General features: G+C 45.7%; 55 protein-coding genes, 6 pseudogenes, 1 riboswitch and 1 other annotated feature (2 of these 63 only partly in view). Of the genes and pseudogenes, 43 read left to right on the forward strand and 18 right to left on the reverse strand.

What is annotated here, in order from left to right:
- The 12 genes from G7035_RS13170 to yunB all read left to right on the forward strand — a co-directional run.
- Positions 1-579, forward strand: partial view of a bifunctional transcriptional activator/DNA repair enzyme AdaA gene (locus G7035_RS13170; protein WP_016819965.1) — the 3' portion only. It extends 27 nt beyond the left edge of the window; only the last 579 of its 606 coding nucleotides appear in the window; its start codon lies off the left edge, out of view; the stop codon is at positions 577-579.
- The gene (locus tag G7035_RS13175) at positions 560-1,096 is read left to right on the forward strand and encodes a methylated-DNA--[protein]-cysteine S-methyltransferase (protein WP_016819966.1); all 537 of its coding nucleotides are present in this window, start codon (positions 560-562) and stop codon (positions 1,094-1,096) included. The genes G7035_RS13170 and G7035_RS13175 overlap by 20 nt, the downstream gene beginning before the upstream one ends.
- Before the next feature lie 11 nt (positions 1,097-1,107).
- Positions 1,108-1,923, forward strand: coding sequence for an SPL family radical SAM protein (locus G7035_RS13180; RefSeq protein WP_019688553.1), 816 nt, complete (start codon positions 1,108-1,110; stop codon positions 1,921-1,923).
- Positions 1,924-1,984: 61 nt separating this feature from the next.
- Complete coding sequence (locus G7035_RS13185; protein WP_019688552.1) at positions 1,985-2,602, forward strand: DNA-3-methyladenine glycosylase family protein; 618 nt, start codon at positions 1,985-1,987, stop codon at positions 2,600-2,602.
- A 19-nt stretch (positions 2,603-2,621) separates the two neighbouring features.
- On the forward strand, positions 2,622-3,311 hold the full coding sequence (locus tag G7035_RS13190) for a DNA alkylation repair protein (RefSeq protein WP_019688551.1): 690 nt from the start codon (positions 2,622-2,624) through the stop codon (positions 3,309-3,311).
- A 69-nt stretch (positions 3,312-3,380) separates the two neighbouring features.
- Entirely contained in the window at positions 3,381-4,976 is a 1,596-nt protein-coding gene (locus G7035_RS13195; protein ID WP_019688550.1) for a response regulator transcription factor, read from the forward strand.
- A 23-nt stretch (positions 4,977-4,999) separates the two neighbouring features.
- Positions 5,000-6,856 carry a sensor histidine kinase gene (locus G7035_RS13200; protein WP_019688549.1) on the forward strand — a complete coding sequence of 619 codons (1,857 nt, stop codon included), beginning with the start codon at positions 5,000-5,002 and terminating at the stop codon, positions 6,854-6,856.
- Positions 6,857-6,954: 98 nt separating this feature from the next.
- The gene (locus G7035_RS13205) at positions 6,955-8,319 is read left to right on the forward strand and encodes an ABC transporter substrate-binding protein (protein WP_017427258.1); all 1,365 of its coding nucleotides are present in this window, start codon (positions 6,955-6,957) and stop codon (positions 8,317-8,319) included.
- Positions 8,320-8,351: 32 nt separating this feature from the next.
- Entirely contained in the window at positions 8,352-9,254 is a 903-nt protein-coding gene (locus G7035_RS13210; RefSeq protein WP_019688548.1) for a carbohydrate ABC transporter permease, read from the forward strand.
- Between the two features lie 2 nt (positions 9,255-9,256).
- On the forward strand, positions 9,257-10,093 hold the full coding sequence (locus tag G7035_RS13215; protein ID WP_019688547.1) for a carbohydrate ABC transporter permease: 837 nt from the start codon (positions 9,257-9,259) through the stop codon (positions 10,091-10,093).
- An 83-nt stretch (positions 10,094-10,176) separates the two neighbouring features.
- Complete coding sequence (locus G7035_RS13220; RefSeq protein ID WP_016819975.1) at positions 10,177-11,109, forward strand: aldo/keto reductase; 933 nt, start codon at positions 10,177-10,179, stop codon at positions 11,107-11,109.
- Between the two features lie 197 nt (positions 11,110-11,306).
- A complete protein-coding gene (gene yunB, locus G7035_RS13225; RefSeq protein WP_017427260.1) occupies positions 11,307-12,056 on the forward strand; it encodes a sporulation protein YunB in 750 nt (249 codons plus the stop codon).
- Between the two features lie 45 nt (positions 12,057-12,101).
- Here yunB and G7035_RS13230 read toward each other — a convergent pair.
- Positions 12,102-13,207 (reverse strand): annotated as a pseudogene (locus G7035_RS13230) (M23 family metallopeptidase).
- A 243-nt stretch (positions 13,208-13,450) separates the two neighbouring features.
- Between G7035_RS13230 and lipA the strand changes: the two are divergent.
- Together lipA and G7035_RS13240 are read left to right on the forward strand one after the other, a co-directional pair.
- A complete protein-coding gene (lipA, locus tag G7035_RS13235) occupies positions 13,451-14,353 on the forward strand; it encodes a lipoyl synthase (protein ID WP_016819978.1) in 903 nt (300 codons plus the stop codon).
- 24 nt (positions 14,354-14,377) lie between these two features.
- The gene (locus tag G7035_RS13240) at positions 14,378-15,241 is read left to right on the forward strand and encodes a YutD family protein (protein WP_017427261.1); all 864 of its coding nucleotides are present in this window, start codon (positions 14,378-14,380) and stop codon (positions 15,239-15,241) included.
- A gap of 141 nt (positions 15,242-15,382) precedes the next feature.
- Here G7035_RS13240 and G7035_RS13245 read toward each other — a convergent pair.
- Together G7035_RS13245 and ylbJ are read right to left on the reverse strand one after the other, a co-directional pair.
- Positions 15,383-16,185 (reverse strand): annotated as a pseudogene (locus G7035_RS13245) (NAD kinase).
- 66 nt (positions 16,186-16,251) lie between these two features.
- A pseudogene (gene ylbJ, locus G7035_RS13250) lies at positions 16,252-17,549 on the reverse strand (sporulation integral membrane protein YlbJ).
- Between the two features lie 411 nt (positions 17,550-17,960).
- Between ylbJ and G7035_RS13255 the strand changes: the two are divergent.
- Positions 17,961-18,338, forward strand: a complete 378-nt coding sequence (locus G7035_RS13255; RefSeq protein ID WP_013372940.1) for a globin domain-containing protein — start codon at positions 17,961-17,963, stop codon at positions 18,336-18,338.
- Positions 18,339-18,359: 21 nt separating this feature from the next.
- Positions 18,360-19,091, forward strand: coding sequence for a DUF2225 domain-containing protein (locus tag G7035_RS13260; protein ID WP_013372939.1), 732 nt, complete (start codon positions 18,360-18,362; stop codon positions 19,089-19,091).
- An 87-nt stretch (positions 19,092-19,178) separates the two neighbouring features.
- On the opposite strand, the gene G7035_RS13265 is transcribed toward G7035_RS13260, so the two are convergent.
- Positions 19,179-19,415, reverse strand: coding sequence for a hypothetical protein (locus tag G7035_RS13265; protein ID WP_013372938.1), 237 nt, complete (start codon positions 19,413-19,415; stop codon positions 19,179-19,181).
- The gene (locus G7035_RS13270) at positions 19,412-19,582 is read right to left on the reverse strand and encodes a YycC family protein (protein WP_016819983.1); all 171 of its coding nucleotides are present in this window, start codon (positions 19,580-19,582) and stop codon (positions 19,412-19,414) included. The genes G7035_RS13265 and G7035_RS13270 overlap by 4 nt, the downstream gene beginning before the upstream one ends.
- 98 nt (positions 19,583-19,680) lie before the next feature.
- Here G7035_RS13270 and G7035_RS13275 point away from each other — a divergent pair, with 98 nt between their 5' ends.
- Positions 19,681-21,468 carry a M3 family oligoendopeptidase gene (locus G7035_RS13275; RefSeq protein ID WP_019688544.1) on the forward strand — a complete coding sequence of 596 codons (1,788 nt, stop codon included), beginning with the start codon at positions 19,681-19,683 and terminating at the stop codon, positions 21,466-21,468.
- A gap of 258 nt (positions 21,469-21,726) precedes the next feature.
- Positions 21,727-22,128, forward strand: a complete 402-nt coding sequence (locus G7035_RS13280; protein ID WP_017427267.1) for a hypothetical protein — start codon at positions 21,727-21,729, stop codon at positions 22,126-22,128.
- A 123-nt stretch (positions 22,129-22,251) separates the two neighbouring features.
- Here the strand turns inward: G7035_RS13280 and G7035_RS13285 are convergent, their stop codons facing one another.
- Positions 22,252-22,488 (reverse strand): alpha/beta-type small acid-soluble spore protein, encoded by a 237-nt coding sequence (locus tag G7035_RS13285; protein ID WP_013372934.1) that lies wholly within the window; start codon positions 22,486-22,488, stop codon positions 22,252-22,254.
- A gap of 90 nt (positions 22,489-22,578) precedes the next feature.
- Entirely contained in the window at positions 22,579-23,544 is a 966-nt protein-coding gene (locus G7035_RS13290) for an aldose 1-epimerase (RefSeq protein ID WP_017427268.1), read from the reverse strand.
- Between the two features lie 141 nt (positions 23,545-23,685).
- Positions 23,686-23,943, forward strand: a binding site (T-box leader).
- A 55-nt stretch (positions 23,944-23,998) separates the two neighbouring features.
- On the opposite strand from G7035_RS13290, the gene trpS reads away from it, so the two are divergent.
- Positions 23,999-24,988 (forward strand): tryptophan--tRNA ligase, encoded by a 990-nt coding sequence (gene trpS / locus G7035_RS13295; protein ID WP_016819987.1) that lies wholly within the window; start codon positions 23,999-24,001, stop codon positions 24,986-24,988.
- A gap of 42 nt (positions 24,989-25,030) precedes the next feature.
- On the opposite strand, the gene G7035_RS13300 is transcribed toward trpS, so the two are convergent.
- On the reverse strand, positions 25,031-25,198 hold the full coding sequence (locus tag G7035_RS13300) for a hypothetical protein (protein ID WP_016324694.1): 168 nt from the start codon (positions 25,196-25,198) through the stop codon (positions 25,031-25,033).
- Positions 25,199-25,318: 120 nt separating this feature from the next.
- Between G7035_RS13300 and G7035_RS13305 the strand changes: the two genes are divergently transcribed.
- The gene (locus G7035_RS13305; protein WP_013311857.1) at positions 25,319-25,540 is read left to right on the forward strand and encodes an alpha/beta-type small acid-soluble spore protein; all 222 of its coding nucleotides are present in this window, start codon (positions 25,319-25,321) and stop codon (positions 25,538-25,540) included.
- A gap of 249 nt (positions 25,541-25,789) precedes the next feature.
- On the opposite strand, the gene G7035_RS13310 is transcribed toward G7035_RS13305, so the two are convergent.
- The gene (locus G7035_RS13310; protein WP_019688543.1) at positions 25,790-26,773 is read right to left on the reverse strand and encodes a metal-dependent hydrolase; all 984 of its coding nucleotides are present in this window, start codon (positions 26,771-26,773) and stop codon (positions 25,790-25,792) included.
- Between the two features lie 203 nt (positions 26,774-26,976).
- Here G7035_RS13310 and cyoE point away from each other — a divergent pair, with 203 nt between their 5' ends.
- Entirely contained in the window at positions 26,977-27,921 is a 945-nt protein-coding gene (gene cyoE / locus G7035_RS13315; RefSeq protein WP_017427270.1) for a heme o synthase, read from the forward strand.
- A gap of 84 nt (positions 27,922-28,005) precedes the next feature.
- Here cyoE and G7035_RS13320 read toward each other — a convergent pair whose 3' ends face one another.
- The 3 genes and pseudogenes from G7035_RS13320 to G7035_RS13330 all read right to left on the reverse strand — a co-directional run bounded on the left by G7035_RS13320 (position 28,006) and on the right by G7035_RS13330 (position 29,931).
- The gene (locus tag G7035_RS13320; protein ID WP_017427271.1) at positions 28,006-28,347 is read right to left on the reverse strand and encodes a toprim domain-containing protein; all 342 of its coding nucleotides are present in this window, start codon (positions 28,345-28,347) and stop codon (positions 28,006-28,008) included.
- 166 nt (positions 28,348-28,513) lie between these two features.
- Positions 28,514-28,582: pseudogene (locus tag G7035_RS27375) on the reverse strand (YjcZ family sporulation protein); the annotation flags it as partial.
- A 180-nt stretch (positions 28,583-28,762) separates the two neighbouring features.
- Positions 28,763-29,931, reverse strand: a pseudogene (locus G7035_RS13330) (MFS transporter).
- Positions 29,932-30,153: 222 nt separating this feature from the next.
- On the opposite strand from G7035_RS13330, the gene G7035_RS13335 reads away from it, so the two are divergent.
- The 7 genes and pseudogenes from G7035_RS13335 (at position 30,154) to G7035_RS13365 (ending at position 39,293) form a co-directional block, all read left to right on the forward strand.
- On the forward strand, positions 30,154-30,636 hold the full coding sequence (locus G7035_RS13335) for a hypothetical protein (protein ID WP_019688541.1): 483 nt from the start codon (positions 30,154-30,156) through the stop codon (positions 30,634-30,636).
- Positions 30,637-30,652: 16 nt separating this feature from the next.
- Positions 30,653-31,804 (forward strand): transglutaminase domain-containing protein, encoded by a 1,152-nt coding sequence (locus G7035_RS13340; RefSeq protein ID WP_019688540.1) that lies wholly within the window; start codon positions 30,653-30,655, stop codon positions 31,802-31,804.
- 19 nt (positions 31,805-31,823) lie between these two features.
- Entirely contained in the window at positions 31,824-33,905 is a 2,082-nt protein-coding gene (locus tag G7035_RS13345; protein ID WP_019688539.1) for a peptidoglycan D,D-transpeptidase FtsI family protein, read from the forward strand.
- A 182-nt stretch (positions 33,906-34,087) separates the two neighbouring features.
- Positions 34,088-36,165: pseudogene (locus G7035_RS13350) on the forward strand (peptidoglycan D,D-transpeptidase FtsI family protein).
- A gap of 81 nt (positions 36,166-36,246) precedes the next feature.
- Complete coding sequence (locus G7035_RS13355) at positions 36,247-36,996, forward strand: Cof-type HAD-IIB family hydrolase (RefSeq protein ID WP_019688537.1); 750 nt, start codon at positions 36,247-36,249, stop codon at positions 36,994-36,996.
- A 49-nt stretch (positions 36,997-37,045) separates the two neighbouring features.
- Positions 37,046-37,525 carry a DUF456 domain-containing protein gene (locus tag G7035_RS13360; RefSeq protein ID WP_017427276.1) on the forward strand — a complete coding sequence of 160 codons (480 nt, stop codon included), beginning with the start codon at positions 37,046-37,048 and terminating at the stop codon, positions 37,523-37,525.
- 133 nt (positions 37,526-37,658) lie between these two features.
- Positions 37,659-39,293 carry a putative polysaccharide biosynthesis protein gene (locus tag G7035_RS13365; RefSeq protein ID WP_019688536.1) on the forward strand — a complete coding sequence of 545 codons (1,635 nt, stop codon included), beginning with the start codon at positions 37,659-37,661 and terminating at the stop codon, positions 39,291-39,293.
- A gap of 17 nt (positions 39,294-39,310) precedes the next feature.
- On the opposite strand, the gene G7035_RS13370 is transcribed toward G7035_RS13365, so the two are convergent.
- The gene (locus tag G7035_RS13370; RefSeq protein ID WP_019688535.1) at positions 39,311-40,600 is read right to left on the reverse strand and encodes a DUF2515 family protein; all 1,290 of its coding nucleotides are present in this window, start codon (positions 40,598-40,600) and stop codon (positions 39,311-39,313) included.
- 235 nt (positions 40,601-40,835) lie between these two features.
- On the opposite strand from G7035_RS13370, the gene G7035_RS13375 reads away from it, so the two are divergent.
- The 8 genes from G7035_RS13375 to G7035_RS13410 all read left to right on the forward strand — a co-directional run bounded on the left by G7035_RS13375 (position 40,836) and on the right by G7035_RS13410 (position 48,917).
- Positions 40,836-41,180 (forward strand): thioredoxin family protein, encoded by a 345-nt coding sequence (locus tag G7035_RS13375; protein WP_016820001.1) that lies wholly within the window; start codon positions 40,836-40,838, stop codon positions 41,178-41,180.
- A gap of 214 nt (positions 41,181-41,394) precedes the next feature.
- Positions 41,395-42,327, forward strand: a complete 933-nt coding sequence (locus G7035_RS13380) for a COX15/CtaA family protein (RefSeq protein ID WP_019688534.1) — start codon at positions 41,395-41,397, stop codon at positions 42,325-42,327.
- 130 nt (positions 42,328-42,457) lie between these two features.
- Positions 42,458-44,224: a UbiD family decarboxylase gene (locus G7035_RS13385; protein ID WP_017427280.1), complete on the forward strand. Its 1,767-nt coding sequence runs from the start codon at positions 42,458-42,460 to the stop codon at positions 44,222-44,224.
- A 55-nt stretch (positions 44,225-44,279) separates the two neighbouring features.
- Positions 44,280-44,999, forward strand: coding sequence for a Cthe_2314 family HEPN domain-containing protein (locus G7035_RS13390; RefSeq protein WP_019688533.1), 720 nt, complete (start codon positions 44,280-44,282; stop codon positions 44,997-44,999).
- A gap of 130 nt (positions 45,000-45,129) precedes the next feature.
- Positions 45,130-45,268, forward strand: a riboswitch (SAM riboswitch).
- A 136-nt stretch (positions 45,269-45,404) separates the two neighbouring features.
- Entirely contained in the window at positions 45,405-46,427 is a 1,023-nt protein-coding gene (locus G7035_RS13395; RefSeq protein WP_019688531.1) for a methionine ABC transporter ATP-binding protein, read from the forward strand.
- On the forward strand, positions 46,424-47,092 hold the full coding sequence (locus G7035_RS13400; RefSeq protein ID WP_019688530.1) for a methionine ABC transporter permease: 669 nt from the start codon (positions 46,424-46,426) through the stop codon (positions 47,090-47,092). Before G7035_RS13395 ends, G7035_RS13400 begins: the two co-directional genes overlap by 4 nt.
- Positions 47,093-47,166: 74 nt before the next feature.
- Positions 47,167-48,009: a MetQ/NlpA family ABC transporter substrate-binding protein gene (locus tag G7035_RS13405; protein WP_017427284.1), complete on the forward strand. Its 843-nt coding sequence runs from the start codon at positions 47,167-47,169 to the stop codon at positions 48,007-48,009.
- A 143-nt stretch (positions 48,010-48,152) separates the two neighbouring features.
- Positions 48,153-48,917, forward strand: coding sequence for an SDR family oxidoreductase (locus tag G7035_RS13410; RefSeq protein ID WP_019688529.1), 765 nt, complete (start codon positions 48,153-48,155; stop codon positions 48,915-48,917).
- 91 nt (positions 48,918-49,008) lie between these two features.
- Here G7035_RS13410 and G7035_RS13415 read toward each other — a convergent pair whose 3' ends face one another.
- Positions 49,009-49,254: a NifU family protein gene (locus tag G7035_RS13415; protein WP_013372910.1), complete on the reverse strand. Its 246-nt coding sequence runs from the start codon at positions 49,252-49,254 to the stop codon at positions 49,009-49,011.
- Positions 49,255-49,342: 88 nt separating this feature from the next.
- Here G7035_RS13415 and G7035_RS13420 point away from each other — a divergent pair, with 88 nt between their 5' ends.
- Positions 49,343-49,600 carry a YuzB family protein gene (locus G7035_RS13420; RefSeq protein WP_013372909.1) on the forward strand — a complete coding sequence of 86 codons (258 nt, stop codon included), beginning with the start codon at positions 49,343-49,345 and terminating at the stop codon, positions 49,598-49,600.
- Positions 49,601-49,717: 117 nt separating this feature from the next.
- On the opposite strand, the gene G7035_RS13425 is transcribed toward G7035_RS13420, so the two are convergent.
- Both G7035_RS13425 and mqnE read right to left on the reverse strand, forming a co-directional pair.
- On the reverse strand, positions 49,718-50,785 hold the full coding sequence (locus G7035_RS13425) for an NAD(P)/FAD-dependent oxidoreductase (protein ID WP_019688528.1): 1,068 nt from the start codon (positions 50,783-50,785) through the stop codon (positions 49,718-49,720).
- Positions 50,786-50,987: 202 nt separating this feature from the next.
- On the reverse strand, positions 50,988-52,094 hold the full coding sequence (gene mqnE, locus G7035_RS13430; protein WP_016820012.1) for an aminofutalosine synthase MqnE: 1,107 nt from the start codon (positions 52,092-52,094) through the stop codon (positions 50,988-50,990).
- 371 nt (positions 52,095-52,465) lie between these two features.
- Between mqnE and G7035_RS13435 the strand changes: the two genes are divergently transcribed.
- Together G7035_RS13435 and G7035_RS13440 are read left to right on the forward strand one after the other, a co-directional pair.
- The gene (locus G7035_RS13435) at positions 52,466-52,825 is read left to right on the forward strand and encodes a HesB/IscA family protein (protein ID WP_016820013.1); all 360 of its coding nucleotides are present in this window, start codon (positions 52,466-52,468) and stop codon (positions 52,823-52,825) included.
- Between the two features lie 253 nt (positions 52,826-53,078).
- A complete protein-coding gene (locus G7035_RS13440; RefSeq protein ID WP_017427287.1) occupies positions 53,079-53,849 on the forward strand; it encodes an S-layer homology domain-containing protein in 771 nt (256 codons plus the stop codon).
- A gap of 149 nt (positions 53,850-53,998) precedes the next feature.
- On the opposite strand, the gene G7035_RS13445 is transcribed toward G7035_RS13440, so the two are convergent.
- The gene (locus tag G7035_RS13445; protein WP_019688527.1) at positions 53,999-54,370 is read right to left on the reverse strand and encodes a nuclear transport factor 2 family protein; all 372 of its coding nucleotides are present in this window, start codon (positions 54,368-54,370) and stop codon (positions 53,999-54,001) included.
- A gap of 82 nt (positions 54,371-54,452) precedes the next feature.
- Positions 54,453-55,331 carry a LysR family transcriptional regulator gene (locus G7035_RS13450; protein WP_019688526.1) on the reverse strand — a complete coding sequence of 293 codons (879 nt, stop codon included), beginning with the start codon at positions 55,329-55,331 and terminating at the stop codon, positions 54,453-54,455.
- A 146-nt stretch (positions 55,332-55,477) separates the two neighbouring features.
- Between G7035_RS13450 and G7035_RS13455 the strand changes: the two genes are divergently transcribed.
- The 4 genes from G7035_RS13455 to G7035_RS13470 form a co-directional block, all read left to right on the forward strand.
- Positions 55,478-56,407: a DMT family transporter gene (locus G7035_RS13455; protein ID WP_016820016.1), complete on the forward strand. Its 930-nt coding sequence runs from the start codon at positions 55,478-55,480 to the stop codon at positions 56,405-56,407.
- A gap of 85 nt (positions 56,408-56,492) precedes the next feature.
- Positions 56,493-57,104, forward strand: a complete 612-nt coding sequence (locus G7035_RS13460) for a hypothetical protein (RefSeq protein ID WP_019688525.1) — start codon at positions 56,493-56,495, stop codon at positions 57,102-57,104.
- A gap of 82 nt (positions 57,105-57,186) precedes the next feature.
- Positions 57,187-57,513: a hypothetical protein gene (locus G7035_RS13465; RefSeq protein ID WP_016820018.1), complete on the forward strand. Its 327-nt coding sequence runs from the start codon at positions 57,187-57,189 to the stop codon at positions 57,511-57,513.
- A gap of 18 nt (positions 57,514-57,531) precedes the next feature.
- A protein-coding gene (locus tag G7035_RS13470) for a hypothetical protein (RefSeq protein ID WP_019688524.1) crosses the window boundary here: on the forward strand, positions 57,532-57,671 show its 5' end (the start). Its footprint extends 151 nt past the window's final position; only the first 140 of its 291 coding nucleotides appear in the window; its start codon is at positions 57,532-57,534; its stop codon lies beyond the right edge, outside the window.

Genomic DNA, 57,671 nt, shown 5'->3' on the forward strand with positions numbered 1-57,671 from the left:
GACGAGAAGTGGAGAGCTATTATAGAAAATGACAAGTCTTATGACGGGGTATTTTTGTATGCTGTGAAGACAACGAAAATATTTTGTCGCCCCTCCTGCAAATCCCGACCTCCTAAAAGAGAGAACATCCGTTTATTTATATCAGCAGAGCAGGCTTTGGCTGAGCATTTTCGTCCATGCAAAAGATGTAAACCGACAGGACAACGATTGCCTGATCACGACTGGATCGCAGGAGTTACAGAATACGTAGATTCGAATTATATGAAGGACTTAACATTGCACGTCCTGGCAGAGATCAGTCATGGAAGTCCGTACCATTTACATCGTACCTTCAAGCGAATCATGCATGTAACTCCGATGGAATATATACAGCGTACGAGGTTGGAACAAGCGAAGAAGCTGCTTATTTGCTCACAACAATCTGTTGCGGAAGTGGGGGAGAACGTAGGTCTGTCCAATACCCCTTACTTTATTACGTTGTTTAAAAAGAATATAGGCTACACTCCATTGCAATATCGCCAACTCGAATCCATAGCAACTCAAAAAGGAGATACACAGCATGGTATATCAAATGAATAAAACGATCTATTGGTCATTATTGGTGCATGAGGATTGGAATTTATATATTGCAGCTACATCGGAAGGATTATGTTATGTTGGTTCACTTAATCAAACTGTTGAGGAATTGATTGCATGGGCAGGAAGTCGATTTCCCGGCAGTCCTTTAGTTGAAGAGGATACCATTTTACAGCTCTATGCCAAGGAGTTGATTGAATATTTCCAAGGGGAGCGTACACATTTTACATTCCCTTTTGACTTTCATGGAACTGCATTTCAAATGGCTGTGTGGAACGCACTGTGTAATATTCCGTATGGGGAGACACAATCCTATTCAGACATTGCCAACGCGATTCAAAAGCCGAACTCTGTTCGTGCGGTTGGTACCGCTATCGGTGCTAATCCGATTTTGGTCACCATCCCTTGTCATCGGGTCATTGGTAAGAATGGAGCTTTGACCGGATATCGTGGGGGGCTGGACATGAAGGTGAAGCTTTTGCAGCTTGAAAAGAATCACACACACAAACCAATACAGTAGTGAGGTCAGGTATGAAAAATGAGTATTACAAATCCCCCAAGACTCTTTTGAATAAAGGGACTGGCTTCTTGTCAGGGTATACACACTCGTTGAACCCGTATACCGGCTGTACCTTTGGTTGCTCGTATTGTTATGTACGCCAATTGCCAGTCTCTACGTTTCGGAAGGAAGCTTGGGGAACATGGGTTGATATTAAAAAAGAGGCGGCTGATATTCTTCGTAAGGAGCTTCGTAGGGCCAAATCCAAAGGTAAAGTTACGATTTTTATGTCGTCAAGCACAGATCCTTATCAGCCGGCCGAGTACAAACAAGAGGTGACCCGATCTCTGCTGGAAGTGATGGTGGAAGATCCACCGGATTTTCTCTTTGTACAGACGCGTAGTCCGCTTGTACGACGGGATATTGATTTATTGCTCCAATTGAAGGAACGTGTACGTGTGAGTATCACTGTAGAAACAGACCGCGAGGATATACGCAAACATTTCACCCCGGAGGCTCCTCCCATCCAGGCTCGTCTCCAAACACTGCAACTTTTAAAAGAGGCAGGTGTACCGACGCAAGCTACCATTGCTCCGATGCTGCCAAGCAGTGAGCATTTTGCAAACAAGCTCGTGTCTCTGGTCAACCGTGTCTGTATAGATGATTATTTTATGGGAGACGGCAGCGGGGGAAGGCGGACGCGTAGCTTGAACATTGGTGCGCTGTACGAGTCATTGGGGCTGGAGGAATGGTATCACCCTGCTGCGTATAAGGCGGTTTATGAGCGTTTTCTTCAGGTTTTTCCGAAAGAACAGCTCTATGTGAGCAAAGAAGGATTCGAACCCTGATATGAAAGCAACCTATGTCATTAAATGAAGAGTGCACCTTACAAGGGGAGCGGGAGAACCAATGGAAACGGTAATGACCAAAAACTTTGACTATGGTGAAAAGGAAATCAACTACCTGAAGACGGTAGATACCGTACTTGGTACAGCTATAACGCAAATGGGCAAGGTAGAACGCGTAATCATTCCTGACCTGTTTGCAGCGCTTGTTCATGCGATTGTGGGGCAGCTTATTTCCGCCAAGGCGGTTCAGACCATATGGACAAGGATGCAGGAAAAATTAGGAGCGATCACTCCGCAAAATATAGCTGTTCAGACGGCTCAAGATATTCAAAGCTGTGGCATCACCATGAAAAAGGCAGCATGTATCCTGAATATAGCCCAAACGATCGAGCAGGGATTGTTGGATTTACAGGAATTATATGAGTTTTCCGATACACAGGTGATCCAGAAATTATCCTCGCTGCAAGGGATAGGCCCTTGGACGGCTGAAATGATGCTGATTAATTGCATGGAACGTCCAGACGTCGTCAGTTGGGGCGATATGGCTATTCGGCGGGGAATGATGAAGTTGTACCAATTAGATACACTGACCAAGCAGCAATTTGAGGAGTATCGCCGAGTCTATTCGCCTTATGGTTCAGTGGCCTCCATTTATTTGTGGAGCATTTCATTTCGTTAACAAACAGGGAGTGGAAAATATGGAGAAGACCATCAGAGAACAGATATTGTCACATGTGGATACAGATTTTCAGAAATTTACGGCTGCATTGCTTCCGACGATTAATAATGTGCTCGGTGTGCGTCTGCCAGTGCTACGTAAGCTGGCTCAAGATATTGCCAAGGGAGATTGGCGTCTCTATCTGGAGACCGCTGAAAGTGAACACTTTGAAGAAGTGATGCTGCAAGGTATGGTGATTGGTTCTGTTAAAACAGATATTGAGGAAGTCTTGAGTTATACCGCCAAGTTTGTTCCTAAAATTGATAATTGGTCCGTATGTGACAGTTTCTGTGCCGGATTGAAAATTACGAAGCAACATAAAGAAAGAGTATGGGATTTTATTCAGCCCTATCTGTTTTCTAAGAAAGAATATGAGATTCGGTTTGGGGTGGTTATGCTTCTGAATTTTTTTATTGAGGAACAGTATATTAACCGGGTGCTTACTTTGCTAGATCAGACCCATCGGGAAGATTATTATGTACAAATGGCGGTAGCATGGGCGATATCTATCTGTTATATCAAGCTGCCAGAGGTAACGACGGCGTATTTAAGTCATAATACATTAGATGATTTTACTTTCAATAAAGCTTTGCAAAAAATCACAGAATCATACCGGGTGGATCAGGCCACAAAAACGACCATTCGTAGTATGAAGCGAAAAAGAAATTAGGATGGGTCCCCGCCTGTAAGTGTTATACTGAAAAAACATACGTGTATAAGACCGACAGGAGGGGAGTCTGTGAATTCGATCCCGCTGGGAGTGCTTGTTGTAGATGATGAAACTAGGCAGCGTCGTGGGTTGGCTGCCATGATCCGGGATTTACGTCCAGAATACGAGGTATGGGAAGCCAAGAATGGGAAAGATGCTTTGACCATTTCATTATCCCAGCCGATCCAGATCGTTTTTACAGATATTCAAATGCCGATTATGAATGGGATTGAATATCTACAACAATTGAGAACATCGGGTCAGCATGAGACCAAAGTTATTTTAGTGACAGTCTATCAGGAATTTAGCTATGCACAGCAGGCGGTACGGTACGGAGCGAATGATTATTTGGTGAAACCGGTGCAATCACAGCAGCTTATTGAAGTGATTCAACAAATGGAGAAGATCATTGTAGAAGAGCAGGGAGCCCTCGGTGAAAATCGAACAGCGTTGAATCAGATCGAGCAAAGCATGCCTGCCTTTGTGGAGCATTTGTTTAGTAGATGCGTGACAGACAAGTTACAGCCTAACGAGAAAAGCTTATTAAAGAGTCACTTTGGATGGCAGGGGGTAGGAGAAGTCCTCGCGTTGGGGACATCTGCATCCCGCCCCGAGGATATATATGCGTGGGATTCTAAGCTACGAAACGCGGTTGTTGAAATATTGCGACCGTGGGCATCTTCTGTCGTGTTCCCACTTGAAACCCCTAAAGAGCATATGGTCGTTGTAGTGAATTGGAGGGAAAGGGCTGAAGGCAAGGAGGCCAAAAGCGCACTTCAAGCTGGACTGAAAAAGGTGGAGCAGCAGCAAGCTATCTCCATTTGGTTTGCTTGGGGTCAGCCTTTTGATTTCGATGAAATGCAAATAAGCCAATCTCACGAAAAGGCTGTTCGCCTTATCTCCATGCGATTTTATACACCTCACACCAGATGTTTGAACCTTGTCGTTTTAGATGATGAACAGTCGATACAGGAAATGAGCACTCATGAACAGATAGCCTTTCTGAAATCCATTGAAAGCGCTATCTCTAATCGGAAGCCCGATCAGCTATTGGAACGGGTGCAACATTTCATTGGACGAATGACGCAAGGGTATCCTCCACCTGATGCGCTTAAAGCTAAATTAATACACCTTCTCCTAGTTAGTTTACCACGGTTAAATATAGGGTGGAGTGAGGAAGTCTACTCACGTTACTCGGAACAGTTGAACCGAGCTGTCAAAGAGGCCACATCTCTCCAAAATCTTGAGGATCGTATTGCAGCATGGTTAAAAGAGCTGATTCTTGAGCTTGATGGCAGCTCCAAAGGTGAACCCATCATGAAAAAATGCAAGGAATTTCTGGATACACATCTACATGAAGACCTAAGTCTGGAGATTGTGGCCCGGCGCTTTCACTATAATGCGTCCTATTTTAGCATTCTGTTCAAAAACTATTTTGGGCTCTCGTTCACGGAATATATGGTGAAGCTCAGAATGCAAAAGGCTCAGCACTTACTGCTGCATACAGACGCCAAGGTCGCAGAAATTAGTAGACAGGTTGGTTATAAAGATACCAAGTACTTCTTTAAAGTGTTCAAAAAAAACGTTAAGCACACACCCGAGGAGTTTCGTAGGAAATTCATTTAATCGTTAGGTGAAAGGAAGATACAATGCGCCAAGTCAAATATATATATCAAAAATTTTTGGACAGTAGCTTTCGTACGAAGTTGATGCTGTCCTATTTTTTGTTGTCTGGTTTCATCGTTTTGATCCTGGGCTTTGTCTACTTCGAAACCAGTGCGCGGAATATTACTGCAAACGTAACAGATAGCGTTACAAGTGTATTGCGTAGCAATAACCAGTTGCTGGATAACAAGCTGACAGCTATTCAAAAAACTGTGGATATGATTCCAATTGATCATGATCTTTTACAGACTATCACAGACGTGGATACTACGGATTCTTCATCGCTTTTACGAGCTGATCGCAGCATTACGAAAATTTTGTACAGATACTTTGGCAATATAGAGGAAGTATACGCTTCTCAGATTATGACGCAAAAGTATGCATACGGAAGTACAGAGCGGATGTATATTCCCGTTCTGCCGTTCTATTCTTCTCCCTTGGCGACAACGGCGGTACAAGCAGAGGGGGCTACCAGGTGGATTCCTGCCTATTCGTATGCCGACACCTTTCATCAGCAGGATTTAAAACAAGGTTCCTATGATTTTAGCTCTTTATTTGCTGTGGTTAAGCAGCTTCATTTGACTGCATTAGATGATGCTGGAACCTTCCATACGCTTCCTGAAGGAAAGGAAAAGCCTATACTTATATTGAATTTCCGGCCTGATTTGTTAAAGGATGGTTTTGAAGATTATGCAGCCCGCAGCGGATTTGCACATCTATCCTACGGTATGATTCACGATAACAACGGGATAGTCATGAGCTCAGATCGACAGCAACAAGCGGGGGAGCCCGTGGCGGATTGGCTGAAGAATGCCATTACTTCGGAACAAGGGACAAAAATGGTAAACGTGAAGGGTCGAAGTATACTACTGGTTTACGAAGCGATGAAGACGACGGGCTGGGTATCATATATAGCCATTCCCATGGAAGATGTACTGGGGCATTTGTCAACGATTCGTACCTACACCTTGTTCTTTTTAGGCTTTATGATGCTCATTGCTGTCATCCTTGCTTATTTGCTGTCGGTATACATCAGTAAGCCCATCACGGATATGAAACAGGCGATGAAGGTAATGGAAAAGGGACATTTTGATATTCGAATTCCTGAACGCGGCTATGATGAATTGGGGGATCTGGTGATCCGATTTAATCAAATGAATGAGAAAATTAAAGATTTGATCGAAGAAAATTACAAATCACGTCTTCGAGCCAAAGAATCGGAGTTAATGGCACTTAATTTACAGCTTAATCCCCATTTTTTGTATAACACCTTAACGACAATGTATTGGATCGCATTAGAACATAAACAACAGGAACTGGGCCGATTGATCATTAGTCTGGCGGAAATGCTGCAAATTACGACTCGAAACAAAAACGAGACCTGGAGCCTGGAAACCGATCTGAATTGGCTGGAAAAATACATTTATATTATGCAAAATCGCTTTGAGAACAAGTTCACAGTGGAGTATGATATTGATCCCATTTTACTTCAGATGGAGGTTCCCAAACTCTTCTTGCAGCCTTTTGTGGAGAATTCAATTATTCACGGCTTCGCTGAAATGGAATCAGGTGGTCGGATTAAGATCACAGCCTGGATCGAAAAGCAATTGGTGTGTTTTAAAGTCGAGGATAATGGATTAGGAATTCAAAAAGATCATATACGCCGCATTCAAGCTGGAGAAATCCGGTCAACGGGCATTAAAAATGTAGACAGAAGAGTACGGCTGTTATATGGGATGGAATATGGGGTTGCGCTCCACTCACCAGAAGATAAAGGGACATTTGTCCTGATCCGAATCGGAGAAACACATAGATCTAATCAAATGACACCAATCCAATGAGAGTGCGACTTTCAAAAATGTAAGCGTTTGCTAGAATAAATTTAGTGACGAAGCAACAAACGAAAAGATAAAAAATAAACGGTTTGGGGGCGTTACTCATGTTAAAACGAAAGTTATGGATCGTCTGCATGTGCTTGGTCGTTGGACTGATGTCAGCCTGTAGTTCAAATGAGAGCAGCAGTAAGCCAGTAGATTTGCAGGGGCACGAGCAAGTGACACTGACCTATGCCAGTTGGGGGAGCACCAATGAGAAGAAGGTTCAACAGGAGATCGCCAAAAAATTCACAGACAAATATCCGTGGATCAAAATCAACTATATGCACATCCCCGGGGATTACGTCACCAAATTAACGACGATGTTTGCCGCCAATCAGGCACCAGATGTATTTCCTATTTATAAAGCACAGGCTCTGCAATGGGCTGAACAAGGCAAACTATATAATTTAAATGAATTTTTGAAGGAGGATAAGGAGCTAACGAAGGAGAGTCTCATTCCTAATTCAGTCATCTATTGGGATAAGGATAAAGTGGCAGGGGTCAAGGTGACGGAGGAAGCCTTTGCGCTCTATTACAACAAGGATTTGTTTGATGAGGCTGGTGTTGCCTTGCCGCCAATCAAAGCTGAAGAGGCTTGGACATGGGAACAGTTCTTAGAGACAGCGCAAAAGCTCACCATTGATAAAGCGGGAAATAATGCGCTTAGCCCCAATTTCGATGCAAGTAACATCAAACAGTATGGAGTTCGGTTTGACACATGGATGTGGCATCTGCTAGTACCTTCCAACAACGCAAGCGTTATTTCAGATAAAGGGGACTCGCTTAATCTTGAAAACCCTGATGTGATTGAAGCCGTGCAAAAGATGGCGGACCTGATCAACGTGTATCATGTGGCACCGTCGCCTACGCAGTCCAAAAATATCCCTTCCCCGGCCGTAGCATTGCAAAGCAAACGTGTAGCGATGGATCTGGATGGGCAGTGGGTCCAATTGGATCTCGGAGAATCGAAGGTGAATTTTGGTGTAGGCGTGTTACCCAAACTGAAAAGCAGCAAAACGATCCTGTTTGGCGAACCGGAAGTGATTTCTGCCAAAACCAAACATCCGAAAGAAGCATGGATGTTTTATAAATTCTTGCTGGATGCTGAAAGCGGGCTTGACATGCATTCCAGCGGATTGTGGATGCCTGTCATGAAAAAGTGGTACACCGAACCAGACTTGATTAGCAAATGGGCAGATGTCAAGCCAGGCCATGCGGATGGATATCGTGATGCAGTCATGAACCAAACGCTGCATAACGGTGTCAATTCTTACGACTATTATTTGAAGAATTCGGAAAAAATCAATGCGATTATTAACCCGGCGCTGGATCAGGTATGGCTGGGCAAGAAAACGGTGGAGCAAGCATTTAAGGAGGTTTCCGCCAAGGCCAACGCTGAATTTAAGGGGACATATCCGAAAGAATAAGGTGAGGGTTTTGACAGAAAGAGAGGGATAGAATGCAATCATTATCTTCTATTCGTAAGAAGGAAAATGGGTTGGGGTGGCTTTTTGCCGCCCCTGCTATTCTCGGCTTTGTCATTTTTGTTCTGGGACCGATGATCGCTAGTCTCTGGTTCAGTCTTACCGATTATAAGGTTGCTTCACAGGCCCATTTTATTGGTCTGGATAATTACGTTCACTTATTTGACGGTACGGACCAATTTTTTTATAAATCCCTTGGGGTTACGTTTTATTATGTGTTTTTGAGTGTGCCCCTGCAAATTATAGTAGCCTTCTTTTTAGCGATATTACTTAATCAAAAGGTAAAAGGTCTGGCTTTTTTCAGAACCGTTTTTTACTTGCCTACGATTGTGCCACTCATCGCATCGTCTATGATCTGGATGTGGCTGTTTGATCCCGATCTTGGTTTACTGAATGTGGTGCTGCGTGCGCTACATTTGCCGGAAAGTCAATGGATTTATAGTGAAGGGTCGGTAGTTCCTACACTGGTTTTAATGAGTTTATGGACCGTTGGAGGAACCATGATTATTTTTCTGGCTGGCTTGCAAGATATACCTAGGCATTATTATGAAGCCATTGAAATTGACGGTGGGAACGCTCTTCATAAGCTTGTTTATATTACGATTCCGTTGACATCGCCCACAATTTTCTTTAATACGATTATGGGCTTCATCGGTGGATTTCAGGTGTTTGTCCAGCCTTACGTCATGACTCAGGGCGGACCTAACAATTCCAGCTTGTTCTACACATTTTATTTATTCCGCGAGGCATTTACTTTTTCGAATATGGGTTATGCCTGTGCGATTGCATGGGTGCTCTTTATTGTAGTTTTGATCTTCACTGCCTTTCTATTCAAGACAGCCCGCAAATGGGTGTACTACGAAGGTGGGGGGGCATGAGGATGAAAAACCGTGGTTTGAGTTGGGGCAGGATTTTACTCTATACGGTGCTGATTGTGGGGTCACTTTTTTGCATGTTTCCTTTTTACTGGCTGGTGAGAAGCTCCATGATGGATTTAAGTCAGATTTTTTTAATCCCGCCGAAATGGATTCCGGAGCCATTTGTACTTGAAAATTTTTTGCAGCCGTTTGAAGAGCTCTCGTTTGGTCGTTATTTTGTGAACACATTTATCGTCGTAGCAGGTACTTTAGCCGGTGTACTTCTGTCGAGTACTATTTCTGCCTATAGCTTTGCGCGAATGAGATGGAATGGAAGAGATAAGGTATTTGCTGTATTGTTAAGCAGCATGATGTTGCCGTTTGCGGTCACGCTAATTCCGTCTTTTATTGGTTGGCAGGCGTTAGGCATGGTTAATTCGTATGTTCCATTGGTATTACCTTCGTTTTTTGGTGGAGGCGTTTTTAATATCTTTTTGCTCAGACAATTTTATATGACTCTTCCGCGAGAACTGGATGAAGCTGTATTTGTGGATGGAGGCAACCATTTTACGATCTTTACTCGCATTATTTTACCTTTGTCCCGGTCAGCGATTTTGGTCATCGGATTGTTTACATTTTTGAACACATGGAATGATTTTATGGGGCCGCTCGTTTATCTTAATGATGAAAGCAAATTTACGTTGGCGATTGGGCTACAGCAGTTTCAGGGAATATATTCAGCGCAATGGGGTGTTCTGATGGCCGCTTCTTTAATTGTCGTGTTGCCAGCTATCATTCTTTTCGCCATAGGACAGAAGTATTTTATGGAAGGTATTGCCTTAACGGGGATTAAGGGATAAGAGCAGCAGCCAGGTACGCACTTTGCTTTTTTTGGAATTTAATAATAAAATGGAAGTAACTTTCGAAAAGGAGATGACGTGAATTGGCAGAGCAAGTGCGTATTGGCAAAACAGATTTATATGTAAAACCAATCGGTTTGGGTGCGAATAAGGTAGGAGGACATAATCTTTTTTCCGGTTTGAACAATGAAACGGGCAAAGAAGTCGTTCGCACAGCTTTGGATAACGGCATCAATTTTCTGGATACAGCTTTTATTTATGGGCCTGAGCACTCAGAGCGGTTGATCGGTGAGGTACTTAAAGAGCGCGGCAAACGTGAGGAAGCTGTCATAGCGACCAAGGGAGCGCATAAATTTGTGAACGGAGAGGTTGTTTTTGACAACTCGCCTGCTTTTTTACGTGAATCCGTCGAATCCAGTCTGAAAAGATTACAAACGGATTATATTGATCTGTTCTATATCCATTTCCCAGATGAAGCTACGCCAAAGGCAGAAGCAGTCGGAGAACTGAAGAAGCTTAAGGACGAAGGCAAAATTAAAGCTATTGGTGTATCTAACTTTACCATTGAACAACTTAAGGATGCGAATAGTGACGGCTATGTAGATGTGCTTCAATCCCATTATAATTTGTTGCAACGGGAAGCTGAGAAGGATCTGCTGCCTTATACTAAGGAAAATGGCATTTCGTTTGTGCCGTATTTCCCGCTAGCTTCTGGACTACTAGGTGGTAAGTATACGAAAGACATGACTTTCACGGACATCAGAGCGAAAGATCCATTGTTTCAGGGAGAGGCATTTGCTCGTAATTTGGACAAAGTGGAGCAGGTACGCGAGATCGCTAATGCGTTGAATGCAGAGGTTGCTCATGTGGTGCTTGCATGGTATTTGACCCGTGATTCGATTGATGCCCTCATTCCAGGCGCGAAGGGACCGGAGCAGGTTCTGGCGAATCTGAAAACGCTGAATGTCCAATTGAGTCAAGCGGATATCGAAAAGATTGACCACATTTTCAAATAATGAGTTGAGCTTGGAATGAATCGTATTTGAAATCATATATGTTTACCACCAGGAGGAGCTGCCGGACGGGCAGCTTCTTTTTCGTTTATTTGCGGCATATCCTTCTAAAGTAAGCTCATCGCTGCGGGGGGATCAGAATGAATAGAAAACCGCAATGGCACAGCAGACCAAACAGAAGGCGACGTGGCAGACGCAGGATGTGGCTCATTGTGGCATTGGCGCTGCTGGTAGGAATCGTACAGGTGGCCGCCTATGTGGAACAGCATTTGAAGCCACCCATGATGCATCTGGCTAAAGTGCGGGTCAAACAAATGGCGACAGAGGCTATTAATTCAGCAATTACTGCGCAGGTAGAGCAGGGGAAGACTGCTGATAATTTGATCGAATGGAGAACGGATACGCAAGGGAGAACCTCTGGATTTGTTCTAAATTATGCGGAGCATATGAGAATTACGTCAGACACGCTCAAAGCAGTCAAGGCAACGATGGACAGTATGAGTCATTTTGATGAAAGTGTTCCGATTGGTCAGGCATTGGGGAGTCCGCTACTGGCAGCTTATGGACCCAAGGTTCCCCTAAAAGTGGAGCCGCATGGAGCAATCAAGGTGGATTTAAATACACGTCAGCAGGATGCGGGCATAAACATGATCTTGGTGGAAGTGTACATTCGAATTACGACGGAAGTGTCTGTGGTTATACCGTTTGAAATGCAACCTCAGATTGTGGAGACGGAAATCCCGGTTTCTTATTTGCTGGTAGTGGGCAACGTCCCGATGTACTACTATGACAATCAGGGGAAACCAGTCGGCAAAAATGGTGCAACCGCTCCGCAGTTGGCACTGCCTTCCCATTCCATAGAGAGTAGCGGTGCTGTAGGTTCCAGCATAGAAAGTGTTCCAGAGATACAGGAAGACCCCAATTCCCTCAATCAGTCCCCAACGCCATAAACAAAGAGGGGATTGGTGTGAGATACTCAAAAAAACCAAAGGGACCTATGAGGAGGTCCCTTTGGTTTTTCCTGATTTGAGCGCTTTACGTTCACTCTGCTCCCACTGTCTTAATAGCGGATATGGATCAAAGGACCAGTCTGTCCAGCCATTGTCCCGGTATATACCATAGTGTAGATGTGGTGGGAACTTGCCTTGGGTACCCGGTTTCCCATAGCCCGAGCTTCCGACCCAACCCACCGTCTGACCAGGCGTGACGATGTCTCCGTTATGAACGGTTTTATCAAAGCCGGAAAGGTGTGCATAGTAGTGATAGCGGTTGTTGAGATCACGAATACCGATTCGCCAGCCTCCGAAGGGATTCCAGCCCTTCATTTCAACTACACCGTAGCAGGTGCTGCGAACCGGAACTCCGTAGCCAGCAAACAGGTCAGTCCCCTCGTGTATACGGTAGCCCCCCAGCTGCGTCGGCTTCCCCAAGTGCTGCGGTAGCTATAAATGCTGCCTAGAGGCAGCGGAAAAGCTTGACTGACCAGATCAAGTTTGCCATACCTCTGATACAGCTTGGCAAACTGCTGAACTCTTTGAACCGAGCGGCTGTTATGGTAATATTCCCACACGGCAATACCAAATTCATCCTCGTTGTTTCCATACTTTCCGAGATAAGAAGCGATGCTGAACAGCAAATCCTTGTCATTATTGCGGTCAGCGATTCCATCGCCTGAGCCGTCTTGTCCCAGCCCGGAAAATAGTTCAATGGAACTTGGATTTTGATCCTCGGCATCAGGGTTCAACAGACCGGACCATACCGGTCCCGTCACAAAAATACCTATGATCCGTTCCGCATGCTTGCGATCCTTGGGATGGGCCACCGTGAGTGTGCGTTCGTACTGGTCGATGGCAGCCAGTCTGTACCAAGGGACTCCTGTCAGGGCTTCGATGGAGTGATATAAGGCAAGTCTGGACGTATACGATGAAGACGAAGCATGTGAAGCATCCATATTTGTTGTCAGGTTATTTCCGGCTGACGAGGACTTTGTGTCCTCGGCAAGGGCATGAGCAGGAAGCGGACAAGCCGTTGTCAGTGTAGTAGCGCACAACAGCAGCGATAACAGACGAACAGCGCGGACTGCCCGCGTAGGGTAAGACACGTGAACCGACCTCCTATAAAAGGGCTTAAGCGCCCGGTAAATTCTTGGCCCGTATTTGCGTAATTAGGGCGCTTTTGATTAGATTGAGCCATATCCGCCGCTTTTATCCATCTCAAGAGTTTACTTTTTCCGGCATCAATGTCATATCAAAAAGGGAACAATGAATGGAGGTTTTTCCATGGCTTTCATGCTATAATGTATGGCAATGACAGCTTAAGCTTATCAGAAAGAAGGTCTATGCCATTGTCTAAAAAAGTGAAGGAAGCTAAACCCGATTGGATTCGTATTAAACTTACGACAGGCGATAACTATCAGGAAATCAAGAGCATGATGCGTTCCAAGACATTACATACCGTATGTGAGGAGGCACGATGCCCTAATATATATGAATGCTGGGCCAACAGGACAGCTACATTTATGATTTTGGGTGATATTTGTACGCGTGCGTGTCGTTTTTGCGCAGTAAATACGGGAATGCCTACGGAACTGGACTTGCAGGAGCCTGAACGCGTCGCAGAAGCGGCTGAGAACATGAATTTAAAACACTGTGTCGTAACCAGTGTGGCCCGCGATGATTTGAAAGACGGGGGCGCTACAATATTTGCAGAAACGGTTCGTGCGATTCGCCGCCGATTACCTTTTTGCAGTGTAGAAGTATTGATTCCCGACTTTATGGGCGACATTGAGTCGCTGCGAATCGTCATGGATGCCAAGCCAGATATTTTGAATCATAATATTGAAACGGTGGAACGCATGTCCGACAAGGTTCGGGCTAAAGCGAAATATCATCGCTCTCTGGAATTGCTTCAACGTGCAAAACAATTAAATCCGGATATCCCAACGAAATCAAGCATCATGTTAGGTGTCGGAGAAGAGTGGGACGAGATCTTACAAACCATGGATGATCTGCGCAAAGTCGATTGTGACATTATGACAATTGGTCAATACTTGCAGCCATCCGAGAAACATTTATACGTGCAAAAATATTATCCACCGGAAGATTTTGCGAAGTTAAAGGAAGAGGGATTACAGCGAGGATTCAGCCACGTCGAATCCGGTCCGATGGTCCGCAGCTCCTACCAAGCGCATGAGCAGGTGAAGTCGGCCGCTCAGCATAAGGAAGAAAGCGCCCTTTCGCAGGTTTGATCCGGGAAAGGCGGTCAGAATAGCTTGTTTCAAATCGGTGGTAAAAACTATGAAGTGTTGCAGGATCACAAGAACGGGTGGAATCCCGAAGCCTTTCGTGATCGATATAGTGAAGTGTTGGATCGCTATGATTATATTATTGGCGATTGGGGTTACAATCAGCTTCGTCTGAAGGGGTTTTATCGAGAAGGGCACCCCAAAGCCAATAAAGATACATCCATTGTGGTATTGGACGATTATATTAATGAATACTGCAATTTTGGCTGTGCCTATTTTGTGCTGCAAAAAAGCCGTGAAGTTGAAAATAAGAACGGTACCAGTGATGACTTCGTTCCTCCCGACATCCAGCAATTGGTAGATGCTCAAAGGGAACAAGCGGAAATGTCAGAAACTGAAGAGCGTCAAGAAAGTTCGCAACCTTCAGCTGGACAAACGGAATATCCGCAACCACAGCAGGATTCCGCAGCTACAGAGGAGTCGAGAGTGGAACAGCCTTCAGAAGCCCGCCAACCACGAGAGTTGCAACGTAGGGAACCGAAGGATGCGCAGGAAGTACGTGAACGACAGCCGCGTGAAGCTCGCGAAAGTCGCCCATCCAGAGAAGGACGTGAAGGAAATCGGCAGCGTGAAGCACGTGATTCGCGCCAGCCAAGGGAACCGCGTGAAGCAAAGGATGGGCGAAGTTCGGGGGAAGGGCAGCAAGCCCGGGAACCACGTAGGCAGCGCAATCCACAAGGAAACTTCGATAAAAAGGAATCGCGTGGGCCACGCTATGATCGCCAGCCAAAGGAAAATCGGGAGGGACGGCAAGTTCGTGTTTCGCGTGAACCCGAGGGCCAGCGTCAAAAAAATAAAACATTCACCTCTCCACAACAAAACGGTTCCTGAATTTTCAGGAGCCGTTTTGTTTGTAAGTCCTCCACCACAACTGCCAATGTTATGACCAACTTTTTGCAAATTTTAAAATGGGGCTAATGCTTCCTCCTGATCAATTAAAAAAAGAGCCAGGATTTGGCTCTTTTACAGATTCTAATTGAGGAAAGCGTTGCGTACCCGATCCCAAAATGGGAAAGGACGGTAACGAGCGAAGCTGATCTTCTGACTTGCAACCTGACATCGAACAGAGATCAAGTCATCCACAGGAAAGTTCAAGTGATCTACAGTCAGTAAAAGACGCTGATCTTTCCGTGAAAAAATATCACAATGATGATGTTTTGGCAGTAGCAGGGGGATCCCAATGTCCGGTACACACGGTTATTAATGGAAGCGATCTCAGTCAACTGTAATGCTTCAATGGTAGGGTGAACCATAGCTCCGCCAAGTGCTTTATTATAGGCGGTTGTTCCTGAAGGTGTAGAAACACATATACCATCACCACGGAACATCTCAAAGGTGATATCGTTAATATCTACTTGGGCAACGACCGTGCCATCTACCCCTTTTAATGTAAACTCATTTAAGGCAATAAAAGAAGCATTGCCTGACTTCTTGTGAATTTCCAACTCAATCAGTGGATACTTAACGATTCTCGGGTTAAGCGGTCCCTTAGATCCGCTTTGGCTCATCAGGTGGATTAGCTCCTCCAGCTCGTCCGCACGCCAATCCGCGTAAAAGCCCAGATGACCGGTATGTACACCAACAAAGGCAATATCCGGAATGCGGTCAATGAAGGTATGAAACGCATGAAGCATCGTACCATCGCCTCCAATAGACACGACGATTTCCGGCGATTCGGCATCCAGCTTGAAATTCTTTTCTTGGGCAAGACGGTGAAATTGCTGACTCAAGTCCATGGAGTGCTGATCCCCGCGATCCAGAACATAATATCTCAAGATGAAAAGCTCCTTTGTCATGGGTATATATCGATCATAATCAATTATGAGCAAGAACACAATCGTTCATTGCCGGTGTGTTCCTTTCAATCGTATGAATAAGCGACTTGTACCCACGCTTAACCAGGAGAGAGCAAGCATTCCGGCCAGTATGCAGGCAAGAAGCAGCAGACTTTGCAGCAGTATAGCGGACGAGAAGCCAGGGGACCATGCGATATCGTGTACCGGAGAAAAGACCGGAGAGCTTCCCTGCCCCATTAACGGGCGCCATAATACGAGAGCTAGCAATGCAGAGATGATCCCGTGCGCAGCCCGGGCCAGCAAAAATGGCATATAGCGGAGATTCGTCATATTTAAAATACTTGCAACCTGTGCATGGACGGATAGCCCGCCCAGGAGAGAACAAAAGCTGCTGCGGCTACCTTGAACGGTAATGCCGCTGCTGCGGCTTCACCCGCAGCCTGTGCGCCTAAAGTGACTTCAAAAATACCACCTACGATGGACTCTGTTAATGTAGGAGGAAGACCACAGGCAGACAATAGGCTAGCCGTAAGCAGATGAAGCCCGCTCATTAAGCCGGAGTTCGTCAAAGCTTCTAAAATGACGCAGAAGAATACAACCAGCCCTCCTACGACAATAATAAGGCGTAGGGAGGAAGCAATCGCCTGACGAAGCAACTCACCCAATGGACGGCCATCTTCCAAACGTGCTGTATGCATGGCATATAATGCTTGGCGCAGTGGTCCAGGCTGTTTATTGCGACCTGTTGTTAATGTGTTAGCAGACTTCGACCAGGCTTTTCGAGGAGGTTGAGAGCGTTCGCTGCGAATATCGTTTTTCTCTGAACGGGAACCGTGGAAGCGCATGAGTAGTCCGATGATGAGAACGCCACCGTAATGGGCCGCTCCCAGGACGAGTGCAATTTCGGGTTGATGGAAGAAGCCAACAGAAACTGCACCAATCAGAAATATCGGATCAGAGGAAGTCGTAAACGCGACCAAACGTTCACCTTCAATGCGAGTGATCCATTTTTGTTCCCACAGCTTAGCGGTTAATTTGGCCCCTATGGGGTAGCCGGATGCACAACTGACCGCCGCGACAAACCCCCCGCAGCCAGGTACACGGAATAGAGGCTGCATCAGTGGGTCCAGTAGCGCACCTATGAAATGGACAATTCCAAAGCCGAGAAGAAGCTCGGAAATAACGAAAAATGGGAATAGGGACGGGAACAGCACATCCCACCAGATGGCAAGACCGCGAAGCCCGGCATTCAAAGAAGATTGCGGATACGCGGCCATCAGTATGAATAGGAATAACAGCATAAGGATGAGCAAAGGAAGCGAGAAACGGCGGTACAGCGACATAGAGGCCCCTCCTTTGGAGTTGTACTATTATACCTATGTCGAGGATGGACAAAGAGTACAAAAAAGTAAAGAAAACGATTACATGGAATGCTGTTTTTTTGTAAAGAGTATGTTAAAATAAGAAAACAACGATTCCATAACCTTAAGGATGGAGTGATCAGGATGAGTATCGTTGCCGGTCTGTTTGTATGTGCTTTTGTGTATGTCATTCGTGCCTCTCTCGTCCATCCCGGTGAAGAGGATTGGCGGAGTTATTAGTGGTATTCATGGAATGACGAAGCGATGTGCAGTGAAGCAAACCTCTTCATATGTTAAATTGATAAAATGACGCTTATTTTTAGCGTCATTTTTTGTTTTTTGTTATAATACGAGTGTATATTTATTACCATAGCACAGAAAGTTGGAGGAAAAGTGAATCCTAGCCTGAGCATTTATGACAACCTTGGGGGTGCGGAAGGTATTCGTGCTATTATTGAGGCCTTCTACCCGAGAGTTTATAAAGATCCGTTGTTAAGTCCCCTGTTTCCTAAAGACATGGAGCCGGTAAAGGAAAAGCAGTTTATGTTCCTGAGCCAGTTTTTTGGAGGGCCGTCCCTCTTTTCTGATGCATATGGTCATCCGATGTTACGTGCCAGACATATGAAGTTCCCCGTGACGGAGGAGCGAGCAGAGGCATGGTTGTCTTGTATGGCAGATGCGTTAACGGATACGGGAATTGAGGAGCCGCTTCGTTCCATCATACTTAGTCGTTTGTCCGGTCCTGCGCATCATTTTGTAAATACCCCGTAAGCTTTCGGGGATTGCCGAATTTTGGAGAGGGTTGTAAAAACATTGGAACTTGAACCGTTATATCAGATCAAAATCGTCTGTCCGCAATGCGAACAAGAATTTCAGACATCCCGTGTCAGACCAAGCCTAAAGAAGGCTATTCGTACCGATTCAGATTTTTGCGCTTATTATAAGAACGAAAATCCCGATTTTTATGTCGTACGGGTCTGTCCTCATTGTGGATTTACTTCGACAGAGCACTCTACCGTTCAGTTAAGCGATCAGCAAACCAAGCTATTTAAGGATAAAATCGGTAATCGCTGGCAGCCTCGCGAATATGGCGGGCATCGTAGCTGGGAAGAGGCGTTAGAAACGTACAAGTTGGGTTTACTCTGTGCACAGGTCATCGGAGAAAAGGAACGCGTAGTAGCCAGTCTATTGCAGCATATTGCATGGATGTACAGATACCAGGGGAATGAGGAGCAGGAGCTTCGCTTTCTCAAATTTAGTTTGGATTCCTATGTTCGAGTCTATGAGCTGGAGGGCGTTGGTGCGAATAATGCCAAACTGCTTTATCTGATTGGTGAACTGCATCGACGTACGGGTAACTTTAACGAAGCAGTGCGCTGGTTTTCGCGTGTCATTAATGATAAGAAAATTATGGATGCAGCGATGATTAGAGCTTCTCGTGAACAGTGGTCTGTCCTGCGTGAACAAATGCTGGCAAAAAACTTCCAGCTACCTGAGGAAATGCAGAACGCAAGCTCCTCTTGAAGAAATAAAGGTGTGCACTATGACCAATTTAGGCTCATGGTTCACACCTTGTTTGTAAAACGAGTTATCTTGCAACTGCCTCATGAATTAATGATGGCGCAACGTGGTATCTGACAGCAAATAATCGTCGTCACAATCCACCAAAGTAACCTTGTTATGGCAGCATGGAAACACAAGCAGCTTTTTCATGCCTTCATGAATGAGCTTAAGCTCTTTGGGCTTCAGGGGCAGCAAGACGTTATCATGGTTGCAAAACGGACAAGACTGTACATAAACATCTCCCATGACAATGTCATAAGGCCAGGTTTTATCAAAAGGAATCATGATTTGTCCGATTCTCCGCCGTTCGAGCCAGCGGCTTCTTCTTTAGCTAGTTCGGCCAGCTTTTGCATCAAAATGTGCTGGGGTGTATGCATAAGGTGTTCCAGCGGAATGCCGAGTTTTTCGGATAATTTCACAGCCGTTTCCGGCGAAATTTGTAAGGGTCTCATCCTGTTTTCCTCCTAATTGTAGTGATTGTGCCATCACGATGTAGCTTTATTGTATATGAAACCACATGAATTCGCCAAAAAAGAAAGGTGGAACTATTATGAAAACACCGTTAAAGCAAACATGGGATCTGGAATCTATTTTTAGCGGAGGCTCTTCCTCTGCCTCATTTCATGCATTTTTGGAAGAACTGGAGAGCAAGGTCCAACAGCTGCAATCCCAGCTTAAAGTAGCCAAAGTGCCACAAACGGTGTTGGATACCGAGCGTCTGGATAGTGTTCTGAATAGCATACAGGAGCTGTTTAATGGAGCATCGCAGGCAGGTTCTTTTGTATCTTGTTTGACTGCTCAAAATCAGCATGACAAGCTGGCTGTTCAACTGGGGGCGCGTGTCAATTCGTTGTATGCCCAAGGAAAAAGTGCTTTAGTCGCTTTCCAGAACTTGCTGGCACAAACCAGTGAAGACATTTGGCAGAAGTGGATGGAGCGCGAAGCGATCAAGCCGATTTCCTTTGTCCTAACTGAATACCGGAACGAAGCGCGCGAAAAAATGGCTCCTGAGCTGGAGAGTCTTGCATTGGATTTGGCAGTGGATGGTTACCATGGCTGGGGTGACTTTTATGATACCATTGTCAAAAATATGACGATCCCGGTGCCTGAAAATGGTGAAATTGTACACCTGTCTGTAGGTCAGGCAGCGAATAAGTTGGATGAAGCAGATCGCGGCGTACGTAAAGACGTATTTGCACGTTGGGAAGAGGCATGGACTCAGGTAGAGGACTATTGTGCCGATACGCTGAATCATCTGGCAGGCTTCCGCCTCAAGCTATATGAAAACCGGGGCTGGACAGACGTGCTCAAGGAACCGCTGGAAATCAGTCGTATGTCAGCCCAAACGTTGGATACGATGTGGCAGGTGATTAATGAAACAAAGCCTATTGTAGTCAAGTACCTGGAGCGGAAAGCCAAGCTGCTAGGCTTAGAAAAACTGTCCTGGCATGACATTGAAGCTCCGCTGGAAACATCGACCACTAAAATCCCTTACGACGATGCAGCCGCAACGATTGTTGAGCAATTTGGTAAATTTAGTTCGAGAATGGCTGACTTTGCCCAGATGGCTTTTGAGAAAAGCTGGATCGAAGCAGAGGATCGTCCAGGCAAACGTCCAGGCGGGTTTTGTACATCTCTGCGTCTAAGCAAAGAAACCCGTATTTTTATGACCTATGCCGGATCACCATCCAACGTTTCGACACTGGCCCATGAGCTAGGACACGGTTATCATCAACATGTGATGAATGAATTGCATCCATTGAATCAAAATTATGCTATGAACGTGGCTGAGACAGCATCGACGCTGGCAGAACTGATTGTATCAGATGCTCTGCTGGAAGCTGCTGAGGGTCAGGAGAAGGTAGCTTTGCTGGAGGATAAAATTCAGCGTGGTGTAGCCTTCTTTATGAACATTCATGCCCGTTTCCTGTTTGAAACCCGTTTTTACGAGCTACGGAAAAAAGGTGTTGTAGGAGCACAGCAATTAAGCGAGTTGATGGAAGAAGCGCAGCGTGAAGCGTTTTGTGGGGTTCTGGATGAGGCTCATCCTCATTTTTGGGCTTCCAAGCTGCACTTCTATATTACGGAAACTCCTTTCTACAACTTCCCATACACTTTCGGGTATATGTTCAGTGCAGGGATTTACGCTTTTGCGAAGGAAAATCCGGATGGCTTTGCCGACCAATATGATGCTTTGCTGCGTGATACAGGTCGCATGACAGTAGAAGAACTGGCCTCCAAGCACTTGGGGACCGATTTAACGCAGGCTGACTTCTGGCGTAACGCCGCACAAGTTACTGTTCAGGATATTGAGCAATTTTTGCAAATGACAAAATAACCGAGTTACATTTTAGAGGGTCTCCCGTAAGGGGGGCCTTTTTTGTAATTTTTGCAGAGGATGATGAATAAAGTCGCAAAATGTCGAAGTGCAATTGATGCTACCTGTTAGCGAAATTTAAAATGATGGATATACTTAGAAAATAGTTATAAATACCCAATTATGTTGAATTTGATTGTAAGCTTAAAAACCTTCGCATATAATTGAGCCGTAAGACCTATTAAATATTTTCATATAAGGTATATAGGAGGGTTTTTGATGGATGAAGTAGGTCAATTGTCGTTGGCGAGGCAGATGGATATTGTTTTTAAAGAATTGGATAATGAATTGGCGGGTTTATCGTCAGGGATCGTATTTGTACAAATACGAAACAATGTGGTTGGTAAATTTGGGATTCGGCATAATCCAATTGCAGGCAAAGGTGGCACATTTGCAGCAGTAGACCCAGGCTTATCTGTAGAGCATCGGGACCATTTTCGGCGTATGGCCCTGGAAACGCTAAATCACAAGCGTAGCTGGACTCATGGTGAGATTGCTTTCGATTTTGCCATCAGACAAGGAACAATTTTGGTAGATGCAACATTAGAGTCTAACTACAACATGGCGAATCTCATGATCCGCTATAACAAGCCTACATATCGCGCGGCTAAATCTGAATAACCATCGACATTAAAAAGAGCAAAGAAAAGCGGCCTTCCGAAGGAAGACCGCCTTTGTTATATACCCGTTATAACGCATTTTGGTAAATTACGATAACGGAATGCTCATGTGGAATAATGACGCTTATTGACCTGAACGACCTGATAATTGCTGTTCGGCCAGCTGTACTAAGCGTTTAGTGATATAGCCTCCCAGAGACCCAGCTTCACGGGACGGCATATCACCATAGTAACCGTCTGCCGGAATGGTGATGCCCAGTTCTTGCGCAGCTTCATATTTCAATTGTTGCAATGCGTTGTTGGCTTGAGGAACGACCAGAGTATTGCTACGACGTCCTCTGCCTTGATTGGCTTCATACATGTGTAGTCACCTCCTTCGGCTGTGATGAGGTTAGTATGCGACAGAGTTATGAAAATATGCGCCGAAGGAAGAAAAGTGACTATAGGGAAATTAAGGATATATGATATGAATCTGAGTTTTGAGGTCGATGGATTGTTGAGGCTCAAGACGAATCAGCCCACCATCTCCGACTGGGTCAGGAAAATTGGGAGCATCAGATAGCCAGGTATAAGGCTCAATGCAAAGATACTGATCGCATTCCCCTTTGGTATATAGTACCCAATACTTAAAGTATTGCTCATCTGCGGTGTAGCGGATTTGATAGCCATCATCACGAGTCAAAACAGCTTCAGCAGGGCCTTCCGCTGCTCGCAGCACAGTATCCAAATTTGTTCCTTTCAAAGATAAACCTGAGGAGAGCTGTTCCAAATGATCTAAAGAAGTAATGACACCTGTAGGCAGCTGCTCAGCATCCTGTTCATATACTCCATTCACCGGCAGCTTCAGGCGCCAGCGCTGAGGTTCTCCATCCACCATAAACCAAGTGTGGTATCCCAAGCCGAATGGGGCTGTTTTTTCACCTAGATTAGTGACGCGCAGCGTTTGGCTTAATACAGTTCCCTGCAAACGATATGTCATTTCCAGCCGCAAAGGAATGGGGTATTGTTCCATCCAGTGCGGATCACTTTCTGTCAGAAACTCGGTTGTTACGCTGCAACCTTCTTCATCCTCTTCAATATCGCTGCAACGCCAGGATTGATTACGGTGCAGACCGTGTATATGATTGTCGTTGGCTGTATTACGGTCAAACTGATATGGGACGCCGTCAAACTCAAATTGTCCTTTGCGAATTCGGCCAGGAGGAATCAAAATGGGTAAGCCAAAATGATATGGCTTTTGTAAATAAAATGCCAATTCTTCCTCGCCAGGTCGACGTACGATATCCCGGTTCAGCTTCAGATCACGCACGGAGATAATATTATTCCCCAGACGAGGGATCATTGTAACTTCCAATTCACCACTATGTAAAACATACGTGTCGTAACCGTTCCAGTGTTCTTTGGTCACTTGTTTCATATTCATGCTCCTTTGTCCACTATAATCGGTTGAAGCTTCGTGTCATTATGATAACAGATTTTTGGTCATATGGCACAATCGTCATTTGACAATAACAGTAAGCGGAATTATCATTAATGTAGCTTAGAAAGAAATGACATGGATAACACGATGATGAGGACAAGTAAGCTTTTGCATAAGCTCTTCAGAAAGCCGGTGGTGGATGAGAATCGGCGAGCCTGCACTGCTGAATGGACCTTGGAGTGCCGCACAGAACAGGATTTTACTTTCCTCAGTATGACGGCCGATTGCTCCTCGTTAACGGAGCTTCAAGATTGCAGCGGCCACGTAGGATAGCTCCGACAACTCATAGGCTGACAGCAATGAATAAGGGTGGTACCACGGTCTCGCGTCCCTTGAGGATGCGGGGCCTTTTTGCGTTCTAAAATATTGAAATAATCGGAGGAGGAAGAATATGAAAACCGTACTTTCAGGTATTCAGCCTAGTGGACAACTTACTTTGGGTAATTACATCGGCGCAATGAAAAACTTTGTCAAATTGCAAGAGGATCATCAATGTTACTTTATGGTCGTAGACCTTCATGCGATTACTGTACCGCAGGAACCAGCTCAATTACGTGAGCAGTCGGAGGCGGTAGCGGCATTATTTATCGCAGCGGGTATTAACCCAGAGAAATCCAATGTCTTTTTACAATCCCATGTTCCTCAGCACGCTGAGCTGGGATGGTTGATGACAACACTGACGAATATGGGCGAGCTGGAGCGTATGACTCAGTTTAAGGACAAAGCCGCTGGCAAGGATTCCGTAGGGGCAGGGCTGTTCGTATATCCGTCATTGATGGCAGCTGACATTTTGCTCTACAATGCGGACCTTGTCCCAGTAGGCGACGACCAAAAACAGCATCTGGAGCTGACACGTGATTTAGCGGGCCGCTTTAATCACCGTTATGGAGATTATTTTACTGTTCCGGAGCCGTATATCCCTGAAGTAGGGGCGAGAATTATGTCCCTGGATGATGCATCCAAGAAAATGAGTAAGAGTAATCCGAATGCAGGCAGTTTTATTGCACTGCTGGACGATCCAAAAGTCATACGCAAAAAAATCAGCCGCGCTACTACCGATTCGGGCAGTGAGGTTAGATATGATCCAGCCAATAAACCGGAAATTAGTAATCTGATGGGCATTTACAGCCAATGTTCCGGTTTGTCGCTCCAAGAAGTGCAGGATCGCTATGAAGGCCAAATGTACGGGACATTTAAAAAAGAACTGGCAGAGACGGTTGTAGCTATGCTTGAACCGATTCAGCAGCGCTATCGCGATATCCGGGAATCCGGTGAAATTGGACATATTTTAGCCCAATCCGCAGAGCGTGCTCAAGAAGCTGCTGAAGTCACGCTGTCTGCGGTCAAAGAGCGCATGGGCTTTTTGCCACGTCTACGCTAGAGTCAATTGAAGACAGACAGATGGGGTCTTCTACAAATTAACTTAAGAACGGCGTTGTCGGGCCTTGATTACGAAGCCCCAGCCGATATTACCGACAGATAAAAGTCCCAGTAATATAGCAAGCCATGCAGAATAGCTGATGGATATAGCGGCTGCTGTCAGCAGAACAATGGATGAAACGGCGAACCATAGGGATAGACCTTTGCTCATGGTAAAAACCTCCAGCCTTCGAATGTTGAATTTCAGGAATAAGTAGATGTAAGTGAGCCATAATAATCTTGCAAGCTTGCAATGAACCTCACTCACAAAGAACTGAAAGGAGATTCAAATATGAGCAGACGTCGTTCAAACAACCTGCAAGTACCGCAGGCCAACGCCGCTTTACAACAATTAAAATATGAGGCAGCTCAAGAACTTGGCATCACCATCCCTCAGGACGGTTACTTCGGTAATGTCGTTTCCCGCGAAACAGGTTCTCTTGGGGGATACATCACGAAAAAGCTGGTCCAACAAGCAGAACAATCCTTGTCGGGCAGCAGCCGCTTGCAGTAATACACATAAACACTCCCATCTTGGAAGCTGTATTATGAGCAGCTGTGATGAAGAAAATCCGGAGCAAACATGCTCCGGATTTTTTTGCGCATGTTTATGACCATTGTGAATCACGTTAGTCTGCTTCGTCAAGAGGGCGCTTTCATGAAATGCTTTTTTTACGGGAATAGTCAAAAAAACAGCAAGCCCCCGTTTAAGGGAGACTTGCTGTCTGTAATACACTCGGCCTATTGTTAGCTTGGAAATATTTTAATTCGTATGCAAGGAAAGACGTTTTTGCATCTTTTCATCACTGAGCCATCCAATATAACTGTTGATCAGTCCGAATTGCTTATCCATCGCGACCACCGCCACAAATGGATATTGCCTCCGGTGTCGATACCTGACGTCTCCCCATCGCACAATATAGCCCCACTCCAGTTCTTCCACCTCGGCAACGGCAAAGGAGGAAAAATAGCGAAATGCTTGCACATCGCGATAGGATTTGGAGGCCTCTACGGCTGGATGTGTGGATGGAGTTGCGTGTTTCGTCCAAAATAAATGCTTGCCATTTAATCCGCCAATGTCATAGCTTCCATTCTGATGAGCTTTTACCACATGCCACCGGTTCCATGATACCGTGGGAATGATATAATAGGTGTCGCCTTCCTGACGCTTGTTGTCCATATCACGTACCGCTTTTCTGGTAATAAAATGACTCCAGGTTCGCCAAATGTAATACAGGCCAATAATGATGTACAGCGTAATAAATAAGGGGGCGGGCGGAACCAATCCGGTGATCCACAGCATGATCGCAGCAACATGGGTGCCGAAAATAAAGGGATCAAAAATATGGATGATATTCCAAGATATCCACTTATTCGTAAACGGCCGAAATGCCTGGGTTCCGTACGTATTGAATAAATCTGTGAATACATGCAGGCAGACGGCAATCGTTACCCATAATGCTACGTGACCTGGGGGCACATCCCTGAAGATCAGGCAAATCAGTCCCGTTATGGACAAGATCCATATCAACCAGAAGGGGATAGAATGCGACAGTCCACGGTGATTGCGAATATACGCTGCATTATTTTTCAACCGAAGCAAGGTGTCAAAGTCCGGAGCTTGTGACCCTACGACTGTAGCGAGCAGTATGACCGCTGCTAGCTTGGGATCTCCGGCGACGACAGGATCAGTATAGGCCAGCCCGGCCAACCCGACTCCCATGACAAAGTGTGTGGCTGTATCCATATCTGTCGCTCCTTTTGTATTGTTTCCTGTACTTATTACTACCCAAATTTACTGTAAACGATCAGCAGGGGTGATTTGCCATCTGAATTGTGAACGTTTTGTGCGTTTTCTGTCAAACTTTTTGGGGTAGGTATATGATAAAATTTATATCGGAGTTCAACTTACTCCCGAATTCATACATCTCTAAGGGGGAGTTACTCACAATGGATAATATTAGTTATAAGACTTCTTCGGATGCGGCTACCTATTCTGTAAAATCTAAACCACCCGGCAAGGCGGGCACTTGGAAAGATTTTATTACAGTTACCAAGCCAGGCATCCTTCGTACTAATCTGGTTGCAGCCTTCGGTGGTTTTTGGTTGGCATCGCAATGGGACGTTGACTATATAAAGTTAATTCTTACACTCTTAGGTACAATGCTGGTTATGGCGTCTTCTTGTGTCTTTAACAACTACTTTGACCGTGAGTTGGATTTGAAGATGGAGCGCACACGTAATCGCTCACTGCCAACAGGACGTCTGACCCCTACAACGGTGTTGTCATACGCTATTATTTTGGGTATTGTCGGCTTGGCTGTTTTATTCTTCTTCTCTGGTGTGAAGGCAGGACTACTGGGCATATTGGGTATGTTTGTCTACGTTGGCATCTATACACTCTGGTTGAAACGTTCATCTACATGGAGTACATCCATTGGCGGTATTTCTGGAGCTATGCCTCCGGTAATTGGTTATGTTGCCGCATCGGGCCGTATTGACATGGGTGCTTGGCTCTTATTCGCACTATTGTTCTTATGGCAACCTCCTCACTTCTGGGCACTTGCCATTCGCAGAGTTGAGGAATATCGCGCAGCAGGATTTCCATTGCTGCCAGTCGTGAAAGGCATCCATCGGACTAAGATTCAGATGATTCCTTATATTGTGCTGCTGATCCCGGTACCCATCCTTATGTATGCTTATGGATATGCCGGTATGATTTTTATGATCGTGTCCGTGTTACTGTCCGTGCTTTGGGCGTTTTATGCCTTTAAAGGCTTTACGATTAAGGAAGAAGAAACGGATTCGTGGGCAAAAAAAGTATTTTTCTTTTCCATTAACCATTTGACACTCAGCTTCTTGCTGATGATCGTTGATACGGTTCATAAGTTCTAATACCAATCTTAGAAGCTGTACTATATAGAGCTGTCCAACAGGCATGAAATTGACCTGAGGACAGCTCTTTTGTTATTTGCAGGACTAAAGAACAGGAGGGTATACAATGTATTCCTCAAGCCCTGCTTTTTCCAGCTGGGCAATTACATATTCATCTGGAGTACCTTCTACGCCTGCATAGCCTTTGCGTGTATACATATGAAGGGCATCCGGAAAAGCGTCTGCAAGCACACCTCTTATTTTTTTCCCTGAGCTGTCGTTGTCCATAAATAAAAATATTTCGTCATGCTTGGTCCGCTGGCGGAGGGATTCTAATTTTATTGAGTTTAGTGTGCCGAAGGTGCATAAAATGTTGACCTCCGGATCGAGTAATCGGCGGAGTTTACTGCGGTCATTTTTTCCTTCGACAATCACGGTTATCGCCATTTTGCTCACCCCTTGCTTGATGCCTGTGCTCGAAATTCCCCGGGAAATGAAAGAATATGTGTATAGTTTAGCTCTAAAAGGGGTTCTCATGCAAAAAACAACAAAACAGCCTGCCGTAAGTGGCAGGCATGGGTTACAAAGCCGGATGTTAGGGCTAATTAGAACATTAGAACCAGCAAGTACGAAGAATGATGACGAGCAGAATATAAAGAACAAGAATGGTACCAGTTGAAGTTCCAAAAACAGGGCAAGGGCTTACAGGATGACAGTGGCTCATGGGCTGCACCTCCCTTTGTATTGAATTGTTCAGTCAAATTAGTCTATGAGGAGCAGGGTATTAGGTACTGTGCGTAAGCCCTCTAGAACGTATTTTGGGCTTTAAAGGTAGCATCTCAGCATGGCCCCTTAGTTATAATTAGGAATGGTAAGGACCCGAGGTAGATAGTGGTGGTGTAGGAGATAATCGCTGAACAGGAACGAATAGTAGACCAGTCATCAAAATTAGAAATGCGATAAAAAAAGGAGATATGTGATCCGGAAGCTGGCCCGCCAGTACAGGCCCGGCAAAGGAGCCGATAGACGTTGCAATGGATTGTAGGGCAAAGGTTTTGCCCAATCGAGCCCCTCCGATTCGTATGAAAAGAGAGGCCAGCGCTGGAAAAATGATGCCTTTGGCTGTTCCCAAAATAAACAGGATGATGCCTATGGTCGCTTCAGGCGTGGTGGCGAGTGCGTAGAAGCTTAAAGACATCAGAATAATGCCGCAAATTAACCTTACCATCGGTGAATATTTGTTCAGAAAAAGCAAACTGAGCGTACAGAGTGCTCCCAAACTGATGATGGAAAAGAGCAATCCGGTGGACATCATGGACGCAGAACCGTTATTTCGTAATGGGATCTCGTAAAATAAAATGCCTTGTGCGCACGCCAAAACAAAAGGTAGAAGCAGATAACGCCAATTGAAGGGTAACCGCGTCTGTGCTGCTGACTGTGGAGCAGGTGTCGTATGACCATCAGATAATTGGGCCTGTGGAGCGGGTGCTTTTTTGGGTAAGGTGAAATAAGCCATAAGCCCCGTGATTACGAGAATGATACCAAGGGAGCTAAATGTCTCGCTAAAGCCAAAGCTGGCTACGATAAATGCGCCTGCAGCTGGAGATAGAACTGAGGCCAACGTATGGACAACACCATGTCCCGACATATATTTGCCCTGCGTAACCGGATGATCGGACAGTTGCGCCAGCATGGCCAGACAGGCTGGAGATAAAAAGGCCAACACATAACCACTAATCGCACGCAGAAAAAGCAATTCCCACGGTGTATGGATGTACGATTGAATGATCAGGATGATGCCTGCAGCTGTCAGGCTGAACATAATATATCGGCGACTGCCGTGTTTGTCGACTTTGGGACCTGCCATTAAATTGCCAGGCAGGTGAGTCAGAGAGTAAATTCCCATCATCCAACCGATAAAGGTAGGAGCTGCCCCCAGAGAGATGGCGAATGGTGTCAAAATAGGATATTGTGCATGCAGATCAAAAAGGCAATGAACAAGAAGAGATACAGCCAGAGGGCTGTTTTCATGTGATTGACCCCCTTTCCTAAATGTAAACTTTCATGTTACTTCGTATTGGCCCTTCCTAAGTTGTACGCCAGATTGGACGAACATAGACCACTTTGTGTGGACAAGAATTGAAAGACAAGGTATGTATAAGACCTAAGCTGACAGGACATTGCGTAATCATGTATAATTACAGAGACAATTTTGCAATTTGAATCATGTAGTTGGAAACGGGAGTGTAGCGAATGGATAAGAACGTCTGGTCAGAGTTTTTGGAACATAATTGGCAGATCGTTCAGGATAACTGGCTGTATATAGTGATTGGGCTTGTCCTATTGTTAGTCATATTGAAGATTGTAAGAACTCTCGTAAAATGGCTGATCGTCATTATTGTGATTGCAGGCTTGCTAGTCTACAGTGGTATTTCCTTTGAACAGGTTGGCAAGGTCGTGACTCAGGCAAAGGATGACGCAATTAACAAGGTTCAGAGCGAGGCTTTGAACATGATGATAAAAGAGGGGCAAAATGCCAAATACACCTCCAACGGAGATGGTACATTTACAGTGACCAGTTCCAACCTGGAAGTAAAAGGTCCGTTTGAGGGGAACAAGGTCAAGGTATGGTTTCAGGGAATGTCGCTGGGCGAATGGAGTATGAGTGACACAGTCAAGAAATATATCGAAAGTGCGAAAGACTTGGCTGCTGCACAGCCGCCACAGTCGCCGTAAAGACAGGAGGAACACAATGAACCCATCCTGGCTGGAGTCTATTCTTCATTGGAATGGCGTGACGGTGTTTCTGATCGCCATCGTAGTATTGTCGTTGATACAGGGGTGGAGGCGAGGGGCCTCCAGATCTGTAGGTGCGCTGTTTAGTCTCATTGTGGATGGCATACTCACTGTGGCGGGTATTTTGTGCTCGTTCGGGTTAGCCATGTGGCTTTCACCAAAGGTGCAGCAATGGCTGGCAGCTTACATGGAGCATTTGCCACAGCGAAAACTAAGTGGGATTGAGCAATTTTATTATACGCTTGTGGCGGGGATAGAGGGGTTTCCGCTGCTGCGGTTTGCCGTATTGTTCATGCTCAGTTATGCTATCGCCCAGTTTATACTGCGTGCCATTTATGTGCTGATGGTAGGTGGCAAATCAGATTCCTCTCTCCATGAGCATCCCCAAAAATCGGGCTTTTTCAGCAGGGTGGCAGGGGCCGGCATAGGTACTCTTATTGGTGGAGCTCGCGCCATGATGATCATAGCCCTGCTGTTCATAGGCGTAAGTCTGTACCCAGACAGCGGGTTTAGCAGCTACGTACAAGCTTCGCCGATTTATAAGCAAGGTGCGCAATCGGTCATTGAGCCGTTGTCCGGGACTCTGATTAAGGATAAACTCCCTGTATTTACGCAGGCTGTTACCAAGGAATTGAATGGTATCATGCAGCGCAAATACGAAATAATCGACCGGGACATTCCAAGCGATATCGTTCAGGCAGCGGCCAAGATTACAGAAGGGGCTAGCGGTGACGAGCAAAAAGCCAGAGCGTTGTATGAATGGGTAGGCACCCGCATTAGCTATGATTACAGTAAGGTGGAAGCCTATGAGCAACGTGGTGACTGGCATGAACAGACTCCCCGAGATACGTTTGATACACGTAAAGGAGTGTGCATTGATTATGCCCGCCTGTACTCAATGATGGCTCGTTCACAGGGACTACAGGTCAAGGTCGTAACAGGCCTTGGATACAACGGACAGGGAGGATACGGGTCCCATGCCTGGAATGAGGTGTATTTGAGCGGACAGCATCAGTGGGTTCCGTTAGACCCGACCTGGGCACAAAGTGGAGACTGGTTTAATCCGCCTGGTTTTGCCCAGACACATATCAAGGATAAAGTGATTTAAAGGGAGTGGAGAAGAGCACATGAGAAAGATAGACAACGAGCAGGGAAAAGACAACGAGTCGTCCGACCGAAAAAGATTCAGCTTCAGAATCAACCTGTTCTTTTTCAGCTCGTTCATTATATTTACTGTCATTATCGTAAGACTGGCGATACTTCAATTTGTGGAGGGACCTCAGCTCAAGCAGCAGGAGGCCAGTAATGTTACTAAAAATGTACCACTTACGCCGATTCGCGGAACGATTTATGATTCAACCGGCCAGAACAGACTGGCGTATTCGACACCTGTACAATCGCTGTATATCACACTCTCCAAGAACTATAGTGACAGCTTGGAAGAAAAGCGTAATCCTGATAAAAAGCTGTTGCCTGAGCTGGAGAATATGACACAAAAGCTGGCGAATCGATTTGCTCAATACGGCGATAAAGATGAGCCGCAAATGACGGCAGAACAAATTATGGACGCTATGGATCGGAACTATCAACGATTTAGCGGTTTTACGCCGCGTCTGATTAAAACGAATCTTAATAAAGATGAAGTTGCCTATTTTATGCAGCATAAGAGTGAGTTTCCAGGCGTAGATGTCGTTGAAGAGACGGTACGTCATTACGATCCTGATACGGTAGCTGTTCAAGCGGTCGGTTATATTAAAAGTTACAAAAGTGCGCGTGAAACGTTGGATAAATATAAGAATATCCAAAAATCCATGTCAGCTGAAAATGATCCGGGCCTCATCTATATGGATAACGAATCTGTGGGCTTTGATGGACTGGAATATCAATATCAGGAACAGTTACGAGGGAAAAATGGCTATAAAACGGTTCCGATTGATCCGCGCAATATGCCGGAGGGTGTAGATTCTGTTACTCCTCCGCAAAAAGGGGATAATGTCTATTCCACGATTAACAAAGAAATTCAGGTGAAGACTGAAAATGCCATTATGGATCAATTGAGATGGCTCCACACACACGCTGTATCTGGCAGGACTCATCCTTATGCGAAAACAGGCTTTGCTGTAGCCATGGAAGTGGATACAGGGAATGTAGTCGCGATGGCCAGCATGCCGGATTATGATGCGAATTATTGGCAGACAGGTACGATTTCAAAAGACAAATATGAAGAAATAAAACATGTGTATCAAAACGCTACAATTAAGAACGTTGGCTCAGGCCAATCTGGACAGCACCCAGATTCTACCGTGCTTCTCGGATCAACTATTAAACCGCTGTCTGTTCTTATTGGATTGGAAGAAGGACTATTTACGACAAATACGTACTATCAAGACACAGGAGCTGCTTATTTCGGACGTAATAATTCCGCACGGGTGCGGAACTCGTCTGGTCATGTGTACGGTTCAATGGACCCGGCTACCGCTATACGTCATTCCTCTAATGCTTTCATGGTCGATATGGTTGGCAAGCGCCTATATAACAAATACAGAAATAATGCTACAGAAGACCAGGGGATAAATGTATGGGACCGTTATATGAAGGAGTTTGGATTAGGTGTTTCCACTGGAGTAGACTTGCCTGGTGAGTTCCGGGGTTGGCGAGAGTATACGAATAAATCCGAGTCGGTACTTTCTAGACTAGCGTATGCTTCCTTTGGTCAGCAAGGTAAGTATACTCCAATGCAACTTGCCCAGTACGCAACGATGATTGCTACTAAGGGCAAACGGATGGAGCCGCATTTGGTCAGTCAAATTAAAGATACCAACGGTAATGTGGTTCAAACGTTTAAGCCGAAGGTGCTGAATGAAGTGAAATTTCCGGATGCTTACTGGAATGAAGTCATACGCGGGATGGCAACAGATGTCAGCGCATTTAAAGGTTTCCCTTATGACTTTGCTCGCAAAACGGGGACATCACAGCAGAGTGTAGGCAGAGAACTAAAAGATAACGGGGTATTTATCGCCTTTGCACCACGCCAGAATCCTAAACTTGCAGTAGCAGTTGTCATTCCTGAAGGAGGCTTCGGAGCTTGGAGCGCCGGACCTGTGGCACGTAAAATATTTGATGCTTACGACGAAGTGTACGGTCTGGACGGTGTTCCAAAGAAAAAGGATGCAGCGACAGCCGATCCTAATACAGCCAAACAGCCATAATCATTTTTATACAGATATTATTTCAGGTAAGCTTTTCTTAGCCATTGAGCTGAGGAAAGCTTTTTTGTGTTTTTTTATACGTTTTCTTACAAAATTGTCATCTTGGATTTCCTTGTTTCTTGTTTCAAATATGGTAGGATCAGGAATATGAGACCTATTGGAAGGAGTAATGATCAGCTAATATGGACAGAGGAAGTTTGGATAAAAAATTTTCATTCAAAAAGAAAATTGGTGAAGAGGACGAAGAAACGCGAAAACAGCGGACGGTTTTACGAACCAACCTACTGTTTTTTAGTGTTTTTGTGCTGTTTGCCCTGATCATTACCAGACTAGCTGTATTGCAGTTTATACAATCAGAGGAGCTGAAGGGCCAGCAGCAATCCATAAATACAAAAAATGTTCCGCTAACCCCGAGTCGCGGTACGATTTATGACTCCACGGGTAAGGTTAGACTGGCATATTCGACTCCAATGCAGTCCCTGTATGTGACTTTGCCTAAGGATTATAGCAAGCGTACGGAGAAAGGTCGCAAGCCGGGGGACAAGCTGCTTCCTGAACTTAATGCTTTTGCTGACAAGCTTGCTAGTAAATTAAACGAGTTGGGTCATAGCGAAGGAGAGCGACTTGATGCAAAGGAAATTATACAACGACTTGACCCGGATTATATTCAATATAGGGGATTTACCCCGCGTTTGGTCAAATCCGACCTGAGTCAGAAGGAAATTGCTTATTTTCTGGAGCATCGAACAGAGTTTCCAGGTGTAGAGGTCATCGAAGAAAGTGTACGCCATTATGACCCGGATCGGGTCGCAGTCCAAACGATAGGATATATGTACAAATTTAAAGGAGCCCGAGCGAATCGCTCCAAATATAAAGAGTTGTATGAGGCCAATTCGGAGGTTCTAAGACCGGAACAAGTGTATTCGGAAAGCGAAACTGTCGGATATGATGGCTTGGAGCTTCAGTATCAAGACGAGTTAAGAGGGGAAAATGGCTATAAAACGGTAGAGGTTAACCCTCGAAGCATGCCGGAGGGCATTAGATCCATTACACCACCAGCGAAAGGTCATCATCTGTACTCTACCATCAACAAGGAAATTCAACAAAAAACCGAACAGGCGATTATGGATCAACTCCGCTGGCTTCGTACCCATGCCGTATCGGGTAAACTTCATCCGGATGCAACTACTGGCTTCGCTGTAGCGATGGAGGTAGAGACCGGACATATCGTAGCAATGGCCAGCATGCCGGACTATGACTCGAATGTATGGAAAACGGGAAGTGCGTCGCCTTCAGTGTATGACGATATTCAGCATAGAATGGGGAACGGAACGATTAAATCTGTACCTAGTGGAAAAGTGGGTCCGCACCCAGAATCCTCGGTTCTGCTGGGTTCAACCATTAAGCCGCTGACTGTGCTGATCGGGTTGAAGGAAAATCTGTTTTCGCCTGGACAAACATATCAGGATACAGGAAGTGCGTACTATGGAAAAAATCGCTCCAGCCGAGTCGGTAATTCAGGCGGACATGTGTATGGCTCACTAACACCTAGTAAAGCAATTGAGGTCTCGTCAAATACGTTCATGGTCGATATGATCGGCAAGCCGCTGTATGCCAAATACGGAAGTAATGCAGGAATGCATCAGGGAATTGATGTATGGGACAAGTATATGAAGCAATTTGGACTGGGTGTACCGACGGAAGTCGATCTGCCCGGTGAGTGGGCAGGCAGACTGGAGTACACCAGCAAGCATGAAAGTGCACTGACACGCTTAGTACAGGCATCCTTTGGTCAGCAAGGGAAGTATACAACGATGCAGCTGGCCCAGTATACGACTGTGCTGGCAAGCAAAGGCAAGCGAGTGCAGCCTCATTTGGTCAGTAAAATTGTGGATGACCAGGGGAATCTCGTACGTGAGTTTAAGCCGAAGGTGCTGAATGAGGTCGCTTTTTCAGATACGTACTGGAATACTGTGATTCGTGGTATGGCTACCGATGTTAAAGCCTTTAACGGATTTCCCTATGACTATGCACGCAAAACGGGAACTTCTCAGCAGGTGGTGGGACGTACGGTTAAAGATAATGGGGTATTTATCGCTTTTGCTCCGCGTCAAAATCCGAAGCTGGCTGTAGCCGTTATCATCCCGGAGGGGGCTTTGGTGCGACGAGTGCGGGACCGGTTGCGCGTAAAATATTTGATGCGTATGACGAAGTATACGGGCTTGATGGTAATCCTAAAAAGCCTCTGGTAGCGAAATAAGGACTTGAATACTTTTGTGGGCTTCTCTTTTTCATGGTAAAATGTCGTTGGACATAAGGGACAACAGGAGGAAGAGAGACCATGGGAGAAAACCAATATAAATACAAACTGCTTGCGCTCGACATGGATGGAACTTTACTGAATGATAATCATGAAATAAGCTTGGAAACAATTAATTGGATTAATAAGGCGATTCAGGAAGGGACTCATGTATGCTTGTCCACCGGACGTGCAGCGATGCATGCTTTGCCTTACGGTCAGCAACTCGGTCTGGAGACGCCAATGGTAACTGTAAACGGCAGTGAAGTATGGAAATCACCTCACGAATTGTGGCGCCGCTATTTGCTTGATAAGGAGCTTATTCGCAAGATGCACCAGATTGCCATAGAAACAGGCTCCTGGTTCTGGGCTTACTCAACCGAGGAGTTATACAACAGAGATCGTTGGCCGGACACATTGGACACACAGGAATGGCTCAAATTCGGTTATAATACGGAAAATGACGAAATTCGCCATCAAATTTTGCTCAAGCTTCAGGAGATGGGGGGACTTGAAATTTCCAATTCTTCGATGACGAATCTGGAAATTAATCCGGCCGGTATATCCAAAGCCAGTGGCATCGCTGAAGTGTGCGACCTGCTCGGCATTACCATGGAGCAGGTGGTTGCCGTAGGTGACAGTCTGAATGACCTGGCTGTGATTCAAGCGGCTGGACTGGGTGTAGCGATGGGGAATGCTCAGGATACGGTAAAAGAAGCCGCTAATGTGGTTGTGGCTTCGAATAATGAGGACGGCATTGTAGAAGTGATTCGAGATTATGTACTTGTGTAATAAAATGATGGTGCACAAGCAAGATGAATAGACGAGAAGGAGGAGGCCCATGGACGTTTTAGGTTGGATTGTTGTCATTGTACTGTTCATTGTGGGCATGGCGGGAGCGGTGTATCCCGTATTGCCGGGGGCGCTCGCCATTTATTTTGCATTTTTTGTATACGGCTGGTTTTTCTCGTTTGCTCAATACAATGCATTGTTTTGGATTATACAAACACTTATCGTCGTTGCCCTTTTTGTTGCGGATTATGCTGTGAATGCGTGGGGAGTCAAGCGATTTGGCGGCTCGCGTCTGTCAGCGATCCTTAGTACAGTAGGAATCATTATTGGCCCTTTCGTTATTCCGGCATTCGGTCTGATTTTGGGACCATTTATCGGTGCTGTGCTGGGTGAACTGATTGGCAAAGCCCCGCTGGATCGAGCTATAAAAGTGGGCTTTGGCTCCGTCTTGGGCCTATTTACTAGCACCGTGATGAAAGTAATTTTGCAGCTTGCCATGATTATTGTATTCTTAATTTGGGTGTTTTAACCTGAGATTCGTTTATTATGATTTACAGAGACAGAATCGACATGCGGCTCCGCACCGGTGATGGCTCAGGCCATGACTGTTTTTTGCGGAGCTTTTGCATGCATGTGAACAGCAAGAAAGAAGGGAACGCATTTTGTCCAATAAAGAAACATTCCTTAAAGGTACGCTTATTTTAGCCGCTGCCGCCTTGGTGGCCAGAGTGCTTGGTCTGGTACAGCGCGTTCCATTGGAGCATTTGCTAGGCTCCGTCGGGAACGCCTCGTTTACCATTGCGAACAACGCTTATTTGATGCTGCTCACGGTCGCTACGGCCGGCATTCCCAGCACACTGAGCAAAATGGTTTCGGAACGCTACGCACTGGATCGGCCTGCGGAAGCGCGACGTGTGTATCGTGCGGCTTTGATATTCGCGGCCGTGGCCGGTGTTATCATTACGGCGCTGCTGTATTTTGGTGCGCCTTATTTTGCCGAGCATGTAGCAGGGGTTCCGCAGTCTGCTTTGGCTATTCAGGCTTTGGCACCCGCTTTGCTGTTGTTTCCTGCTATTGCCATGATGCGTGGATACTTCCAAGGACGTGGTAATATGACCGCAGGCGGTATTTCACAAATTGTGGAGCAGGTCGCACGGGTAGCAACCGCAATTCTGCTCGCCTTTATTATTTTGAAGCTTGGCTATGGAGATCGTGAGGTTGCGGCGGGTGCCTCCTTTGGGGGTGTCATGGGAAGCCTCGGCGCTCTGGCGGTCATGTTGTATTACACGGTGAAACTGCGTCGTCAGGATCGCCAAGATCGTCAAGAGCAATTCCAAGAGGAAAGCTCCGCGTTACCGATGATGCGGATTTACAAAGATATTTTTAAGCTCTCTATTCCCATCGTATTGTCGTCTCTGACGGTTCCGGCGGTTAATTTTATTGATACGTCGATTGTAGTTAGACTGCTGTCTGGACAAGTGGGATTGGATCAGGCGACTACTCAGTTGGGTTATCTAGGCTCTAGGGCACAGAGTGTGGCAGGTATTCCTCCAATTTTGGCCATTGCACTCAGTCAATCGCTCATTCCGATCATTTCGGCGGCTTTTGCCCGTAAGGATGAACAGCATTTACAAAATCAGATGACGCTTGCCTTGCGTATCTCTATTTTGACCGGAATGCCGATTGTGTTGGCTTTATGTGTAACTGCATATTCTATTAATGGTCTGTTGTTCAGCTCGCTTGGAGGCAGCGGAATTATCGCTGTTTTGACACTCGGAACGATCTTCCAGATTACGATGATGACTTCTAATTCGATATTGATCGGTATGGGCAAGCCGCGTATTTCAATGGTCAATGTGATGGTTGGTATCGTCGTGAAGTTGGCAGCGAGCTGGCTGCTGGCTGGTTGGCTTGGAATTTACGGAATTATTGCCGCAACCGGATTATGTTTTCTCGTCATTACGTTGCTGAATTTGCGTGTGCTGAAAGGTATTGTTTCCTTCTCAATCATGGGCCGTCGCTGGGCAGGCTTCCTAACCGCTGTCGTAGTCTCGGGAGCTATCGGGTACGGAGTAAATGAAGCCTGCATTTTGCTGGTACACCTGATGCCTGCGCGTGTAGCCTTCTTGATCGCGTGCTGTATTGCCGGAGCGGTTGTACTGGTATGCTACTTGGTATTGCTGGTTGTATTGCGCGTATTGCGCAGGGACGAGCTGGGCAACTATCCGCGTATGTTGCAGAAGGTATTGCGTCCGTTAATGCGCCTACAGCGTGAGTCCACTGGACAACGAAGCTAAAAGAATCCTTCCTCTGTTCAATGAAAGGACCTAAAGCTGTTATGAGCATCACGGGCCATTGCTGTTTTTTGTATGCCGTAGCGATGCTCATGGCGCATAGCAAATAACAGAGGCCGTCTTGGTTCACTGATATGCCCAAGTGTAGAACCGTCCTGAAACCAGTCATAACGGGGAATCGGATCATAGGCTGTATCTGACCAAACGGCGTTCAGTTCCGGGCTGTACAGACGTTGACTTGGCGGGAGCCATTCATGTGCTAAAAGCGTTGCACTCTCTTCTGGAGAGCGCAGCGCTTTTTGTTCATTTGGAGTGAACAGTCCCGGCCAATAGTCGCTGCGAGAACCGGTATGCGGCACACTGGCAGCAAATGCGGATGCCTGATCCAGTACCTGCTGATGGCCAAATAACATAGCGTAGAGACTTTTGCCAAAGCCGATCCGCTCGTCCAGATGGCCGAAACGCTCCATGACAAGTCCGGCAAGGCCACCGTTTAGCCCAAGCGGAAATATAACTTGATTGAGCTGAAGCCAGTCATGCAAATAAAAGCCCGGCTTGTGTGTCACAAATTTTTGAAAATACGGATCTTTCACGACACGTCCTTCAATATAGTTTTGTTCATTAATAATGAGCGCCACCGTCAAAAGAGAACTATCCCGCCAAGCCCAGAAACGTTCCCAAAAGGGCTTCATGAATGGCGAAACGTGAAAATAAGGTAACAAATGGAAGCAACTTCGTCCCAAATGACGGCTGTGCATGTAAAGCTGCAACTGTGGATAAGCGTCCTGAAAAATAAGGGCGTTACAGCGCTCAAGTAGTCGATACAGCCACTCCTTTTCCTGTTCGCCAAACAGGTCGCCAATGAGCTCTCCTTTCAGATCAGTCATATTATAGCCGCCATTACGAGAAACCAGATGGGCCAGTAATGCCCAGTGTAATTCCGGGTAGCCACGATAGCATTCAAGGTAAGCGGCAGTGCGCGTGATGTTGCTGCGATTCTCCTGTGCTGTATCGTTCTTGATCCGCTCCAGCAGCTCACAGTCTGTTTCGCATAAGGGCATATTAAGAGAAGAGGGACGCGTAGCGGGTCCATTCACCAGCATTAATGCTTCAGCTTCATTCATGGCGGCTTGTGCCGAATGATAATCCCACGGCAGATCACGCAAGGGATAGCGTAATTTACGGGATTCGGTCCAAGCCGCACGTTTGCCCTCCCATGCCTCCTCCGCAACACGCGGAACGGAACCCAGTAACTTGAGCCCCCCCTGAAGCTGTCGAGATGCCACATGGAGCCATTCGGTGAGAGACATGTTTAAATAACCTCCTTTCAAATGCAGGCATCCCCGTATTCCACTAAGTATGTTGGGTATGCTGTTAGAATGTCGTCGCTTATGTGGATTCTTAAGTATATCTTTAGTATGCCTCAATGAGAGGGCTTCCAATCGGCATGTGAGCATAATAGGGGAGTGTGCAAAAGCTTCACTTGGCGTTACAATAGAAATTACAGGATTTCCTGCATAAAAGAAGTTCAAGGAGGAAGTATGTATGCAAAAAATCGTCTCTCATGAAGACTTTAATAAGGCAATATCCACTTCAGGTGTAACGGTAGCTGTGTTTAAGGCGGACTGGTGCGGGGATTGTCATTTTATTGATCCGTTCATGCCTGATGTGGAACAACAATATGCAGACAAGCTTACATTAATTGAAATTGATGTAGAGCAGGCCGAAAGTGTCAGTCAAGAGCAAAATGTTCTAGGGATTCCCAGCTTTATCGCTTACAGTGAAGGGCGAGAACTGGTACGTCTGGTGAACAGGCTGCGTAAATCCCGAGAGGAAATCGAGCAGTTTTTGGACCGGGCTGTAGAAGTCCATGCTAACTTGGCAAAATAAATGATAACGGATGTATGAGGGCTCCGAAGGGAAACCTAATCATCATGATATACAGAAAGCCGCTTCCTTCCGAAGGAGGCGGCTTTCTTACGGACACGTTCACATTTTGTCAACAAAGCTCGTATGTCAAGGAACGATATATCAGTTATAATTACTTTAAGTGATCATTTCACAACATCTAAAGTGAATAAATATTATATTTGGAAGGATACGGGTGAATTCATTGAATAACAAAATCAGAATATTAAAATGGCTGGCACTCGTAACATGTATTGTCATGTTTTTGGCTACCTTCGGTGGAGGTGTCGTGACGCGAACGGATTCGGGTCTCGGCTGTGGACGAGAATTCCCGCTTTGTAATGGTAAGCTGGTTCCGGCACATACCATCGCGTCCCTTATTGAGTTCTCTCATCGCTCCGTCAGTGCCATGGCCGGAATTCTTTCTATCGCCTCGTTTGTCGGCTTTTTGCTGTTTATGAAGCATCGGAAGGATTTACAGCTATTCTCGTTGCTTACGCTATTGTTTGTTATCATACAAGGTGCGATGGGGGCGTTGGCTGTCATCTTCTCCCAATCGGCTGCAGTCATGGGACTGCATTTTGGCTTTGCGCTTATCGCTTTTGCCAGTGCGACTATGATGACGCTGGGAGCCTGGCAGGAGCATGCGGATTCACGCTACACTCCACGTCTGATTCCTGGGCGTGTCAGTCGCGGCTATCGTAACTTTATATGGCTATCAACGATCTATACCTATATTGCTGTTTATTCAGGAGCGTTGCTTAGTCATTCGGTCATCCAGAAGGTTGTAAATATTGGGGGCTTCATATCTCCACTGCTGCTTCATCAGATTTCAGCTGGACTGCTGTTCGTCATTATTTTGGCTGTGGGTCACTACTCGTACCGTTATCACCCGAATCACCGGGATATTCGTACACTGGGTGTCGTATCGGTCGTATTGATCATTCTTCAAGTAGTGATTGGCATTATCTTGCTGTACGTCAACAGACCTGAAATTTACATGTTTATCGTGCTGGGACATATGCTGGTGATTGCATCGTTGTTCTCCGTTTTGGCTTATCTGAGCTATCGTGTATGGCAATTGTCACCGGACCGCAAGCTTGTTCCGATCCAAGCACAGCGTACCTAAGCATTTCGTAGATCATAATGAAACGTATTTTTGCCCAAGAGGCGTTGGAACACGTATAATAACATCATAAGAAACAAACCAGGCCCACGAGTTTCTCGAGGGCTTGATTTGCTTAGGAGGAATCATCCAGTTGATCTACCAGAATTTGCGCCAATTTATTGAAGCGCTGCGAAAAGAAAATGATCTTAAAATTATAGAAGCACCTGTCGATCCTTATTTGGAGCTGGCTGAAATCCACCGAAGAGTCATTGAGGAAGAGGGTCCGGCACTGCTGTTTACCAATGTCAAAGGAACCCCGTTTCCTGTAGCCAGTAATTTGTTCGGCACGAATCGCCGTGTGGACATGGCTTTTGGCCCTCGTCCAGAGCAACTGATGGATGCAATTGTAGGTGCGACCAAGACGCTGCTTCCACCTACACCCAAAGCGTTGTGGAATGAACGTGGCCTGATTAAGGACATGCTAAAAGTAGGACTAAAAACAGTATCTCATAACGAAGCTCCTGTATTGGGCGTTCGCCGTACGGATGCTCCGCTGGCTCCGCTGCCTAGAGTAACCAGTTGGCACGAGGATGGAGGACCGTTCATTACGCTTCCGCTCGTGTATACCGAAAAGCCAGGTCAGTCTAAGGACCATAATTTGGGGATGTATCGCATCCAGATTTATGATGATCAGACGACAGGGATTCATTGGCAAATCCATAAAGGCGGCGGCTTCCATTATCATGAGGCAGAGCTGCGTAATGAGCCGTTGCCTACGACGATCATCATCGGTGGCCCGCCTGCTCTGATTGCGTCTGCCATTGCTCCTGCCCCGGAAAACTTGCCAGAGCTGTTGCTGGCTTCTCTGATTATGGGGGGCAAGCTGCCCATGACAGAAGACCCGCTTGGAGGCCATCGCATTCCGGCAGAAGCCGAGTTTGCGATCAGCGGCTATGTGCCGCCTCATGAACGTCGCCCGGAAGGGCCGTTTGGCGATCATTTTGGCTATTACTCATTACAACATGATTTTCCTGTGTTTCATGTCAAACATATGCATCACCGCAAAGATGCCATTTATCCGGCAACCATTGTAGGTAAGCCACGGCAGGAAGACTACTATCTCGGCGAATTTTTGCAACGTCTGTTGTCGCCCGCCTATCCGCTTGTGATGCCTTCTGTCAAGTCGTTATGGGCATATGCAGAAACAGGTGTACATGCGCTGGCAGCGGCAGTCGTACGTGAAAGCTACTCCCGTGAAGCGCTGGTATCCGGCTTTACCATTCTGGGTCAAGGTCAATTGTCGTTGACCAAATTCCTGATGCTGACGGATCGGGTGATCGATTTATCCGACTTTAACCTGTTGCTAGAAACCATTTTGGAGCGATTTAATCCAGCCAGAGATCTGTTTATTTTTAACCATACGTCTCACGATACACTCGATTACACGGGCCGCAAGCTGAATCACGGCAGCAAGGCGATTCTGATGGGGGTAGGCGAGCCTGTGCGTGAATTGCCTCGCGTTTATGAAGGCGGCGATCTGCCGGGAATTCGTGAAATCGAACCCTATTGCGGAGGTTGCCTCGTTATATCCGGCTCGTCCTTTGAGCAGGAGCCTGAACTCGCTGCGCGTGTATTGGAGCGATTAGCTGCGGGTGAGCAAGAGTGGCCGCTTGTCTTTATCGTGGACGATGCCAAAGAAGTTGTTCGCTCCCAAGCCTCGTTCCTGTGGACGGTATTCACACGCTTTAACCCGGCTACAGATATGTACGCCGACAGCGAAGTACGTTTGCATCACCTGAACTATAAGCTGCCGATTGTAGTGGATGCACGTATGAAGCCAGGCTACCCTGATGAGGTGCTACCGCGTGAGGATATAGTTAAGCTTGTAGATCAACGGTGGACGAGTTATTTCGCTTGACGCCAATTCAAGCATCTAACAGCCGGATTTTACAGATATGAAGGAGGCGTGAAGCATGATACGCAAGCTGTTGGGCGAGCCCCCACGTGAAAATCATGGCGTCCTGCTGGATGCCATGAATAGCATGTCAGACATGTTACATTTGCTGGAACGGCAAATCCAGGCCAGTGGTGATCCTACCCATGACTTTCGGAAGGCGGATATTTTAACACGTGGTCTGATGTCGTCTTTGGATGAACTGGAGCAGAGCCATCATGCTGCCGCCTTTTTCCGTATGAAAGTGAAAGCCGGATACGCTGAAGATATGAGCAAGGATGAAAAATCCGATTATGCTTTGTATGTTTTCTTTTATAAGGATGGGTTTGTGCGGGTATTCTCTATTTTGGATAAGCTTGGTAACTGGATGAATGATTTGTATGATTTAAAAACAGGGCAGTATAAGGCACATTATTCTTATTTTACTGTATTGAGACAGCTCAAATATCTCAAAATGCATCCTGTATTGACTGATAATTTGAATGATATCAAGGACACATACAACGATGCCATCAATCGCCTGCGTAAGCGTCGAAATACGGAAATACACTATATGAACACGGAAATGCAGGATGATCTCTGGCAACGTCACCGTGCTTTATATGGAAAAATCCAACTGGAGGACCTTGATCACCATCTGGAAGATTTGCAGCAGGGCTTGGAAATGGTATGCCGGTCGCTATCAAACGCATTTTCTTATACTGCGAAACAATGGGAGAACCGGGCAGTGCGCCCATAATTATGACAGAAAATATCCTTTGACAAAGCAATGTAAACTATCTATACTGAAACCTAGTTTCAGAAAAATGCTTGAATTATTTTTTTTATATAAACTTAACGGACAGCTAAAGCTGGAGTTTAACATATTTTTCTTATCCAGAGAGGTGGAGGGACTGGCCCGATGAAGCCCGGCAACCCGTTCTTTCCCGGTGTAATGCACCGGGAGGGAACATATGGTGCTAATTCCTACAAAACCGCTAGAGTTATAGCGATTTTGGCAGATGAGAAAAGGTTCGCAAGGTGGGGCCCTTTTCATTCTGTGAAAGGGGCTCTTTTTTGTATAAATAATTAGTGATTTTATACAATCCCGAGAGATGACAACTGGTTAACAGGGTAAGAAAGAAGTGAAGGAGGTCGCAGCACGTTGATAGAGCTTAAGCAATTAACCAAGCATTATGGTAAAGGTAACCGACGCGTTAATGCGTTGTCCGGGTTGAACCTTTCTATAAAGCGTGGAGAAATATTCGGGGTGATTGGTCATTCCGGGGCGGGCAAAAGTACGTTGATCCGCTGTATTAATTTATTGGAACGCCCTACTTCAGGCGAAGTATGGGTAGATGGGGTTAACCTTGTGACTGTGAGTCAAGCCCAGTTACAGAAGCAACGCCGAAAAATCGGAATGATTTTTCAACATTTTAATTTGTTGTCTTCGGCGACAGTGTATGACAACATTGCATTTCCATTGCGGCTGGTAAATACCCCAAAGCAGGAGCTAGACAAGAAAGTTCGCGAGCTGCTGGAATTGGTGGGACTGAAAGAACACAGTGGAAAATATCCGTCACAGCTCTCAGGTGGACAGAAGCAGCGGGTAGGGATTGCACGGGCACTGGCTAGTGATCCGCATGTGCTGCTGTGTGACGAAGCGACGTCTGCGCTTGATCCGCAGACGACAGGGTCTATCCTGAAATTGCTGTTGGATATTAACCAGCGCTTTAATTTGACCATCGTATTGATTACTCATGAGATGCATGTCATTCAAAGTATATGTGATCGAGTTGGCGTCATTCATGAGGGCGATATCGTGGAGCAAGGTCCGGTGGCGGAAGTGTTTTTGAAGCCACAGCACCAGGTAACTAAGGATTTTATCCAGCGGGAGGCAGAACATCCTGAGGAATTACAAGCAGCGATTGCAGCCGCAGGTAGCGGGGAATCGGCGCAGGTAGTACGTATCTCCTTCTTGGGCAGTAAAACTTATGATGCGATTCTGTCGCGTACGGCTCGAAGTACAGGTGTTGATTTTGCGATCTTGCAGGGCACCATCTCTACGATTAAAAACGTACCGTATGGACAGCTGATCGTTCGTTTTGAAGGAAACCATGAAGATATAGAGAATACGCTGCGCGAAGTGTCTGGGCAAGGACTTGATGTGGAGGTGATCGGACAATGAGCGAACTTGATTTTTCGCAAGTGAGTTGGGAAGAGCTAGGGAATTCTACGCTGGAAACCCTTCAGATGCTCGGGGCATCTGCATTGTTCACCCTCGTTATTGGATTGCCGCTCGGTATATTGTTGTTTCTGGCGAGCCGCTCCTCGTTGACTTTGATGAAGGTGATATACATTGTATTATCCTTCATCGTGAACATTTTGCGTTCCGTACCATTTATCATCTTGATCGTCGCACTTATTCCTTTTACACGATCGTTGGTAGGTACCTCGACCGGGGTGCTGGGAACCATTCCGCCATTGGTTATCGGGGCTGCTCCTTTCTTCGCACGTCTTGTCGAAACGTCACTACGTGAAGTGGACAAGGGTGTCATTGAAGCTGCACAAGCGATGGGGGCTTCGACAGGACAAATTATCCAGCGTGTGCTGTTACGCGAAGCACTGCCCGGCCTGCTCGCCGCATTAACCATTACCGTCGTTACACTCGTATCTTACACGGCAATGTCCGGTATGATCGGAGGCGGTGGACTGGGGACGCTGGCTATCAACTACGGCTATTATCGTTACGAAACGGCTGTAATGATTGTTGCGGTCGTGCTAATGGTCGTATTGGTACAACTGCTGCAAATGGCAGGAGATCGCCTCGTGCGGCATTATACTCGAAAATAGGGAAAACATATAGATATCCTTATTGATCAGGACGTCTGATCCTGAATATTACAAATTATTGGAGGGGTAACAACATGAAGAAATGGGTATTGGCTGTATTGAGCTTGACATTAATTGCGGTACTGGCTGCTTGCGGTACAAAGAGCACAACATCGGATACAAACAATGCGGCCGAAAATACAGGCGGGTCACCGCGTGAAGTCGAGCTGAAAGTTGGAGCTTCTCCTGTGCCACATGCGGAAATTTTGGAAGCGATCAAGCCTCAGTTGGAAAAAGAAGGGGTTCGTCTTCAAGTCGTTCAGTTTAACGACTATGTACAGCCGAACGTACAATTGTTTGACAAGCAACTGGATGCTAACTTTTATCAACATGTACCTTACCTGAATGTGATGAATAAAGAGCGTAAAATGGATCTGGTTTCTGTTGGCGCGGTTCATCTGGAACCATTCGGTATCTACTCTCAAAAATATAAAAAGCTTGATGAACTTCCAGACGGTGCAACAGTAGCGATTCCGAACGATGCGACCAATGGAGGCCGTGCATTGTTGCTGTTGGAGAAACAAGGTCTGATCAAGCTGAAGGACGCAAGCAACATTGAAGCTACCGTAAAAGATATTACTGAAAACAAGAAAAATCTGGAATTTAAAACTTTGGAAGCAGCTATGCTGCCACGTCAGTTGCCTGAAGTGGATATTGCGTTGATCAACACGAACTACGCTTTGGAAGCCAAGCTGAATCCGACCAAGGATGCATTGGCACTGGAAGACAAAGATTCACCATATGCTAACGTACTGGTAGCACGTCCTGATAATAAAGATTCCGAAGCGATCCAAAAACTGCTTAAAGCTTTGCAATCTCCAGAAACTAAAAAATTCATTGAAGACAAATATCAAGGCGCAATTATCCCTGCATTTTAAGCAGAAACTAAGAATGCGCTGAACGTAAACCCCAGCTTCTCTTAAACAAGAGGACTGGGGTTTCTTCTTGGCTGGAGTTGTAGGGATTGCTTAAATATTTTATACTTGGGGGTGACCGTTCTCTGTGAAGAGGAGGAAAACTGTTGAGAGACAAAGTCGCACTCATAACGGGTAGTGCCAAAGGTTTAGGTAAAATGACCGCTCTGCGTCTGGCTGATGAAGGTTGTGACATTGCCCTGAATTATGTCCATAGCCAGGCTGAAGCCGAAGCACTTAAGCGGGTAATTGAGTCTAAGGGAGTACGCTGCCTGTCTTTACAAGCAGATATCTCGGTTCAGGAAGATATCACCAGGCTGATCGGTGAAGTGCAGGATTGGCTGGGCGGAGTCGATATTATGGTGAATAATGCTGGACCGTTCATCCGGGAACGCCGTCTGTTTGCGGATTACAGTGTGGCTGAGATTCATGCCATGATACAGGGGAATCTGGTCGGTACCATGTTGCTGGATCATTTGGTATTGCCGCACATGCGTAGCCAGCAATGGGGACGTATTATTCATTTTGGCTTTGGTCATGCTGGAGAAGCAAGGGCTTGGCCGCATCGCGCCGTCTACGCAGCTGCTAAGGTGGGGCTGGTGTCTTTTACGAAGTCACTGGCTGTAGAGGAAGCTCCCTATGGCATCACGGTCAATATGATCTGTCCCGGGGATATCCGAGGAGCGAACAAGGAAAAGTCGATTGCCGATGTCATCGGCATGCAGGATACAGAGACACCGCGTGGGCGTCCAGGAAGCGGAGAGGACATTGCGCGAGTGATCGCCTATTTGTGTGAGGAGCATTCGGATTTTATAACGGGTAATATTATGGATGTGTCCGGAGGATTGGACCCCATTCGGCCAACCATATAAGATCGAGAGATCCTTTAGACGTTGTAACACAAAAAAGAGTCTTGAGCTTCGTTACCGAAGTCAAGACTCTCTGATCATTATGCATCAAGCATTAGAATACTTGTACCACTTCTTGGACGCCTTCGACTTCTTCGAGAAGAGCGCGTTCAATCCCTGCCTTCAGCGTAATTGTAGAACTTGGGCAACTGCCGCAAGCGCCTACCAGCTTCAGCTTAACGATACCATCTTCAACGTCAACCAGCTCAACGTCACCGCCATCGCGTTGCAGGAACGGACGGAGCTTATCCAGTACGTCTGCTACTTCATCATACATCTGAACGCTTTGTGCTTCGCTCATTAGAATTCAACTCCTTTCCTATACCTTGTTTATTATATTACAAAGCGGGCCAAATTAAAATGCCCGTCATCCAAAGCAGGTGAAAAAAATGTTAAGACCTATTATTGAATTTTGCACCAGTAACATGCATTTTGGTACCGATGAGATTATGGCTAAACTGGAACAGAATCCAGATTATGATGTGATTGAATACGGCTGCCTAAGCAATTGCGGTCAGTGTAACGCTGAGCCTTATGCGATGGTTAACGGTGAAATTGTATCCGCAGATTCAGCAGAGCTTCTGTACGAAGTGATTCTAAACAAAATTAAAGAAGCCGAAGCATGGGACAACCTGGATTTGGATTAAAAATAGAAGTCATCGGCAAGCCAGCTTCCTCTTGTAGGAAATATGTATTATTCATAGATGCAACAACAAAGAAGACCTGCTCTGGAAGCAGGTCTTCTTTGTTTGTTGAGTATCCAATTAGCCAAAATGGCGTTTGGACTTCCAGAGCACACCGCTCTTCAGCAGACGCGGCACTCGTCCACGCAAAGAGGTACTGCCCATAAAGCCATAACCAAACCCGGCCTTCTTGCCAAGTGCACCTAATGTACCACGTAGCTTTAAAGGATGCGGGTGAGGCGTTTGTCCTTTCCACAGGTCGCGTACAATGTGGGCAATCTGCTCACCTTGCACCTCTGCCGCCTGAGCGCTTGGAGAGTAAGGAAGGCTCGCACAGTCTCCGACGACGTACACTTCAGGATGATCCGGTATTTGATAATATTCATTTAGCACGATGCGACCCTGAGGGTCTTTAGGGACAGCTAAATCCTGCACAATTTTAACGGGCTGAATCCCGGCTGTCCATACTACCGCATCGGTCATAATTGGCTCATCACGGTTGTAAATAGCCCCTGGCTCAATACGGGAAACCGCAACGTGATTCAGCGCATTCACTTGATGCTCCTTGAACCAGGCATGTACATAAGCAGACAAACGTTGCGGAAATGCTGATAGCACCCGCTCGCCCCGATCCATAATCGTAATATTCAAATCCGCGCGGCTTTCACGTAACTCCGCAGCAATCTCGACCCCACTTAGACCGCCACCTACAATATGGACATGTCCATAAGGCTTGATTTCATTCAAGCGCAGATACGTTTGGCGGGTATGATTAAAGGATTGGATCGTACAGCTGTATTCTTCAGCTCCCGGTGTATTATGAAAACGGTCGGTACAACCTAGCGCGATGACAAGTTGGTCATAGGGCAAAGGATCACCATCTTGAAAATGAACCATTTTATTCTCAAGATCCATCGAAGTGACTTCTCCGTATTTGCGAATAAGGCGTTGTTCATCCGGAAAATGTACCCGCAAATCAAAATCAGATACGGTACCTGCCGCAAGGGCATAGTATTCTGTTTTCAGTCCCTGAAAGGGCATCCGATCCACTAAAATAACTTGAATATCGTCGGGAATGTGTTTATCCAGCAATTCTTTGGCAATGGTAAGGCCGCCATAGCCGCCCCCTAGAATAACGAAATTTTTCATCAAAATCCGCCGTCCTTTCGTTACCGTGTCCCCGGCAAATGGTCTGGTGTCTTGTCGATCTAGCACAAGTTTTGTTGTTGTAAAGCCCGGAAAGGGGCCTGCCTTTAGCAGACAGACCGACGTGTTCCGGGGCAGCTTGAGGCTGCTTGGTGTGAGTAATGGGGATAAAATGCACGCGGGAAATCTGAATCCGATGTTACACTTATTCGAAAACTTCGATTTCGTTATAGAAGGTGTCACGTTCTACAGGTATGCGTCCAGCACCTTTGACCAGCCAGATTAGCTCTTTGCGGGTCAATCCGGCAGGAGTCAACGCACCTGCGGCATGGCTGATCTGCTCGCGCACAATCGTGCCATGGACATCAGATGCGCCAAAGGTAAGAGCGACCTGCGTCAATTGCGGACCAATATTAATGAAGTAAGCTTTAACATGGTCGATATTGTCCAGCATCAAACGGCTGATCGCAATGGTTTTGAGATCCTCGTAAGCAGAGTTGCGGCGCATGATGTTGGCGTTTTTGCTTTTCGGCTGCATGGACAGTGGGATAAATACCATAAATCCATTTGTTTCATCCTGCAATTCACGAATTTGCAGCATGTGCTCAATACGATCCTGATAAGTTTCGACTGAACCGTACAGCATCGTCGTATGAGTTTTCATACCGAGATTGTGGGCCGTACGATGTACTTCAAGATAGCGGTCCACATTGGCTTTGGTAACACGCATCTTCTTCCGATATTCATCGGATAAGATTTCCGCGCCACCACCAGTCAAAGATTGAAGTCCTGCCTTTTGCAGCTCTTGAAGAACTTCTTTAACACTCAAGCCGCTTATGCGTGTGAAAAAGTCAATTTCCGCTGCAGTGTATGCTTTCAGTGTAACGTTGGGATACTTTTCATTTAGTGCCTTCAATGAATCTACATAGTATTGGAAAGGCACATGATTATTATGACCGCCGACGATATGGAATTCTCTTACGCCTGGATGGATATGTTGCTCTACATAATCAATCATTTCCTGCCCAGACAACGTATAAGAGCCTTCCTCCCCCTGATCCTTGCGGAAATTGCAGAACGCGCAGCGCGCTTCGCATACATTGGTGAAGTACAGGCTCATGTTTTCGATAAAATAAACCTTTTTACCATTCTTGCGTAAATTAGCTTCGTTAGCCAACTGGCCCAGTGTGAGAATATCGTCAGTTTCATACAAATATATACCATCTTCGAGGTTCAAACGAATCCCGTTTTGTACCTTTTCTACTATTTCCGCCATTCTGCGGTCTGTAAAAGGTGTAACTAATGTGGACATGCCTATTCCTCCTTCAAGTTGCTCTGTGCGAGGCTGCCCGCCGAATTAGCGGCACAAGCGCTTGATGCGCACAGGATGTCCCGTTCCGTCGGTAAAATCCGGCAGCGCGGATATACGATATGTGAAAAATGTTACAATGCCAGGCTACAATGATGGATGTCTCATAATTTCGCCTTTGAAATGACAAATTTCCGACAGTTTCTTTAACACACTCTTCACCTATTATAAACCTCACACCACTGGTGTTCAATACAAACGAGTAGAAAAAGAGGTGTTTAAGCCTGTAACGGAAGGACATTCCATGACTTGAGCACCTGCAAATAAGAGAGTATACTGAAGGGGAGCATGAAGTAAAAGAGGAGGATGGAGCTATGATTAACATCACCGATTCCGCTGCTGAACGCCTGAAAGAAATGCTGGAGCAGCAGGAAACGCCGAATATGTTTTTACGTCTGGGTGTTACGCCAGGTGGATGTACCGGATTTTCGTACGCCATGGGCTTTGATGACAACGAGACGGATCAGGATATATATATGAATGTACAGGATATGAAAGTAGTCGTGGAAAAGGATAGTATCCGCTATCTGGACGGTCTGGAAATCGACTTTGAAGAGTCAGGTATGTCCGGCGGTTTCACGATTCATAATCCGAATGCTGTAGCTACATGCGGCTGCGGTTCAAGCTTCCGTACAGCTACAGATGCAGGGAAACCAAGCGAAGAACCTTGTTAATTTTTCGAGTGGTGGCCTGAACTATCTCTAAAGACACGCGTTTAGGTTACGGATAACGGCCTTTGTGACGAATTTTACTCGTTGCGAAGGCCGTTTTTGTGTCGTTTACAGAAGCTAATATGGCGCGTTACAACCTGATTATGCAGTGCTTTTTTTGTTTATGTTCATCTTCTGCTTAGGATATACCGATATAACATTAAGTCTAAAGAACTATTTTGTACATAATAATTTACCTAAAGGAAGTGGAAAAAAGATGTTGAAAAAGAAATGGCTGATTACCTCTATAGTTGTGGTGGCCCTGTTTTTCAGTCAATCCGCATTGGCGGCAAAAACGTTTCCTGATGTGGACGGTACAAAATATGAATGGGCAGCTGAATCCATCCGTTCGATGGTCGACAAAGGTGTTGTCAGCGGTTATAAGGATGGGACCTTCAAGCCAGGCAAAACTATAACAAAAGCGGAATTTGTCCATATGTTTCATAAACTTTTTCCAGAAATCAATTATTCAGCTGGTAAATCTTCAGAGTTTGTGGATGCGCGCAAGCACTGGGCGCATAAAGATTTTGCAGCCATATTCAACGGGGATTATGTGTGGCCGTTTGCTGAAAGTGTGTGGGGCGATTATCCGAACTATCAATTCTATGTTAAGCCCGACAAACCGCTGACCCGATGGGATATGATGATGATTGCTTCTGTTCGAACGGATTATACCAATCAGACTCTTCACCCTGAGATTGACGAAGTCATTTCCTCAACTGCACAGTACAATGATGTGAAAGTCCGTAAGGCAAATTACAATGACAATTTCTCTGCCTACTATCCGGTACTGTACATCAACAAAACGGGAGAAGAGTACTCCTATGATGGAGATTCTCAGGATCAAAAGGCCGAAGCATTTTACACCCTTACCAAGATGGGTGTTCTTACCGCTGACAATGGATACCTTCGCCCAAAAGCGCAGGTCACACGGGCTGAAGCTGTTACCCTTTTACAGCGTTTGTATAATGCCACAACCAAGAAGTGATTTAACAAGATTGTAAAAAGGAAGAGCGCTATCCCTAAAAAGGCTAGCGCCCTTTCACTTACGCCGTGTCATTTGGTCTAAACATGAAGATTCTTGCCGTGGCTGCCTACCTGCTTTAGTCAGATTTCGTATCCATGGCGGATTCGCGACTAATCTAATTTTACTGTGCTACAATGCCCTGAAATGATCTTCAACGCCCCATCTATATTGTGCCAAACGCGTGTATAGCACATTTCATCCTCAATGGGATCATTGCCCACCGTTCCTCGTAAAGAAACGCGGGTCACCGTAACGACAGTATCCCCTAGTGGAATTACTGATTGATTAAGAACTTGAATATCTGTAAAATTTAAAACCCCCGAACGGTGGGCTTCCAGATCTGCTTCTTTGTTCAACACCTGTCCAAAGTGATTTACGAATATAAGCTTATCATGAATAAGCTCATCCAAGATCTTCACATCACTAGCCAACATTGCCTTACGTAACTTTTCCTCGTATTCGATGATTTGATTATTCTGCATATGAATAGACACCTCTTATAATAATGTTTCAAGTCATATTTAGGAAATATTATACACCTACCGAAATTCCGTGACCAATGCTCTATTGCTTCAAATCAGTAAACAGCTCCTGCGCAGTACGCACAAATAACTGTACAGCAAGTGAAGCATTGTGTAGAGAGGGGATAGCAATACCGATTTGACGCGTGATCAGAGGCGTGGTTTCCTTGACGGTCAGATCATGGGGGAACGTGGATAAGGCGAGTGAAGAGACAATTCCCATACCTAGTCCTTGTCGGACCATGCTGACTAGGGTGCTGATATTGTGAGTAATGAATTGTGCCTGCAACTGACTTTGCTCGCGTTCAAAACCTTCCATAATGGCGACCTCATGTCCACCTTTGCAAAAGATCATATCCTGTTGATTCAAGTCCCGAATGGCGATTTTGTCGCGCGATTGAAAAGGGTGACCGTCAGGCAGCAGAATAACCATGTCATCCTGACATAAGGGGATTACATCCACCTCTGGGTCTGGCAATAGAATGATTCCCGCTTCAATTTCTCTGTTATGCACCCACTCTTTAACTTCATTCGTGGAGCCTTCATGTAAATCGAAAACAAGGTTCGGATAGTGCTGACGAATATGATCAATAATCGGAGGCAGAAAATAGGCCGAGGCAGATGGAAAGGCACCAATTGTGATCGTACCCACATCCAAACCTTTTTCAGCGGCCACCTGCTGCTGTACCTTTTCCATGCTTTGCAGCATCATGCGGAATTGCAGCAGCACCTTGTGTCCGATATCTGTCAGGAGCACGCCTTTTTTTCGATCGCGCAGCAATAGCTGGACATCGAGCTCGTTCTCGATACTGGCGATGGCATGGCTGACCGCAGGTTGCGTCATATGCAGCTCATGGGCAGTTTGGGTAAAGTTTAGTGTTTCAGCTACGCGAACAAAGATCATAATCTGAGTTATAGTCATAAGTGAAAAGTTATCTCCCTTATTGAAAACATTCATTTTATTTATTAGTGATCACAGTATAAGCTAGTAAAGCAAAACTTTGCAAACGGCTGATTAGATTTTAGTCGTAAGCAAAACGCAATGAAATTCTAAGGAGAGAGACAACTATGAAAAAATTAACGCCTAAAGCTACGTTGTGGCTTGTTTTGATATTAGTAATGGTATGGGGGATCAACTGGCCGTTGACCAAACTGGCTTTGCCAGATACGCCGCCGATATTTTTTTCAGGAATCCGCACGCTGCTGGGTGGTGTGATTCTGCTGTTGTTCGCTATGCGTAATCGGAAAACCTTACGCCTTAGACAAAATGCGTGGACATATCTTGTGCTGGCTATATTTAATATTGCAGGCTACTATGGCTTGCAGACGGTAGGACTGCGTTATTTGCCTGCTGGATTATTTTCCACTTTGGTATTCCTTCAACCGATCTTGTTGGGATTATTCTCCTGGCTGTGGTTGGGAGAGCGTATGTTTCCTCTGAAGGTCATTGGACTGGTACTCGGTTTTGGTGGAGTGATCGTGATTAGCTCAGGCGGAATGGCAGGTCATTTGTCTGTGCTAGGCATTGTGTTGGGGCTAGCCTCGGGACTGTGCTGGGCGCTCGGAACGATTTATATGAAGAAAAAAAGCAAACAACTGGACTCCATTTGGGCGGTAACGATGCAACTCATTTTGGGAGGGATCATACTCAACGGGATTGGGTTTACGACCGAAAAATGGAGCGATATCCACTGGACAGCCTCATTTATCGCGATTCTATTGTTTATTTCAGTATTCGTGATTGCGATGGGCTGGATGATTTATTTTAAGCTAATCGACAATGGGGATGCAGGAACCGTCGGCTCATATACGTTTATGATTCCGGTGCTATCCACACTCTTTAGTATGGTCATGCTCAGAGAGTCCCTCACTTTCACATTTGTAGTGGGGTTGGTGCTGATTGCAGGTAGTGTGTATTTGGTAAATACAGCTTCTCCCGGAAAGCGAGCGAACCAAAGCTCGAAGGCTAATGAAACGAATTCCTGTACAAATGCTTAGAAAATATAGAATTAGGAAAAATATACTAGAATATCAGAGGGGGGGATAGTAAAATATGACTATATAAATAGAGAGGAAGTTTGGTATGGGAGAGTTAAGCGGTCATACTCAGTCTGTGGAGCCACAACCACAGCCTATTCGTAAGCTGGCAGTTGTAGCAACGGTCATTTCTGGAGTAGCTGTACTAGGCTGTATAGCCTTGGCGGTATGGAATTATAATCTGAATACGAAGGTCAATTCTTTAACTATAGCGAATGCATCGCTAAAACAGACAACACAAGCCTTAACCAAGCAACAAAATGATACAGAAGCCCTACTTGGAAAAGTTAAATTAGCAGCCAACCTGTCATCCATAACGCATCTGTTAGAGCAGACATCTGTCGTTACTGATGATTTTGTATTGGAAAAAGTGACTTTTGATGTGACAGAGGATGGCAAGTTGAAGGGTGTGCTACTGAATGTGAACAACCAACCTAATCTCGGTTTTGGCGGTGCTTATCAAGGTTATGGCAAATATAATATGTCTTCTGCTGCATTGACGAAGAAGGCAGAGGAAGTCATCGACATAGCTATGAAGGAGTACAGTACATCTGACAAGCTTCCGGTATGGGATAAGAATACGAAGGTGGAAATGACGGTTCAAAATTATCTGCTTGGTAAGCGGGAAAGCGGCACTTTTAAGCTCACTGGTCAGTAATAGGAGGAACCTAACGTTAATCCGATGCTGGACTTTACAGATTTTTGTCTTAAGTATACAAATTGAGCGGGGGAGCTAGGATATGGACAGGTACACACCTACAGCGAGGGAACGCTGGCAGATGAAACAGAGTGAGCCGCAGCCGCAGGGCTGGGTGCTCGCTCTATTTGGTTGGATTTTTTCAGGTTTGGGGTTCGTATTTAGTTTTTTTGTCATTGGAGGCTTGTTTGGGCTTATAGGTCTTGTTTTCGGAATTTTGACTAGAAAGATGGAACAAAGAAACACTCAAGGCATCCTGATTATCGTTATCAGCTCCGTTGCCATTGGCATTGGCCTATTGATTTTTATGATTTTTTTCGCGCATGGTTTTGTAGAAGGTCTGAGAGAAGGTTATAATGAGCATTATTAGGTCAGGGAGGTAACACCATTGAGTGTCATTATTTCACAGCAAATCTCGGCAACGGGTGTGAAGGAATATACGAAGGTGATGAAAACATTTGATTCCCCTTTTACACCTTTGGTTGGACAGAAAATCAGGGATACGGCATTTGGCGATATGCAATATTA

The organism is Paenibacillus polymyxa (assembly GCF_015710975.1).
GTDB lineage: Bacteria > Bacillota > Bacilli > Paenibacillales > Paenibacillaceae > Paenibacillus > Paenibacillus polymyxa.

What these genes read in the sequence shown, in the direction of transcription:
- G7035_RS13370 (WP_019688535.1), bottom strand. Translation starts at nt 40,600, where the DNA reads ATGTCTCTCACCGAATGGCTCCATGTGGCATCTCGACAGCTTCAGGGG.
- G7035_RS13440 (WP_017427287.1), top strand. Translation starts at nt 53,079, where the DNA reads ATGTTGAAAAAGAAATGGCTGATTACCTCTATAGTTGTGGTGGCCCTG.
- G7035_RS13465 (WP_016820018.1), top strand. Translation starts at nt 57,187, where the DNA reads ATGGACAGGTACACACCTACAGCGAGGGAACGCTGGCAGATGAAACAG.
- G7035_RS13455 (WP_016820016.1), top strand. Translation starts at nt 55,478, where the DNA reads ATGAAAAAATTAACGCCTAAAGCTACGTTGTGGCTTGTTTTGATATTA.
- G7035_RS13360 (WP_017427276.1), top strand. Translation starts at nt 37,046, where the DNA reads ATGGACGTTTTAGGTTGGATTGTTGTCATTGTACTGTTCATTGTGGGC.
- G7035_RS13285 (WP_013372934.1), bottom strand. Translation starts at nt 22,488, where the DNA reads ATGTATGAAGCCAATCAAGGCAGAGGACGTCGTAGCAATACTCTGGTC.
- G7035_RS13435 (WP_016820013.1), top strand. Translation starts at nt 52,466, where the DNA reads ATGATTAACATCACCGATTCCGCTGCTGAACGCCTGAAAGAAATGCTG.
- mqnE (WP_016820012.1), bottom strand. Translation starts at nt 52,094, where the DNA reads ATGTCCACATTAGTTACACCTTTTACAGACCGCAGAATGGCGGAAATA.
- G7035_RS13415 (WP_013372910.1), bottom strand. Translation starts at nt 49,254, where the DNA reads ATGAGCGAAGCACAAAGCGTTCAGATGTATGATGAAGTAGCAGACGTA.
- G7035_RS13175 (WP_016819966.1), top strand. Translation starts at nt 560, where the DNA reads ATGGTATATCAAATGAATAAAACGATCTATTGGTCATTATTGGTGCAT.
- G7035_RS13450 (WP_019688526.1), bottom strand. Translation starts at nt 55,331, where the DNA reads ATGACTATAACTCAGATTATGATCTTTGTTCGCGTAGCTGAAACACTA.
- G7035_RS13205 (WP_017427258.1), top strand. Translation starts at nt 6,955, where the DNA reads ATGTTAAAACGAAAGTTATGGATCGTCTGCATGTGCTTGGTCGTTGGA.
- G7035_RS13305 (WP_013311857.1), top strand. Translation starts at nt 25,319, where the DNA reads ATGAGCAGACGTCGTTCAAACAACCTGCAAGTACCGCAGGCCAACGCC.
- G7035_RS13210 (WP_019688548.1), top strand. Translation starts at nt 8,352, where the DNA reads ATGCAATCATTATCTTCTATTCGTAAGAAGGAAAATGGGTTGGGGTGG.
- G7035_RS13405 (WP_017427284.1), top strand. Translation starts at nt 47,167, where the DNA reads ATGAAGAAATGGGTATTGGCTGTATTGAGCTTGACATTAATTGCGGTA.
- G7035_RS13425 (WP_019688528.1), bottom strand. Translation starts at nt 50,785, where the DNA reads ATGAAAAATTTCGTTATTCTAGGGGGCGGCTATGGCGGCCTTACCATT.
- G7035_RS13265 (WP_013372938.1), bottom strand. Translation starts at nt 19,415, where the DNA reads ATGATTCCTTTTGATAAAACCTGGCCTTATGACATTGTCATGGGAGAT.
- G7035_RS13375 (WP_016820001.1), top strand. Translation starts at nt 40,836, where the DNA reads ATGCAAAAAATCGTCTCTCATGAAGACTTTAATAAGGCAATATCCACT.
- G7035_RS13300 (WP_016324694.1), bottom strand. Translation starts at nt 25,198, where the DNA reads ATGAGCAAAGGTCTATCCCTATGGTTCGCCGTTTCATCCATTGTTCTG.
- G7035_RS13215 (WP_019688547.1), top strand. Translation starts at nt 9,257, where the DNA reads ATGAAAAACCGTGGTTTGAGTTGGGGCAGGATTTTACTCTATACGGTG.
- G7035_RS13390 (WP_019688533.1), top strand. Translation starts at nt 44,280, where the DNA reads ATGATACGCAAGCTGTTGGGCGAGCCCCCACGTGAAAATCATGGCGTC.
- G7035_RS13320 (WP_017427271.1), bottom strand. Translation starts at nt 28,347, where the DNA reads ATGGCGATAACCGTGATTGTCGAAGGAAAAAATGACCGCAGTAAACTC.
- G7035_RS13190 (WP_019688551.1), top strand. Translation starts at nt 2,622, where the DNA reads ATGGAGAAGACCATCAGAGAACAGATATTGTCACATGTGGATACAGAT.
- G7035_RS13200 (WP_019688549.1), top strand. Translation starts at nt 5,000, where the DNA reads ATGCGCCAAGTCAAATATATATATCAAAAATTTTTGGACAGTAGCTTT.
- G7035_RS13180 (WP_019688553.1), top strand. Translation starts at nt 1,108, where the DNA reads ATGAAAAATGAGTATTACAAATCCCCCAAGACTCTTTTGAATAAAGGG.
- G7035_RS13460 (WP_019688525.1), top strand. Translation starts at nt 56,493, where the DNA reads ATGGGAGAGTTAAGCGGTCATACTCAGTCTGTGGAGCCACAACCACAG.
- trpS (WP_016819987.1), top strand. Translation starts at nt 23,999, where the DNA reads ATGAAAACCGTACTTTCAGGTATTCAGCCTAGTGGACAACTTACTTTG.
- G7035_RS13290 (WP_017427268.1), bottom strand. Translation starts at nt 23,544, where the DNA reads ATGAAACAAGTGACCAAAGAACACTGGAACGGTTACGACACGTATGTT.
- cyoE (WP_017427270.1), top strand. Translation starts at nt 26,977, where the DNA reads ATGGATAATATTAGTTATAAGACTTCTTCGGATGCGGCTACCTATTCT.
- yunB (WP_017427260.1), top strand. Translation starts at nt 11,307, where the DNA reads ATGTGGCTCATTGTGGCATTGGCGCTGCTGGTAGGAATCGTACAGGTG.
- G7035_RS13310 (WP_019688543.1), bottom strand. Translation starts at nt 26,773, where the DNA reads ATGGATACAGCCACACACTTTGTCATGGGAGTCGGGTTGGCCGGGCTG.
- G7035_RS13280 (WP_017427267.1), top strand. Translation starts at nt 21,727, where the DNA reads ATGGATGAAGTAGGTCAATTGTCGTTGGCGAGGCAGATGGATATTGTT.
- G7035_RS13420 (WP_013372909.1), top strand. Translation starts at nt 49,343, where the DNA reads ATGTTAAGACCTATTATTGAATTTTGCACCAGTAACATGCATTTTGGT.
- G7035_RS13345 (WP_019688539.1), top strand. Translation starts at nt 31,824, where the DNA reads ATGAGAAAGATAGACAACGAGCAGGGAAAAGACAACGAGTCGTCCGAC.
- G7035_RS13270 (WP_016819983.1), bottom strand. Translation starts at nt 19,582, where the DNA reads ATGAGACCCTTACAAATTTCGCCGGAAACGGCTGTGAAATTATCCGAA.
- G7035_RS13400 (WP_019688530.1), top strand. Translation starts at nt 46,424, where the DNA reads ATGAGCGAACTTGATTTTTCGCAAGTGAGTTGGGAAGAGCTAGGGAAT.
- G7035_RS13340 (WP_019688540.1), top strand. Translation starts at nt 30,653, where the DNA reads ATGAACCCATCCTGGCTGGAGTCTATTCTTCATTGGAATGGCGTGACG.
- G7035_RS13445 (WP_019688527.1), bottom strand. Translation starts at nt 54,370, where the DNA reads ATGCAGAATAATCAAATCATCGAATACGAGGAAAAGTTACGTAAGGCA.
- G7035_RS13275 (WP_019688544.1), top strand. Translation starts at nt 19,681, where the DNA reads ATGAAAACACCGTTAAAGCAAACATGGGATCTGGAATCTATTTTTAGC.
- G7035_RS13185 (WP_019688552.1), top strand. Translation starts at nt 1,985, where the DNA reads ATGGAAACGGTAATGACCAAAAACTTTGACTATGGTGAAAAGGAAATC.
- G7035_RS13335 (WP_019688541.1), top strand. Translation starts at nt 30,154, where the DNA reads ATGGATAAGAACGTCTGGTCAGAGTTTTTGGAACATAATTGGCAGATC.
- G7035_RS13355 (WP_019688537.1), top strand. Translation starts at nt 36,247, where the DNA reads ATGGGAGAAAACCAATATAAATACAAACTGCTTGCGCTCGACATGGAT.